The 57,671-nt window shown below is 59.6% G+C and carries 44 protein-coding genes (2 of these 44 running past the window's edge); 23 read left to right on the top strand and 21 right to left on the bottom strand.

Annotated elements, in window-relative coordinates; all coding sequences use genetic code 11:
- The 4 genes from garD to kdgD all read right to left on the bottom strand — a co-directional run.
- Positions 1–1,513 carry the 5' portion of a galactarate dehydratase gene (gene garD, locus LOY36_RS04015; RefSeq protein ID WP_018929532.1) on the bottom strand. 41 nt of this gene lie to the left of the window's left edge, so the window shows 1,513 of its 1,554 coding nt (coding positions 1–1,513); its start codon is at positions 1,511–1,513; the stop codon falls past the left edge of the window.
- Positions 1,514–1,524: 11 nt separating this feature from the next.
- Positions 1,525–2,892: an MFS transporter gene (locus LOY36_RS04010; RefSeq protein ID WP_096481114.1), complete on the bottom strand. Its 1,368-nt coding sequence runs from the start codon at positions 2,890–2,892 to the stop codon at positions 1,525–1,527.
- 183 nt (positions 2,893–3,075) lie between these two features.
- Positions 3,076–4,521 carry an aldehyde dehydrogenase family protein gene (locus LOY36_RS04005; RefSeq protein WP_258672366.1) on the bottom strand — a complete coding sequence of 482 codons (1,446 nt, stop codon included), beginning with the start codon at positions 4,519–4,521 and terminating at the stop codon, positions 3,076–3,078.
- A 73-nt stretch (positions 4,522–4,594) separates the two neighbouring features.
- Entirely contained in the window at positions 4,595–5,506 is a 912-nt protein-coding gene (gene kdgD, locus LOY36_RS04000) for a 5-dehydro-4-deoxyglucarate dehydratase (RefSeq protein ID WP_007939720.1), read from the bottom strand.
- A gap of 235 nt (positions 5,507–5,741) precedes the next feature.
- On the opposite strand from kdgD, the gene LOY36_RS03995 reads away from it, so the two are divergent.
- Together LOY36_RS03995 and LOY36_RS03990 are read left to right on the top strand one after the other, a co-directional pair.
- Entirely contained in the window at positions 5,742–7,073 is a 1,332-nt protein-coding gene (locus tag LOY36_RS03995) for a phospholipase (protein WP_258672365.1), read from the top strand.
- A gap of 14 nt (positions 7,074–7,087) precedes the next feature.
- Positions 7,088–7,279 carry a hypothetical protein gene (locus LOY36_RS03990; protein ID WP_258672364.1) on the top strand — a complete coding sequence of 64 codons (192 nt, stop codon included), beginning with the start codon at positions 7,088–7,090 and terminating at the stop codon, positions 7,277–7,279.
- 154 nt (positions 7,280–7,433) lie between these two features.
- On the opposite strand, the gene LOY36_RS03985 is transcribed toward LOY36_RS03990, so the two are convergent.
- The 4 genes from LOY36_RS03985 to LOY36_RS03970 all read right to left on the bottom strand — a co-directional run bounded on the left by LOY36_RS03985 (position 7,434) and on the right by LOY36_RS03970 (position 11,929).
- On the bottom strand, positions 7,434–8,183 hold the full coding sequence (locus LOY36_RS03985) for a FadR/GntR family transcriptional regulator (protein ID WP_026346018.1): 750 nt from the start codon (positions 8,181–8,183) through the stop codon (positions 7,434–7,436).
- Between the two features lie 106 nt (positions 8,184–8,289).
- Positions 8,290–10,017, bottom strand: coding sequence for an ABC transporter ATP-binding protein/permease (locus LOY36_RS03980; RefSeq protein WP_258672363.1), 1,728 nt, complete (start codon positions 10,015–10,017; stop codon positions 8,290–8,292).
- A 96-nt stretch (positions 10,018–10,113) separates the two neighbouring features.
- Entirely contained in the window at positions 10,114–10,674 is a 561-nt protein-coding gene (locus LOY36_RS03975) for a response regulator transcription factor (RefSeq protein ID WP_007939714.1), read from the bottom strand.
- Complete coding sequence (locus LOY36_RS03970; protein ID WP_019582419.1) at positions 10,667–11,929, bottom strand: ATP-binding protein; 1,263 nt, start codon at positions 11,927–11,929, stop codon at positions 10,667–10,669. Before LOY36_RS03970 ends, LOY36_RS03975 begins: the two co-directional genes overlap by 8 nt.
- Before the next feature lie 366 nt (positions 11,930–12,295).
- On the opposite strand from LOY36_RS03970, the gene LOY36_RS03965 reads away from it, so the two are divergent.
- Entirely contained in the window at positions 12,296–13,015 is a 720-nt protein-coding gene (locus LOY36_RS03965; protein ID WP_007939711.1) for an SIMPL domain-containing protein, read from the top strand.
- Between the two features lie 123 nt (positions 13,016–13,138).
- Here the strand turns inward: LOY36_RS03965 and LOY36_RS03960 are convergent, their stop codons facing one another.
- Complete coding sequence (locus LOY36_RS03960) at positions 13,139–13,510, bottom strand: DUF6124 family protein (protein ID WP_258672362.1); 372 nt, start codon at positions 13,508–13,510, stop codon at positions 13,139–13,141.
- A 393-nt stretch (positions 13,511–13,903) separates the two neighbouring features.
- Positions 13,904–14,254 (bottom strand): NIPSNAP family protein, encoded by a 351-nt coding sequence (locus LOY36_RS03955; protein ID WP_105340048.1) that lies wholly within the window; start codon positions 14,252–14,254, stop codon positions 13,904–13,906.
- 194 nt (positions 14,255–14,448) lie between these two features.
- Here LOY36_RS03955 and LOY36_RS03950 point away from each other — a divergent pair, with 194 nt between their 5' ends.
- From LOY36_RS03950 to LOY36_RS03910, 9 genes are all read left to right on the top strand, one after another.
- Positions 14,449–16,059 carry an ABC transporter substrate-binding protein gene (locus LOY36_RS03950; RefSeq protein WP_258672361.1) on the top strand — a complete coding sequence of 537 codons (1,611 nt, stop codon included), beginning with the start codon at positions 14,449–14,451 and terminating at the stop codon, positions 16,057–16,059.
- A 258-nt stretch (positions 16,060–16,317) separates the two neighbouring features.
- Positions 16,318–17,943, top strand: a complete 1,626-nt coding sequence (locus tag LOY36_RS03945) for an ABC transporter substrate-binding protein (protein WP_258672360.1) — start codon at positions 16,318–16,320, stop codon at positions 17,941–17,943.
- A gap of 302 nt (positions 17,944–18,245) precedes the next feature.
- Complete coding sequence (locus tag LOY36_RS03940; RefSeq protein ID WP_019651117.1) at positions 18,246–19,847, top strand: ABC transporter substrate-binding protein; 1,602 nt, start codon at positions 18,246–18,248, stop codon at positions 19,845–19,847.
- 171 nt (positions 19,848–20,018) lie between these two features.
- A complete protein-coding gene (locus LOY36_RS03935; protein WP_258672359.1) occupies positions 20,019–21,452 on the top strand; it encodes an OprD family porin in 1,434 nt (477 codons plus the stop codon).
- 76 nt (positions 21,453–21,528) lie between these two features.
- A complete protein-coding gene (locus LOY36_RS03930) occupies positions 21,529–23,124 on the top strand; it encodes an ABC transporter substrate-binding protein (protein WP_258672358.1) in 1,596 nt (531 codons plus the stop codon).
- Between the two features lie 73 nt (positions 23,125–23,197).
- Positions 23,198–24,208 carry an ABC transporter permease subunit gene (locus LOY36_RS03925; protein WP_018929516.1) on the top strand — a complete coding sequence of 337 codons (1,011 nt, stop codon included), beginning with the start codon at positions 23,198–23,200 and terminating at the stop codon, positions 24,206–24,208.
- An 11-nt stretch (positions 24,209–24,219) separates the two neighbouring features.
- On the top strand, positions 24,220–25,131 hold the full coding sequence (locus LOY36_RS03920; RefSeq protein WP_028939886.1) for an ABC transporter permease subunit: 912 nt from the start codon (positions 24,220–24,222) through the stop codon (positions 25,129–25,131).
- 10 nt (positions 25,132–25,141) lie between these two features.
- Positions 25,142–26,110: an ABC transporter ATP-binding protein gene (locus LOY36_RS03915; protein WP_007941106.1), complete on the top strand. Its 969-nt coding sequence runs from the start codon at positions 25,142–25,144 to the stop codon at positions 26,108–26,110.
- The gene (locus tag LOY36_RS03910) at positions 26,110–27,090 is read left to right on the top strand and encodes a peptide ABC transporter ATP-binding protein (RefSeq protein ID WP_064616155.1); all 981 of its coding nucleotides are present in this window, start codon (positions 26,110–26,112) and stop codon (positions 27,088–27,090) included. Before LOY36_RS03915 ends, LOY36_RS03910 begins: the two co-directional genes overlap by 1 nt.
- Positions 27,091–27,202: 112 nt before the next feature.
- On the opposite strand, the gene LOY36_RS03905 is transcribed toward LOY36_RS03910, so the two are convergent.
- From LOY36_RS03905 to LOY36_RS03895, 3 genes are all read right to left on the bottom strand, one after another.
- Positions 27,203–27,418 carry a hypothetical protein gene (locus LOY36_RS03905; protein ID WP_258672356.1) on the bottom strand — a complete coding sequence of 72 codons (216 nt, stop codon included), beginning with the start codon at positions 27,416–27,418 and terminating at the stop codon, positions 27,203–27,205.
- 146 nt (positions 27,419–27,564) lie between these two features.
- Positions 27,565–28,803 carry an MFS transporter gene (locus LOY36_RS03900; protein WP_258672355.1) on the bottom strand — a complete coding sequence of 413 codons (1,239 nt, stop codon included), beginning with the start codon at positions 28,801–28,803 and terminating at the stop codon, positions 27,565–27,567.
- 351 nt (positions 28,804–29,154) lie between these two features.
- Positions 29,155–30,738, bottom strand: coding sequence for a peptide chain release factor 3 (locus LOY36_RS03895; RefSeq protein WP_019651101.1), 1,584 nt, complete (start codon positions 30,736–30,738; stop codon positions 29,155–29,157).
- Positions 30,739–31,153: 415 nt separating this feature from the next.
- Between LOY36_RS03895 and LOY36_RS03890 the strand changes: the two genes are divergently transcribed.
- The 7 genes from LOY36_RS03890 to LOY36_RS03860 all read left to right on the top strand — a co-directional run bounded on the left by LOY36_RS03890 (position 31,154) and on the right by LOY36_RS03860 (position 38,629).
- Complete coding sequence (locus tag LOY36_RS03890) at positions 31,154–31,870, top strand: ABC transporter permease (protein ID WP_258672354.1); 717 nt, start codon at positions 31,154–31,156, stop codon at positions 31,868–31,870.
- Between the two features lie 20 nt (positions 31,871–31,890).
- Positions 31,891–32,808, top strand: coding sequence for a glycine betaine ABC transporter substrate-binding protein (locus LOY36_RS03885; RefSeq protein ID WP_258672353.1), 918 nt, complete (start codon positions 31,891–31,893; stop codon positions 32,806–32,808).
- 18 nt (positions 32,809–32,826) lie between these two features.
- Entirely contained in the window at positions 32,827–33,480 is a 654-nt protein-coding gene (locus tag LOY36_RS03880; protein WP_258672352.1) for an ABC transporter permease, read from the top strand.
- Positions 33,477–34,634 (top strand): betaine/proline/choline family ABC transporter ATP-binding protein, encoded by a 1,158-nt coding sequence (locus LOY36_RS03875; RefSeq protein WP_258672351.1) that lies wholly within the window; start codon positions 33,477–33,479, stop codon positions 34,632–34,634. The genes LOY36_RS03880 and LOY36_RS03875 overlap by 4 nt, the downstream gene beginning before the upstream one ends.
- 511 nt (positions 34,635–35,145) lie before the next feature.
- A complete protein-coding gene (locus LOY36_RS03870) occupies positions 35,146–36,309 on the top strand; it encodes a type III PLP-dependent enzyme (protein ID WP_018929507.1) in 1,164 nt (387 codons plus the stop codon).
- A 169-nt stretch (positions 36,310–36,478) separates the two neighbouring features.
- Positions 36,479–37,588, top strand: coding sequence for an alpha-xenorhabdolysin family binary toxin subunit A (locus LOY36_RS03865; protein ID WP_258672350.1), 1,110 nt, complete (start codon positions 36,479–36,481; stop codon positions 37,586–37,588).
- Positions 37,589–37,627: 39 nt separating this feature from the next.
- Positions 37,628–38,629 carry an alpha-xenorhabdolysin family binary toxin subunit B gene (locus LOY36_RS03860; RefSeq protein WP_258672349.1) on the top strand — a complete coding sequence of 334 codons (1,002 nt, stop codon included), beginning with the start codon at positions 37,628–37,630 and terminating at the stop codon, positions 38,627–38,629.
- Here the strand turns inward: LOY36_RS03860 and LOY36_RS03855 are convergent.
- Positions 38,626–39,387 carry a tetratricopeptide repeat protein gene (locus tag LOY36_RS03855; protein WP_258672348.1) on the bottom strand — a complete coding sequence of 254 codons (762 nt, stop codon included), beginning with the start codon at positions 39,385–39,387 and terminating at the stop codon, positions 38,626–38,628. The two genes, LOY36_RS03860 and LOY36_RS03855, sit on opposite strands and share 4 nt — an antisense overlap.
- Entirely contained in the window at positions 39,384–40,064 is a 681-nt protein-coding gene (locus LOY36_RS03850) for a Fe2+-dependent dioxygenase (RefSeq protein ID WP_258672347.1), read from the bottom strand. The genes LOY36_RS03855 and LOY36_RS03850 overlap by 4 nt, the downstream gene beginning before the upstream one ends.
- Before the next feature lie 206 nt (positions 40,065–40,270).
- Here LOY36_RS03850 and LOY36_RS03845 point away from each other — a divergent pair, with 206 nt between their 5' ends.
- Together LOY36_RS03845 and LOY36_RS03840 are read left to right on the top strand one after the other, a co-directional pair.
- Positions 40,271–42,529, top strand: coding sequence for a TonB-dependent siderophore receptor (locus tag LOY36_RS03845; protein WP_258672346.1), 2,259 nt, complete (start codon positions 40,271–40,273; stop codon positions 42,527–42,529).
- 135 nt (positions 42,530–42,664) lie between these two features.
- On the top strand, positions 42,665–45,193 hold the full coding sequence (locus LOY36_RS03840; protein WP_258672345.1) for a sulfite reductase flavoprotein subunit alpha: 2,529 nt from the start codon (positions 42,665–42,667) through the stop codon (positions 45,191–45,193).
- 180 nt (positions 45,194–45,373) lie between these two features.
- Here the strand turns inward: LOY36_RS03840 and LOY36_RS03835 are convergent, their stop codons facing one another.
- From LOY36_RS03835 to ptsP, 4 genes are all read right to left on the bottom strand, one after another.
- Complete coding sequence (locus LOY36_RS03835; RefSeq protein ID WP_019582438.1) at positions 45,374–46,915, bottom strand: alkaline phosphatase; 1,542 nt, start codon at positions 46,913–46,915, stop codon at positions 45,374–45,376.
- A 66-nt stretch (positions 46,916–46,981) separates the two neighbouring features.
- Positions 46,982–48,721, bottom strand: coding sequence for a PTS fructose-like transporter subunit IIB (locus tag LOY36_RS03830; protein ID WP_258672344.1), 1,740 nt, complete (start codon positions 48,719–48,721; stop codon positions 46,982–46,984).
- 11 nt (positions 48,722–48,732) lie between these two features.
- Positions 48,733–49,674, bottom strand: coding sequence for a 1-phosphofructokinase (gene pfkB / locus LOY36_RS03825; protein WP_019582440.1), 942 nt, complete (start codon positions 49,672–49,674; stop codon positions 48,733–48,735).
- A complete protein-coding gene (gene ptsP, locus LOY36_RS03820) occupies positions 49,674–52,541 on the bottom strand; it encodes a phosphoenolpyruvate--protein phosphotransferase (protein ID WP_258672343.1) in 2,868 nt (955 codons plus the stop codon). Before ptsP ends, pfkB begins: the two co-directional genes overlap by 1 nt.
- A gap of 301 nt (positions 52,542–52,842) precedes the next feature.
- Here ptsP and cra point away from each other — a divergent pair, with 301 nt between their 5' ends.
- Together cra and LOY36_RS03810 are read left to right on the top strand one after the other, a co-directional pair.
- Positions 52,843–53,838 (top strand): catabolite repressor/activator, encoded by a 996-nt coding sequence (cra, locus tag LOY36_RS03815; protein ID WP_018929498.1) that lies wholly within the window; start codon positions 52,843–52,845, stop codon positions 53,836–53,838.
- 3 nt (positions 53,839–53,841) lie between these two features.
- Entirely contained in the window at positions 53,842–54,618 is a 777-nt protein-coding gene (locus LOY36_RS03810; protein WP_258672342.1) for a TatD family hydrolase, read from the top strand.
- A gap of 147 nt (positions 54,619–54,765) precedes the next feature.
- Here the strand turns inward: LOY36_RS03810 and LOY36_RS29075 are convergent, their stop codons facing one another.
- Positions 54,766–55,470 (bottom strand): methyl-accepting chemotaxis protein, encoded by a 705-nt coding sequence (locus LOY36_RS29075; RefSeq protein ID WP_408981116.1) that lies wholly within the window; start codon positions 55,468–55,470, stop codon positions 54,766–54,768.
- Between the two features lie 1,638 nt (positions 55,471–57,108).
- Positions 57,109–57,671 carry the 3' portion of a regulatory signaling modulator protein AmpE gene (gene ampE, locus LOY36_RS03800; protein WP_064616142.1) on the bottom strand. It continues 274 nt past the right edge of the window, so only the last 563 of its 837 coding nucleotides appear in the window; the start codon falls outside the window, past its right edge — the gene reads right to left on this strand; the stop codon is at positions 57,109–57,111.

Here is a 57,671-nt window from a genome sequence, read left to right as displayed (position 1 = left end):
GCAGCTTGTGCTGCTCCGCCCACGTCTGTTTCTTGCCGCTGGCCACGTCCAGGTAGTAGTGGAACAACTCCCAGCCGAGGTCTTCGATCGACGCCCGCCCGGTGGCAATCCGCCCGGCATCGATGTCGATCAGGTCCGGCCAGCGCTGCGCCAGTTCTGTGCGGGTCGAGACCTTCACCACTGGCGCCATCGCCAACCCATAAGGCGTACCACGCCCGGTGGTGAACACATGCAGGTTCATCCCCGCCGCCAACTGCAACGTCCCGCAGACAAAATCACTGGCCGGGGTCGCGCAGAAAATCAGCCCTTTGCGCTTGAACCGCTCCCCAGGGCCAAGCACCCCGTTAATCGCGCTGCTGCCGGATTTGACGATCGAGCCCAAGGACTTCTCGACAATGTTCGACAACCCGCCCTTCTTGTTCCCCGGCGTGGTGTTGGCGCTGCGATCCGCTTCACCCTTGGCCAGGTAACGGTCGTACCAGTCCATTTCCCGCACCAGTTCCTGAGCGACTTCTTCGGTTTCCGCCCGGGACGTCAGCAGGTAAATCGCATCGCGCACTTCGGTGACTTCGGAAAACATCACCGTCGCACCAGCCCGCAGCAACAAGTCCGAGGCATAGCCCAGGGCCGGGTTGGCGGTGATCCCGGAGAACGCATCGCTGCCGCCGCACTGCATACCGAGGATCAGCTCGGACGCCGGCACGGTTTCCCGGCGACGTTGATCAAGCTTCTTCAAACGGGTTTCGGCCAGCGCCATGATCTGCTCGATCATCTCGGTGAAACCGTGACTGGAATCCTGCAAGCGATACAGCCACGGTTCGCTCAAATCCACCGAGCTGTCGTTCTCATGCATCACCTGCCCGGCCTGCAATTTCTCGCAGCCCAGGCTGATCACCAGCGCCTCGCCCCCCAGGTTCGGGTTGCGCGCCAGATTGCGCACGGTGCGGATCGGGATGTACGCGTCGGTGGCGGTGATCGCCACGCCGCAGCCGTAACTGTGGGTCAGCGCCACCACGTCATCGACGTTCGGGTACTTGGGCAGCAACTCGTCCTTGATGCGTTTTACCGCGTGATCCAGCACGCCGGTGACACACTGCACGGTGGTGGTGATGCCGAGAATGTTGCGCGTGCCGACGGTGCCGTCGGCGTTGCGATAACCCTCGAAGGTGAAGCCTTCCAGCGGTGCCTGCGCGGCCGGCACTTCGGTGGACAGCGGCAAGCTGTCCAGCGGTGGCGCGGTGGGCATGCGCAGTTGATCTTCCTTGACCCAACTGCCGCGAGGAATCGGCTGCAACGCGTAGCCGATCGTCTGGCCGTACCGAATCACCTGGCCGCCCTCGGGAATGTCCTCAAGGGTGACCTTGTGGCTCTGCGGCACGAAATCCACGGTGACCAGGCCATCGGGGAATTCGGTGCCGGCCGGCACGCCCTGATCGTTGACCACGATCACCACATTGTCCCGCTCGTGCAGGCGGATGTAGCGCGGCGAGTCGGAATGTTCAATCAACTGCATGACGCCGCTCCTCAGGAATGCGCTTCAGATAACTTGCTGTTCGTTTCAGGACCGCTGGCCGGCGGCTCTTTGAGCACAACGCGTTTGATCGGGCCAACGATCACCAGATAACTGAATACCGCGACCAACGCGTTGCAACCGACGAACACTAGCGCCCACTTGAACGAGCCGGTGGAGCTGATGATGTAGCCAATGACGATCGGCGTGGTGATCGACGCAATGTTGCCGAAGGTGTTGAACAGGCCACCACTCAAACCGGCGATCTGTTTCGGCGAGGTATCGGACACCACCGCCCAGCCCAATGCGCCCACACCTTTGCCGAAGAAGGCCAGGGCCATGAAGCCGACCACCATCCACTCAACGTCCACATAGTTGCAGGCCACAATGCTGCTGGAAACCAGCAGGCCGGCGATGATCGGCGCCTTGCGGGCGAAGGTCAGCGAGTGGCCCTTGCGCAGCAGATAGTCGGAAATCACCCCGCCGAGCACCCCACCGATAAACCCGCAGATCGCCGGCAACGAGGCAATGAAACCGGCCTTGAGAATGGTCATGCCGCGCTCCTGCACCAGGTACACCGGGAACCAGGTCAGGAAGAAATAGGTGATGCCGTTGATGCAGTACTGGCCCAGGTACACGCCGAGCATCATGCGGTTGGTCAGCAACTGGCGGATGTAGTCCCACTTCGGACCGTCGACCTTTTTGCCTTTGCCCTTGTCCTGGTCCATGTCGACCATGCCGCCGTTGTCGGCGATGTGCTTGAACTCGGCGTCGTTGATCATCGGGTGCTGGCGCGGACTGTGGATAACTTTCAGCCAAATCCCCGAGAAGATAATGCCGATCACACCCATGACGATGAACACGTGCTGCCAGCCGAAGCTGTAGACGATCCAGCCCATCAGCGGTGCAAACAGTACCGTGGCGAAGTATTGCGCCGAGTTGAAGATCGCCGAGGCGGTGCCGCGTTCTGCGGTCGGGAACCACGCCGCTACGATGCGTGCGTTGCCGGGGAAGGATGGCGCTTCGGCCAGGCCCACCAGAAAGCGCAGCATGAACAGCGCGACGACGGCGGTGGAAAGCCCGAACTCACCGACATAGCCTTGCAGTACGGTGAACAGCGACCAGGTAAAGATGCTCAGGGCATAGACTTTTTTCGAACCGAACCGGTCCAGCAACCAGCCACCGGGAATTTGCCCGGCCACGTAGGCCCAACCGAATGCGGAGAAAATATAACCGAGAGTGACCGCGTCGATGCCGAGGTCTTTTTGCAGGCTGGAGCCGGCGATTGCGATGGTCGCCCGGTCGGCGTAGTTGATCGTGGTCACCAGAAACAGCATGAGCAAAATCAAATAGCGGACGTGAGTCGGCTTGGTCGATTGCATTGTAGATGTACTCCCACTGATTATTTTTATGCGCGGGTGAAACTGTTGTGTTCCCTGTGTAGGAGCTGCCGAGTGAAACGAGGCTGCGATCTTTTGATCTTTAAAAGCAAAGATCGCAGCCTCGTTTCACTCGACAGCTCCTACAGGGGTGCGGTATCGATGCCGATACGGCGGTGTTTCCTGTCAGGAGCCGATGTAGCTGGTCTTCACGACCGTGTAAAACTCTTGTGCATAGCGACCTTGCTCACGTGAGCCATAGGATGAACCTTTACGGCCACCGAACGGAACGTGGTAATCCACGCCGGCGGTCGGCAGGTTGACCATCACCATCCCGGCCTGGGAATGGCGCTTGAAGTGGTTGGCATACTTCAGCGACGTGGTGGCGATACCCGCCGACAGGCCGAACTCGGTGTCGTTGGCCATTTCCAGTGCAGCGTCGTAATCCGCTACACGAACGATGTTGGCCACCGGGCCGAAGATCTCTTCGCGGCTGATGCGCATCGCAGCTTCGCTGTCGGCAAACAGCGTCGGGGCGAGGAAGTAGCCCTCGGTGTCGCAGGTCACCAGCCCACCGCCGCTGACCAGACGCGCACCTTCGGACTGGCCGATGTCGATGTACTTCAGGTCCTGTTCCAACTGCGCTTGCGACACCACCGGGCCGATGTCGGTGCCGGACTTCAACGCATGACCGACCTTGATCGACTTCATGCGCTCGGCCATGGCTTCGACGAATTTGTCGTGAATCCCGGCGGTGACGATGAGACGGCTCGACGCGGTGCAACGCTGGCCGGTGGAGTAGAACGCGCTCTGCACCGACAGTTCGACCGCTTGCTTGAGGTCGGCATCGTCGAGAATGATCTGCGGGTTCTTGCCGCCCATTTCCAGCTGCACCTTGGCCTGACGCGACACGCAATTGATCGCGATCTGCCGGCCCACGCCGACCGAACCGGTGAAGCTGATGCCATCGACTTTCGGGCTGTTGACCAGCGCCTCGCCGACTACTCGCCCGCTGCCCATCACCAGGTTGAACACGCCGGCCGGGAAACCGGCGCGGGAGATGATTTCCGCCAGCGCCCAGGCACAGCCCGGCACCAGATCGGCAGGTTTCAGCACCACGCAGTTGCCGTAAGCCAAAGCCGGAGCGATTTTCCACGCCGGGATCGCGATCGGGAAGTTCCATGGCGTGATCAGGCCGACCACGCCCAGCGCTTCGCGAGTGACTTCGACATTGACGCCCGGACGCACCGACGGCACGTAGTCACCGGACAGACGCAGGCATTCACCGGCGAAGAACTTGAAGATGTTGCCGGCGCGGGTCACTTCGCCGATGGCTTCGGGCAGGGTCTTGCCCTCTTCCCGGGCCAGCAACGTACCGAGCTCTTCGCGACGGGCGAGGATCTCGCTGCCGACTTTATCCAGCGCATCGTGCCGAGCCTGAATACCGGAAGTGGACCATGCCGGAAACGCAGCGCGAGCGGCGTCGATGGCGGCGTTGACCTGAGCCAGATCGGCCTTGGCGTAGTCACCGATGGTGTCGGTCAATTCCGACGGGTTGATGTTGCTGGAATAGTCGGCGCCGGCGACCCATTGGCCACCGATGTAGTTGTCGTAACGCTTCAAATCAGCCACGGCTTGCACCTTTTAAAAGAAGTCCTCACACACAAAGCCGCTGATTGCTCAGCGGCCTTGGGTTTGTCGGGTGTTACTGCGCGCCCTGCTTGTCGATCAGCGCCGCGAGCATTTCGTACTCTTCGCCCGTCAGATCGGTCAGCGGTGCACGCACCGGGCCTGCGTCATAGCCTGCGATTTTTGCCCCGGCCTTGACGATGCTCACCGCGTAACCGGCCTTGCGGTTGCGGATATCCAGGTACGGCAGGAAGAAGTCATCGATGATCTTGCCGACGGTGGCGTGATCTTCGCGAGCAATGGCGTGGTAGAAATCCATCGCGGTTTTCGGGATGAAGTTGAACACCGCCGAGGAGTAAACCGGTACGCCCAAAGCCTTGTAGGCCGCGGCGTAGACTTCAGCGGTCGGCAAGCCGCCCAGGTAGCTGAAGCGATCACCGAGGCGGCGACGGATCGACACCATCAGCTCGATATCGCCCAGGCCATCCTTGTAGCCGATCAGGTTCGGGCAGCGCTCAGCCAGACGTTCCAGCAGCGGCGCGGTCAGGCGGCAAACGTTGCGGTTGTAGACCACCACGCCGATTTTTACCGATTTGCAAACGGCTTCGACATGGGCGGCAACGCCGTCCTGGCTGGCTTCGGTCAGGTAGTGCGGCAGCAGCAACAGGCCTTTGGCGCCCAGGCGCTCGGCTTCCTGAGCGTACTCGATAGCCTGGCGGGTCGAACCACCGACACCGGCAAGAATTGGCACACTGCTGGCGCAGGTGTCGACCGCAGTCTTGATGATTTCCGAATACTCGCTGGCCGCCAGAGAGAAGAACTCACCGGTACCGCCTGCGGCGAACAACGCCGAAGCGCCGTATGGAGCCAGCCACTCGAGACGCTTGATGTAGCCCGCGCGATGGAAGTCGCCCTGGGCATTGAAGTCGGTGACCGGGAACGACAGCAAGCCGGAAGAGAGGATGGACTTCAGTTCTTGTGGATTCATTATTCGAACACCCTGGGTAGCAACATTGTGTGAGAAAACCGTTCAGCTCTCGCCGAAGTTGTAGGTCATCGTACAACTTAAAATACAACCGTCAACTGCATTTCATCGCCGTCCTCGGAATTTGAGTCAGGAAAGGTAATTCCTTGACGTAGGAGATTTCTCATCTACTATCCAGATAACTGTATATACATACAGCTAATTTGAACTTTGCCTACGACATATCAAGGAGCTAGAAATGTCAGGTCTACACGCACAACCGAAGGAAAATACCCGACAGATCATTGCCGATCTGGATGATCTTTTTACCGAGCACGGCATCGCCGTTTCCGGCGATGGCGCCATGCTTAAACTCACAGCAGGAAATCATCACCGCCTCAAACATCAGCGCCGTGGCTTGCTGCCGACACCACTGAAAAACCCAATGAAAGGCTTGCCCCCGTTGAGGTTCGAGGGTGCTGAACATACCGCGATCGGCGACAGCACCCTGCTGCGTTTCGTCAAGGATGCCCCTGCGCTACCGGCCTGGCAGGTGGAGTTGCATCTGCCCAATGGCCTGGCATTGACCTATGGTCAAGTGATCGCGCTGGGGGGTGATTTTTATGGAATTCCCGATCAGCCGATCAACGAAGGTGCAACCGCCGCAGAGCGAATCCAGCGCTTTACCAACGCCTTCAACTCCCTGGCAGTACTGCCGGCGTCAAACGCCGAGGCGAAGCTGATTCTTGGTGTGATGCAAAAGGAAATCGCCGCAATCAATCAGGCGATCAAGGACGGTAAACAGCCTCACGAGGCTTATGAGGCCCTCGGAGATACGTTGTCGGAAGAGTGGAACAAGATCACCGGCGGCGGCAGTTTCGTCTCGGCACTGTTCCCTTTGGGGCGTTACCTGAAACTGGCCGCCAACAATGCCGACCACTTTGGCGAATGGGCGTTGCTGGCTTACATCGCCGGGCACACGGCCGCGTTGCAACAAGCGGTGCTGGCCCACAACAGCGGCGATGAAAAGCAGTTGGAGCTGGCCTATGCGATGAACGCTTTTGCCGACCACTCCCTCACCGACCTGTTTTCCGCAGGGCATTTGCGAGTGCCGCGTAAACAGTTGGCGGCGGCGGTCACGCCGAGTGATCTGGGCTCGTTGATCACCCGTTTCATGCACGACGAAGACAGCAAGTTCGGCCTCAATGTGCGCAATGGCAACGGTGATCGCTGGCGTTCCTATGGCGACAAGCGCTATTTCGATGCGATCGACAGTGCTAACCGCACGCAGGTGAATCAAGCGGTTCAAGTGTCTGCGGATGAAGTGTTCGCAGCGTACCTCAGTGGCATCGCCCCGGCGCCCGGCAGCTTTGCTGCTTTGAAAAATCTGCCTGACCTGCAAGCGGTATTGAGTCCGGCAGACAATTTCTCGCCGCTGTTCAGGGTCGAGGGCAACAAGGTGTTGCGGCGCAAGGACGTCAACAACTTGAACGACACCGCCACCGTGGATGATTGGTGGGGCTGGAGCACTTATCTGTTGCTCAAGGACTACAAACCAACCGGCGTGCTGAATTCAGCGGCCAATGCCTGACAAGGAGATCACCTATGACTATCAAACTGAAACTGGAATTGGTTTCTGGCCAATCGCTGAAAGGTGCACCGCTGGAGTTGCTGTCGAAGGGTTTGCCGGTTGCTCGCGCGGTCGTGGATGACCAGGGGCATGCGGTCTTCGATGCCAAACCTGGGGCTGCTGAGTTGGCGGTGAGAGTGGATCGTTCAATTTTGAAGACTGGCTGACATGTTCCAGGAAGGTCACTGACCTCATCTCGAGCAGGCTCGCTCTCATTGGATCTGTGTACGATTACATTACTGTGATCGACTCAAAATCCTGTGGAAGCGAGCCTGTTCGCGATGGCTATCTGTCAGGCATCAAATCCCCCAACCCGCAAACCTATCCTCGCTGCGCCTGCGCCTCTTCATGCGCCTGGCGCAGCCGCTCACGGCTATTGGTCAGGTGCAAACGCATCGCGGCCCGCGCCGCATCGGAATCCTGGCGGGCAATCGCATCGTAAATCTCTTCGTGTTCACGGCTCAGGCGACTCATGTAGTGCTGCTGGTCGTCATGGGCCAGGCGCGCGGAGTTGAGGCGTGTGCGCGGAATGATGCTGGTGCCCAGGTGGGTCATGATGTCGGTGAAGTAGCGGTTGCCGGTGGCCAGGGCGATTTGCAGGTGGAACTGGAAGTCCGACGCCACGGCATCGCCGGCGTGGGCGGCACTTTCGTTGAGGGCGTCCAGCGCCTCACGCATCGCCGCTAACTGCTCCGGGCTGCGACGTTGCGCGGCAAGGCCGGCGGACTCCACTTCCAGGCTGATGCGCAGTTCCAGAATCGCCAATACGTCGCGCAAGGTCACTACGGTCGCCGGGTCGATACGAAAGCCGCTCGGGCTCGGGGTGTCGAGCACGAAGGTGCCGATGCCGTGACGGGTTTCCACTTGCCCTGCGGCCTGCAAACGGGAGATCGCTTCACGCACCACGGTGCGGCTGACGCCATGGGCATTCATGATCGCCGACTCGGTGGGCAACTTGTCGCCACGCTTGAGCTGACCGTCGCGGATCTGCTCGGACAACACCGTCACCAATTCCTGTGCGAGGCTGCGGCGCTTGCGAGGGAGGCGAGGTGCGTCGATCGGGTTTTCCATGGTGAACATCGGTCTCGAAAAAGCGGCTGAAACCGCATCATAGCGCATGCAGGTTGTACGATCACCGTTGACCTGTGGGAGCGTGGCCTGCCACGCTCCCACAGGTTCAGGCAGTGACGGCCTGGTCCACCAGGTGGCCATTCTCGATGCGCACATGCCGTGGATGGAAACGTTTCAGGCTGCTGCGATGGCCGACGCTGACAATGCTCAAGCCCGGCAATTCATCGATCAACGCCTGATACAACGATGCTTCATCCTCTTCATCCATCGCCGAAGTGGCTTCGTCCATGTACAGCCATTGCGGCGCATACAGCAGCGCACGGGCGAAGGCCAGGCGTTGCTGCTCACCCGGCGAGAGCATGCGCTGCCAGTGATTGGCTTCATCCAGACGCGAAACCAGGTGCGGCAAGCGGCAGGTTTCAAGCACGTGGACGTAGCGCTCGTGCGGGTAGGTGTCGCCCGGCTGTGGATAACTCAACGCCTCGCGCAGGCTGCCGATCGGCAGATAGGGCTTTTGCGGCAGGAACAGATAACGCGCTGTCGGCAGGCGGATGCTGCCGTGGCCGGTCGGCCATAGGTGCCCCATAGCCCGCAGCAAGGTCGACTTGCCGCTACCGGAACGACCGCTGAGCATGACGCGCTCGCCCTCCTCCACGGTCATGTCGGCGTTGGTCAGCAGGTGACGACCATCCGCCAGGTCGAGGCCAAGGTTGTGCACCCGTAGTGCCGACCCCTGATTCTGCACGTCGATAGCCGGCGAACGCTCTTCGTTGTCGGTCATGGCCTGACGGAAACTCAGTAGACGATCGCAAGTCGCACGCCACTCGGCAAGGTCCTGGTACGCGCTGATGAACCAGCTGAAGTTCTCCTGCACGTTGCCGAATGCCGAATTGATTTGCATCAGCTCACCGAGTTCGATCTTGCCAGCGAAATAGCGCGGCGCCGCAACCATGAACGGGAAAATGATTGCGATCTGGGCATAACCGGAGGTGAAAAAAGTCAGGCGCTTGGACACTTTCATGATGTCCCAAAAGTTACGCCAGACCAGGCCGAAACGGCTGCTCAGACGACGGTTCTCGTTGGGTTCGCCGTTGTACAGCGCAATGCTTTCGGCATTCTCGCGGACCCGCACCATGGAGAAACGCAAGTCGGCTTCGAAACGTTGCTGGTTGTTGTTGAGGCCGATCAAGCGACGACCAATCACATGCGTCAGCCAGCTGCCGACGGCGGCATAAACCAGCGCGCACCAGAACATGTAGCCGGGAATCGTGAAGCCCAATACTTCGATGCTGCCCGACACACCCCACAAAATGATCGAGAACGACACCAGGCTGACGACGTTACGGATCAAGCCCAGGCCCAGGCCCAACGTGTTAGTGGTGAATTTATTGAGGTCTTCGGAAATCCGCTGGTCCGGGTTATCGGTGTAACCGCCCTGCTCCAGCTGGTAGTAATTCTTGTTTTCGAGCCAACGGGCGAAGTGCTTTTCGGTGAGCCAGGCCCGCCAGCGAATGGTCAGCATCTGGGTCAGATAGAGCCGGTACACTGCGCCGACAATCGCCACCGCCGCGATCCCGCAAAAATACAGAATCAGCCGCCAGAACGCCGCTTCATCCTTTTGTTGCAGGGCGTTGTAAAAATCCTTGTACCAAGTGTTGAACCACACCGAAAGCCCCACGCTGAACAGCGACAGCGCGATCACGGCGATCAACAGCGTCCAGGCCTTGCCCTTCTCTTCGCTGCGCCAGTAAGGCGTGGTAATCGCCCAGACTTTGCGAAAAAACTGCCCGCGCACAGCATCGTTGACCGCGGAATATTCAGCGTTCTGATTCATGGATAAGGCTCAATAAAGAAAAGAACACACAAGAACCGATCATAAATGATCGGCTCGTGTGATCGCGAGGGCTGGCGATAACCGTTCAGCGCTCGTTCAGCGACGGACCGGGCGCTTCTGCAGTTTGCGCTGCAGCGTGCGGCGGTGCATGCCCAGAGCACGGGCGGTGGCGGAAATGTTGCCTTCGTGCTCGGTCAGGACGCGCTGGATGTGCTCCCACTGGAGACGGTCCACGGACATCGGGTTTTCCGGCACCAGGCTGTCGAGGTCGGCGTGCTCGGAGAGCAACGCGGCCAGCACGTCATCGGCATCCGCCGGTTTGCACAGGTAATTGCAGGCGCCGCGCTTGATTGCCTCGACGGCAGTGGCAATGCTCGAGTAACCGGTGAGTATCACCACGCGCATGTCCGGGTCGAGTTCGAGCAGCTTGGGCAGCAACACCAGGCCCGAATCGCCGTCCATTTTCAGGTCAAGCGCGGCGTAATCAGGGATATCGGCCTGGGCGATGGTCAGGCCCTCTTCGGCGGAACCTGCGGTGCTGACGCGAAAACCACGGCGGGCCATGGCGCGGGCCATCACGCGGGTGAAGGTTGCATCATCGTCTACCAGCAGCAAATGCGGCAGTTCTTCGCCTTCAACTTGGATCTCGTCACTCATGTTCGTCTCCTCGGGCGACACGGGGCAGGCGCAGCTCGGTGAGCGTGCCGCCTTCCTCATGACTGTAGAGTTTCACTGAGCCGCCGGCGCGTGTCACGCTGGCCTTGCTCAAAAACAGGCCCAGGCCGAAACCTTTGCCCTTGGTGGTAAAAAACGGTTTGCCGATCTGCTCGGCGATAGCCAGCGGTACACCGGCACCATGGTCGCGAATGCTGATGGTCAGGTCTTCGGCGGTCCAGTCCAGGGTCACTTGCAAGCCTTCAGGGCAGGCATCGGCGGCGTTGTTCAGCAGGTTCAACAGCGCTTGAGTCAAATCCGGCGGCGGCGCCATGCGCGGCACCGTGCCCTGGCCAAGACGCTGGAAGCGATAACTGGCCTCAGGACGCATCAAGTGCCAGCGGTTGAGCGCTTCGTCGAGCCAGTCGGTGACATCCTGCATCTCCACCGCCATACGACGGTTGGCCTCGGCGGCGCGCACCAGTTGCTGCAAGGTTTCCTTGCACAACTTGACCTGATCCTGCAAAACCTTCAAATCGTCCTGCAACATCGGGTCGGGGTGATCCTGCTGCATCTCTTTGAGCAACACGCTCATGGTCGCCAACGGCGTACCCAGTTCATGGGCGGCACCGGCAGCCTGAGTCGCGACGGCCAGCAATTGCTGATCACGCAGGCCTTCCTCGCGGCGGATCGCACGCAGCTCTTCCTGCCGACGCAGCTCTTCAGCCATGCGTGCAGCAAAGAAGGTGATGACGGCGGCGGCCAAGGCAAAACTCAACCACATGCCGTAGATCTGCAGGTTTTCCCGGGCGATGGGGAAGGTTTCCAGCGGGTAGAACCGCGCCAGCAGCAACGTATACAGCGCCAGGGCGATACCCGACAGAATCACCGAATAGCGCCACGGCAGCGTCACGGCGGCGATGGTCAGCGGCACCAGGTAATAAGAGACGAACGGGTTGGTCGAACCACCGGAGAAATACAACAAGGCGCTGTGTATAAACAGGTCGCAGGCCAGTTGCAGGGCGTATTCAAGCTCGGTAACCGGCCACGAAGTGCGCAGGCGCACGGCGGTGAACACACACAACAGCGTCGAACAGCCCAGGGTCATCGCCAGTGGCACCCACGGCAACGGCAGCAGTTGGAGCCAGTAGGCCAGGCCCACGGAGCCGGCCTGGGCGGCGAGCACCAGAATCCGGATGAAAGTCAGCCGCCAGAGGTTCTGGCGAGTGGCGGAAGTCAATTGTACGGGGGCGAGCATGAGCTCTCCTGATGAGCGCTCCAGGCGGATCGCACGGAGTATAACCAAGCCGCGGGCATGAGAGGCGAAAGTGCGGCAAACGACCACAGGCTCTTTTGTGACGAGTGCCCCTGTGGCGAGGGGGCTTGCCCCCGTTGGACTGCGAAGCAGTCCCAAACCTGCCACCGCGTTTTGATCCTGCATACTGTATCTGCCGAATGGCGACTGCTGCGCAGCCGAACGGGGGCAAGCCCCCTCGCCACAGGATCACCAGCATTCCATCTGTATAGAAGTTGTAACTGTGCGAAACGGACCATTGAAGCTAGAGTCTGATGGTTTCACGCAGGTTCGGACCCTAACCCCTGCGCATCGTCCAAGGAGCTTTTCATGCACACATTGCGCCGCAGCGCCGCCCTTCTCGCCTTAAGCGTTGGCACCGCCGCCAGCCTCCCGGCCCTGGCCGTCGACGAGCTGCATTACAACCAGATCTCCCTGCGCGCCGAAGTCAGCCAGGAAGTGGCCCGCGACCTGATGATCGTGACCCTCTACACCGAAGAACAAAACACCGACCCGGCCAAACTCGCCGCCGACGTCAGCACTACCATGAACAAGGCGCTGGCCCAGGCCAAGCAGGTCAAGGACATCACCTTGCGTCAGGGCAGCCGCAACAGCTACCCGATCTACGACACCAAAGGCCAGAAAATCACCGGCTGGCGTGAACGCGCCGAACTGCGTCTGGAAAGCTCGGACTTCGCCGCCCTGTCCAAACTCACCGGCGAACTGCTCACCGACCTGAAAATGGGCGGCATGGACTTCGCCATCGCGACGCCAACCCGTAAAGCCAGCGAAGACGCCCTGCTCAAAGAAGCCGTGACCGCCTTCAAGGCCCGCGCCCAACTCGCCACCGACGCCTTGGGCGGCAAGAGCTACAAAATCGTCAACCTGAACCTCAACAGCAACGGTTATCCACAACCGTACATGCGCGGGCCGATGATGATGAAAGCTGCTGCCGGCATGGATTCGGCACCGGTGACGCCAGAAGTTGAAGCCGGCACCAGCCAGGTCAGCATGACGGCGGATGGGGCGATTGAAGTGTTGATGCCTTGATGCGATAACCCGGACACGAAAACGGCGATCACCGAAGTGATCGCCTTTTTTTGTACCAGAAGAATCTGGTTGTGACCGTCAGCTTGGTGGTGAAAGCATGGGCGTCATCGCAGTGATTCAGACTTAAATCTGCGGATCGACGTTATCCAACGCCCGATTCACCGCCAATTCCGCCAGCATGATGATCTGTTGAATCGCCAACACTGTATTGCGTTGCGGGCCGATCAGGTTCGTGGCGAAATCGCTGGCCAGGACACTGGCCGAGGCCAATGACTCGCAGGCTTGTGCCAGCAGACTTTCGATGCCCATGTCAGGGGCAACCAAGTACATCGTGCTGGGGCGACGAGGTTTTGCGGCGTAAGGCTTGGGAGGATTGAGGTAGTAGTCGAGCGCACGTTTTATCGCTTCGCGGTCTTTGAGTAGCTCTTCGCTACGCAAAGCTTCGGCGTTGGGTGTGGTGGTGTTGAAGGGTGGATCGGGAATTAACTTATCCATACAACTTCCTTTTGATATTGGAGCCATCAATTTCCGATCTCACTCGGCGAAGAGGTGGCAGCTATGTACGGTGTGAGATTACCGGCAAAAGGAACCCGGCCAGACCGAAGTCTGCCCGCACACAGCCGCCATAACGCATTTGCTGGCAGCGGATAAGCTGACGGCAATTATGGGGGGGCTAGCACTGGTTTCCAACTGTTTAGCCGGGATCTCACTCCCGATCGCTGAGTTTTCAGCGACAGCCAAAGACTAGAGAGTCCGCTTCCGACGGACAACCTGAAAGATGCGTGGGAAAGGTCTGCGTTCTGACACATCGATTAAACATTCAAAAGCGGAACGCGGAGCGTCCCTGGCGGCGTTCCCACGCGGGAGCGTGGGAACGATCATTGAGCATCAGCTCTGGATAGATTTATGGGAAGCTCTGATGGCATCAATCGCCTCTTGAGTGAGCGTCATGACAGTCGTTGTGCTTACTTCAATCCGACTGATGATGTCTGCTCTCGGACCTTGCTTCCAATCAGTACTTGAGTAAAAAAGATCTTGAGAGGCTTGGCGATGATTCTCGCTCTCGTAGGAGCGAATTAAGTGATAACTGTCATCGTCATGCAAAGAGCCGCCATAAGAAACAACATCCATACCCGCCTTTAAGTGAAGCGGAACACTTACTTCCCGCATTATTCGATGGAAATCCAATCCTGATCCCGGTTTCAAGGTGTACATCAGGATTTCAACAATTCGAGTCATTCCAAATCTTCCCTGTGGGATTTCAGTTCCTGCCTAAGGATATATGCTGGCTGATCCGCCGCCTTCGCGGGCAAGCCTCGCCCCGGTCAACTATGCCCAGATAGAGGGGTCCCCCTCAAAAAACGATATTTCCACCCTCCCCGCCAACAACGCTACCCTCAGGAAAACATCGCCGCAAAGCCCTCGGGGACTCCATGGAAAGAACCACCGTCAAACCACTTCTGCTCGCACTCGCCCTCGCCACAACAGCATCACTCGCACAAACCGCCCAAGCCGCCACCACCCTGGTCTACTGCTCCGAAGCCAGCCCCGCCGGCTTCGACCCCAGCCAATACACCAGCGGCACCGACTTCGACGCCTCCGCCGAAACCGTCTTCAACCGCCTCACCCAATTCAAACGCGGCGGCACCGAAATCGAACCCGGCCTGGCAACAAGATGGGACGTATCCGAGGACGGCCTCGCCTACACCTTCCACTTGCGCGACGGCGTGAAATTCCACACCACCGACTACTTCACCCCCACCCGCGACTTCAACGCCGACGACGTGCTGTTCACCTTCCAGCGCCTGCTCGACCCGGACAACGCCTTCCGCAAGGCCTACCCCGCCGAGTCGCCGTACTTCACCGACATGGGCCTGAACACCACGATCAAAAGCATCGACAAGATCGACGACCACACCGTGCGCTTCAGCCTGAACAACGTCGACGCCGCGTTCGTGCAAAACCTCGCCATGAGCTTCGCCTCGGTGCAGTCCGCCGAATACGCCGCCCAACTGTTAAAGGAAGGCAAAGCCGCCGACCTCAACCAGAAACCGGTCGGCACCGGCCCGTTCGTGTTCAAGCGCTACCAAAAGGACTCGCAAATCCGCTACGCCGCCAACAAGGCCTACTGGAAACCCGAGGACGTGAAACTCGACAACCTGATTTTCTCGATCACCCCGGACGCCGCCGTGCGCTTGCAGAAGCTCAAGGCCGGCGAGTGCCAGGTTAGCGGCTACCCGCGCCCGGCAGACATTGAAGTGATGGAGCAAGACCCGAACCTGACCGTGCTCAAGCAAGCCGGTTTCAACCTCGGCTTCCTTGCCTACAACGTGACCCACCCACCGCTGGACCAGCTCAAGGTGCGTCAGGCGCTGGACATGGCCATCGACAAGCCGGCGATCATCAAGGCTGTCTACCAGAGTGCCGGGCAACTGGCGCAAAACGCCTTGCCACCGGCGCAATGGTCGTATGACCCGAGCATCAAGGACGCCCCGCACGACCCGACCAAAGCCCGCGCGCTACTGAAAGATGCGGGGGTTGCACCCGGCACCACAATTAATCTGTGGGCCATGACCGTGCAGCGCGCCTCCAACCCCAATGCGCGGATGTCGGCACAGATGATCCAGCAGGATTGGGAGAAAGTCGGAATCAAGGCCAACATCGTCAGCTATGAATGGGGCGAGTACATCAAGCGCGCCAAGAACGGTGAGCATGACGCAATGATCTACGGCTGGACCGGCGACAACGGTGACCCGGATAACTGGCTCGGTGTGCTCTACAGCTGCGCTGCGGTGAAAGGTAGCAACTACGCCAAATGGTGTGACCCGGCCTACGACAAACTGGTGCAGCAAGCCAAGGTGTCCACGGACAAACAACAGCGGGTCAAACTGTACCAACAGGCACAGCAAATCCTTAAACAACAAGTACCTATCACACCCATTGCCAACTCGACGGTGTTCCAGCCACTGCGCAAGGAAGTCACCGACTTCAAGATCAGTCCGTTTGGCCTCACACCGTTCTATGGCGTGGGTATAAATAAGTAACACCAGGCTCCAGCCGGGTGCGTCATACGCCCCGGTCGCCCCTTATCGGTGCACGACTTGCACCGTAAAAAACCTGCGCAAACGGTCAAATACGTCACTATTTATACATATGCGACATTAAGGTACGTTCGTGCCACTCTTTAGGACTTGTGGCCATTCAGGATCTTGCATTGGGTACGGCCCCTGCATAAGTATCCGCAGGTCGACTCACGAGGTCGTCCTCTAATTCCAAAAATGACAACAAATCATGAGGCCACCATGCTTAAACACGCGGTCATTCCGTTTTTAGTCGGCGCAAGCCTGTTAGCCAGTGCACCTTTCGCCCAAGCGGCGTCTAACCTGGTGTTCTGCTCCGAAGGAAGCCCGGCCGGTTTCGACCCAGGTCAGTACACCACCGGAACCGACTTCGACGCCTCTGCAGAAACCATGTTCAACCGCCTGACCCAGTTCGAGCGCGGCGGCACCGCCGTGATTCCTGGCCTCGCGACCAAGTGGGACATTTCCAGTGACGGCCTGACTTACACTTTCCACCTGCGTGAAGGCGTCAAGTTCCACACCACCCCGTATTTCAAGCCGACGCGTGAGTTCAACGCCGACGACGTGCTGTTCACCTTCAATCGCATGATTAACAAGGATGACCCGTTCCGTAAGGCATACCCGACCGAGTTCCCGTACTTCACCGACATGGGGATGGATACCAACATCACCAAGATCGATAAAGTCGACGACCACACCGTCAAGTTCACCCTCAAAGATGTAGACGCCGCGTTCATCCAGAACATGGCCATGAGCTTCGCCTCGATTCAGTCCGCCGAGTACGCTGCCCAGCTGCTCAAGGAAGGCAAGGCTGCCGACATCAACCAGAAACCGGTCGGCACCGGCCCGTTCGTGTTCAAGAGCTACCAGAAAGACTCCAACATCCGCTACACCGGGAACAAGGACTACTGGAAGCCTGATGACGTGAAGATCGACAACCTGATCTTCGCCATCACCACCGACCCGTCGGTACGCATCCAGAAGCTGAAGAAGAACGAGTGCCAGATCACTCTGTTCCCGCGTCCAGCCGACCTGAAGGCGCTCAAAGAAGATAAAACTTTGAAGATGCCTGAGCAGGCTGGTTTCAACCTGGGTTACATCGCCTACAACGTGATGGACAAGGTCAAGGGCAGCAACGAGCCGAACCCGCTGGCCGACCTGCGCGTTCGTCAGGCGCTGGACATGGCTGTCAACAAGCCGCAGATCATCGACTCGGTTTATCAGGGCGCAGGCCAACTGGCCGTCAACGCCATGCCGCCGACCCAATGGTCCTACGACACCACCATCAAGGATGCCAAGTACGATCCTGAGAAAGCCAAGGCGCTGCTCAAGGAAGCCGGCGTCAAGGAAGGCACCGAAATCGTTCTGTGGGCGATGCCGGTACAGCGTCCGTACAACCCGAACGCCAAGCTGATGGCTGAAATGCTGCAGTCCGACTGGAAGAAGATCGGCCTGAACGTCAAGATCACCAGCTACGAATGGGGCGAGTACATCAAGCGTTCCAAAGGCGGCGAGAACCAGGCGATGATCATCGGCTGGAGCGGCGACAATGGTGACCCGGACAACTGGCTCAACGTGCTGTTCGGCTGCGACTCGCTGAGTGGCAACAACTTCTCCAAATGGTGCGACAAGAAATTCGACGGCCTCGTCAAGGAAGCCAAACGCACCACCGATCAGGCCAAGCGCACCGAACTGTACAAACAGGCGCAACACGTCCTCAAAGATGCTGTTCCAATGACACCTATCGCTCACTCGACGGTGTTCCAACCCATGCGCGCCAACGTGCAGGACTTCAAGATCAGCCCATTTGGCTTGAACTCCTTCTACGGCGTCAGCGTCAGCAAATAAGAAAAGGCAGCGGCGACGTTTTCAGCGTCGCCGCTGCTTTTTTCTGCCGAGAAGCTAGGAATTTGCCTACATCCAAATCCGCTGTCTGACGCAGCCAGGGGACAGGACGCGTTGCCTTTTCCTACGAGTCTTTAGGACTCAGCGCATTTACTGCCAGACCCACGGCACCTACCGTCGGGTTCTGACCAGTGACTGTGTGGGCTATCGGTTTGCTGCCCGTATTGGTTTGAGCTCAATGCCGCCACAACGTCCCCGGACGGGATCGCGGCGCATTGAATAACACTAAAAAAAGAGGGAGCGTCATGCGCCATTCCTTGGTTTTATCCGCATTGCTGGGCACCGGCCTGCTGGCCGCCACTTCCATCAGCCAGGCCGCCAATAACAGCCTGGTGTTCTGCTCCGAAGGCAGCCCCGCCGGTTTCGACACCGCGCAGTACACCACTGCGACCGATAACGACGCCGCCGAGCCACTGTACAACCGTTTGGCAGAGTTTGAAAAAGGCGCCACCAATGTCGTGCCAGGCCTGGCAACCCGCTGGGATATTTCCGAAGACGGCCTCAAGTACACGTTCCATCTGCGCGAGGGGGTGAAGTTTCACACGACCAAATACTTCACGCCGACCCGCGATTTCAACGCCGACGACGTGCTGTTCACGTTTAATCGCATGCTCGATCCGCAGCACCCGTTCCGTAAGGCTTATCCGACCGAGTTCCCGTATTTCAACGGGATGAGCCTGAACAAGAATATTGCCAAGGTCGAAAAGACCGGGCCGCTGACCGTGGTGATGACGCTCAACAACGTCGACGCCGCGTTCATCCAGAACATCGCCATGAGCTTCGCCGCCATCCTTTCGGCCGAATACGCCGAGCAGTTGCTGGCGGCCGGCAAGCCGAGCGAGATCAACCAGAAGCCGATCGGCACCGGGCCGTTCGTGTTCAAGAGCTACCAGAAAGACTCCAACATCCGTTACAGCGGCAACAAGCAGTACTGGGACCCCAGCCGGGTCAAGCTCGACAACCTGATTTTTGCCATCAACACCGACGCCTCGGTGCGCGTGCAGAAGCTCAAGGCCAACGAATGCCAGATCACCCTGCACCCACGCCCCGCCGACGTAACCGCCCTGAAGAATGACCCGAAACTGCAGCTGATCGAGAAACCCGGCTTCAACCTCGGCTACATCGCCTATAACGTCCGGCACAAGCCTTTCGACCAGCTCGAAGTGCGCCAGGCGCTGGACATGGCGGTGAACAAGCAAGGCATTCTCAACGCCGTCTATCAAGGTGCCGGTCAACTGGCGGTCAATGCCATGCCACCGACCCAGTGGTCCTATGACGACACCATAAAGGACGCCTCCTACAACCCGGAAAAAGCCAAGGAACTGCTCAAGGCCGCCGGCGTGAAGGAAGGCACCGAAATCACCCTCTGGGCCATGCCGGTCCAGCGTCCGTACAACCCCAACGCCAAGCTGATGGCCGAAATGCTCCAGGCGGACTGGGCGAAGATCGGCCTCAAGGTCAAGATCGTCAGCTACGAATGGGGCGAGTACATCAAGCGCACCAAGAACGGCGAGCACGACATCAGCCTGATCGGCTGGACCGGTGACAACGGCGACCCGGACAACTGGCTCGGCACGCTGTACAGCTGCGACGCCATTGGCGGCAACAACTACTCCATGTGGTGCGATCCGGCTTACGACAAGCTGATCAAGCAGGCCAAGGTCGTCACCGATCGCGACCAGCGCACCGTGCTCTACAAACAGGCGCAGCAGTACCTCAAGCAGCAGGTGCCGATCACGCCGGTCGCCCACTCGACGGTCAACCAGCCGTTGAGCGCCAAAGTCGAAGGGTTCAAGGTCAGCCCCTTCGGTCGCAACGTGTTCTCGGGCGTCAGTATCGACCAATAACCAATTAGCCAGAAACGCCGGGGGCGGATTCCGCCCTCATGCAAGCGTATTGCCGTAATTCGTCAAATCGGCCTACAGCAAACGTTTGCTAAGCCTGAATGAGTTCTAAACCAAATAGCCGGATCACCAAAAAAGACCGGCATTAAAAAAAGAAAGTAAGGAGCTTCACACATGAAACTGAGCAGCACCGCGTTACTGGCCTTGGCCATCAGCAGCGTGACCGCCACGGCTTACGCAGAATCCCAGAGCCAGGCGTTCACCCCGGTTACCGTGAAAGAGAAAAGCGCCCAAAGCGAAGCCACTGGCTTTGTCGAAGGCCAATCGATCACCGGCAGCACGCGTAACTGGTACGCCAACGAGCAATTGAAACGTGGCGGCAAGTTCACTTACAAGAAGGACGGTGTATCGACCCCGACTGATCGTCGTATCAACTGGGTTCAGGGCACTATCGTCAAGTACAACTCCGGTTTCACTGAAGGCACCGTAGGCTTCAGTACCGAAGTGGCTGCCTACAATGCCATCGCTCTGGATCGTGATCGCAAGGACCTGGCGTCCAACAACGGCGGCGCACCGACCACCCGACCTGGCGCGGGCAACAACCGTACCCTGACCAAAGAAGGCGGCGACGCACAAGGTCAGTGGAGCAAACTGGGACTGGCCAACGTCAAGGCCCGTATCTCCAACACCACGCTGACCGCCGGCCGCCAGAACTTCAGCAGCCCGATGGTCGATGTCATCGGTAACCGTGCCCTGCCTTCGAGCTTCGAAGGTGTGAGCCTGCACAGTGAAGAACTGGAAAACCTGACCTTCGACCTCGGCACTTTCGACCGCAACTCTCCGCGTACCGAACAAAGCCAGCGCAAGTTCCGCTCCGAATACGGCGACACCAATGCCGAAGCCGATCACGTCCACACTGCCGGTATCACCTACCAGCCATTCGCCAGCCTGACCACCAGCCTTTGGGGCACCCAGGCTGAAGACCTGTGGAACCAGTACTACTTCGGCGCCACCCATGTACTGGGTGACAGCCAGGTCCTGAGCCTGACCACCGGCCTGAACTACTACAAAACCGTAGACGAAGGTAAAGCCAAGCTCGGCGAGATCGACAACGACACCTACTCCCTGTCGTTCGGCCTGACCCACCAGGCCCACAGCCTGACCTTCTCGTACCAGGAAGTGAACGGTAACGAGTACTTCGACTACCTGCATGAAACCAACGGCATCTACCTGGCCAACTCCCTGCTGTCGGACTTCAACGGCCCGAACGAGAAGTCCTTCCAGATCGCCTATGGCCTGAACATGGCCGAATACGGCGTGCCAGGTCTGAAGTTCAACATCTACCAGGCTCGCGGCTGGGGTATCGACGGCACTCACTACACCGGCAACGGTGGCGTGGTTGGCAAAGGTTACGACGGCATCCAGACCCAGGATGGCGAGCACCACTACGAATACGGCATCGGCGCTTCGTACGCGGTACAGAGCGGCCCACTCAAGGCCACCGCTATCCGCGCGACCTACACCGCGCACCGTGCCAGCGAAAACCAGGCCGATGGCAGCCTCAACGAGTTCCGTCTCGTGACCACCATCCCTTTCAACATTTTGTAAAACGCACGCCGGCGGCTGACTCATGACGAGTCGGCCGTCCGGTTTTTCCTGTTCAACCGATTGCAGAGGGTTCTTGATGAAAATGCTTCCCCTACGAGCGGCCATCGCTGCCGCATTGCTGAGTGTCGCTGTTGGCGTCTCGGCCAAACCCTTGGTGGTCTGTACCGAAGCCAGCCCGGAAGGCTTCGATATGGTCCAGTACACGACTGCAGTCACAGCCGACGCAGTGGCCGAAACCATCTTCAATCGCCTGGCGGACTTCAAGCCCGGCACCACTGAAGTGATTCCGGCGCTGGCCGAATCCTGGGACATCAGTGAAGACGGCCTGACCTACACGTTCCACCTGCGCAAAGGCGTCAAGTTTCACACCACCGATTACTTCAAGCCGACCCGCGACATGAACGCCGACGACGTGGTCTGGAGCTTCCAGCGTCAGCTGGACCCGAATCACCCATGGCACAAGCTGTCGAGCGTGGGCTTCCCGTACTTTGAGAGCATGGGCTTCAAGGAACTGCTCAAAAGCGTAGAGAAAGTCGACGACAACACGGTCAAGTTCACCCTGACCCGCCGCGAAGCGCCGTTCCTGGCAGACATCGCCATGGCGTTCTCCTCGATCTACCCGGCCGAATACGCCGACCAGTTGCTCAAGGCCAACAAGACCGGCGACCTGAACAACAAACCGGTCGGTACCGGCCCGTTCATTTTCCAGCGTTACGCCAAGGACGCCCAGGTGCGTTTCAAGGCCAACCCGGACTACTTCCGTGGCAAGCCACCGGCTGATGCGCTGGTCCTGGCGATTGCCACCGACAACAACGTGCGCCTGCAAAAGCTCAAGGCCAACGAGTGCCAGATCGCGCTGTATCCGAAACCGGATGACATCCCGAGCATCAAGAAAGACACCAACCTGAAGGTTGATGAGCTGAACGCGATGACCGTCTCCTACGTCGCCATGAACACCGCACGCCCGTACATAAGCGACGTGCGAGTGCGCAAAGCCATCGACATCGCGTTCGACAAAGAGGCATATGTCAACGCGCTGTTCGGCAAAGGCAATGCGACGGTGGCGGTCAACCCGTACCCGGACACCCTGCTGGGCTACAACCATAAACTGACCAACCCGCCTCGCGACCTCGACAAGGCTCGCGCCCTGCTCAAGGAAGCCGGTGTGCCGGATGGCACCGTGTTCACCCTGTTCACCCGTAACGGCGGCGGCCCGACCAACCCTAATCCGATGCTCGGCGCACAAATGATGCAGGCAGATCTGGCCAAGGTTGGAATCAAGGTCGATATTCGTGTCATGGAATGGGGCGAAATGCTCAAGCGCGCGAAGAACGGCGAGCACGATATGGTGTCCGCCGGTTGGGCAGGCGATAACGGCGACCCGGATAACTTCCTGACGCCTATGCTCAGTTGTGAGGCTGCCAAGAACGGCGAAAACTACGCTCGCTGGTGCAATGAAAAGTTCCAGGCGCTGATCGACGAAGCACGGGCCAAAGTGAACCCGGCCGAACGCACGGCGCTCTACGAACAGGCCCAGGACGTTTTCAATCAGGACCAGCCATGGATCAGCATGGCGCACACCCGCATGTTCACTGCAATGCGCACCAACGTAGAGGGCTATCACATTAGCCCCCTCACCACTAACAACTTCGCCACCACCCAGGTGAAGTAGATAAGAAACGCCCGGCATCGCTGACCCCAGCGATGCCGGGTACGCCTAACCGGCTGATGAGGTACCACACAAGATGTTTAGTTTTATTGCCCGCCGATTGGGGTTACTGATCCCCACGTTCTTCGGCATCACCTTGTTGACTTTCGCGTTGATCCGCATGATTCCTGGCGACCCCGTGGAAGTGATGATGGGCGAACGTCGGGTCGACCCCGAAATGCATGCTCAGGCAATGGAACGCCTAGGTCTGAACAAACCGCTGTATGCCCAATACCTGGATTACATTGGCAAACTGGCCCACGGCGATCTCGGCGAATCCCTGCGTACCCGTGAAAGCGTCTGGACCGAGTTCAGCTCTCTATTCCCCGCGACCCTGGAACTGGCCTCGGCCGCCATGTTGTTCGCCGGCATCCTGGGCCTTCTGGCCGGGGTGATCGCGGCACTCAAGCGAGGGTCCCTGTTCGACCATGGGGTAATGGGTGTCTCCCTGGCGGGATACTCGATGCCGATCTTCTGGTGGGGCCTGATCCTGATCATGTTCTTCTCGGTGAGCCTGGGCTGGACCCCGGTATCCGGGCGGATCGACCTGCTCTACGACATCGAGCCACGCACCGGCTTCATGCTCATCGATACGTTGCTGGCCGATGACGTCGGAGCGTTCTTCGATGCCCTGCATCACCTGATCCTGCCAGCCATCGTGCTCGGCACCATTCCGCTGGCGGTGATTGCGCGGATGACCCGTTCGTCGATGCTCGAAGTGCTGCGTGAAGACTACATCCGCACCGCCCGCGCCAAAGGCCTGTCGCCATCGCGCGTGGTATTCGTGCACGGTCTGCGCAATGCGCTGATTCCGGTACTGACGGTGGTCGGCCTGCAAGTCGGCACGCTGCTGGCCGGCGCGGTCCTGACCGAAACCATCTTCTCCTGGCCCGGCATCGGCAAATGGCTGATCGAAGCCATTGGCGCACGGGACTATCCCGTGGTGCAGAACGGCATCCTGTTAATCGCCTGCCTGGTGATTCTGGTCAACTTCGTAGTGGACATCCTCTACGGCTTTGCCAACCCACGCATCCGTCATCAGCGCTGAGATCAATGACCATGACCACTCTCACTACACCGGTAGCAGTCGATCAAAGCCTGCTGTATCCGTCGCCCTACAAAGAATTCTGGCATGCGTTTTCCAGGAACAAAGGGGCCGTCGCCGGCCTGTTGTTCATGCTGCTGGTGATTTTCTGCGCGATCTTCGCCCCGTGGGTCGCACCGCATAACCCGAGCGAACAGTACCGCGACTTCCTGCTGACCCCGCCCTCCTGGCTGGAAAGCGGGCATATCCAGTTCCTGCTGGGTACCGATGAACTCGGTCGTGACCTGCTGTCGCGTTTGATTCACGGCTCGCGCCTGTCCCTGCTGATCGGCTTGTCATCGGTGGTGATGTCGCTGATTCCGGGCATCCTGATGGGACTGTTCGCCGGGTTCTTCCCGCGCGTGCTCGGCCCGACCATCATGCGTCTGATGGACATCATGCTGGCCCTGCCGTCCCTGCTGCTGGCGGTGGCAATTGTCGCCATCCTCGGCCCTGGCCTGATCAACACCATTATTGCCATCGCCGTGGTTTCGTTGCCGTCCTATGTTCGTCTGACCCGCGCCGCGGTGATGGGCGAATTGAACCGCGACTACGTGACCGCCGCGCGCCTGGCCGGTGCCGGTCTACCTCGCCTGATGTTCGTCACCGTGCTGCCCAACTGCATGGCGCCGCTGATTGTTCAGGCCACCTTGAGTTTCTCCTCGGCGATTCTCGATGCCGCGGCACTGGGCTTCCTCGGCCTTGGCGTACAACCGCCAACCCCTGAGTGGGGCACCATGCTGGCTTCGGCTCGCGACTACATCGAACGCGCCTGGTGGGTGGTGAGCTTGCCTGGTTTGACCATTTTGCTCAGCGTGCTGGCAATCAACTTGATGGGCGACGGCCTGCGCGATGCGCTGGACCCGAAACTCAAGAACGCCGCCTGAGGAGATTCAAATGTCACTGTTAGAAATCAAGAATCTCAACGTTCGCTTCGGCGACGCCAACGCCGTTCCGGTGGTCGATGGTCTCGACATATCCGTGGAAAAGGGCGAAGTGCTGGCCATCGTTGGCGAGTCGGGTTCCGGCAAGTCCGTGACCATGATGGCGCTGATGGGCCTGATCGAGCATCCGGGGATCGTCACCGCCGACGCCCTGAATTTCGACGGCAAGAACATGCTCGCGCTCAGCAACCGTCAGCGTCGACAGATCGTCGGCAAAGACCTGGCCATGGTCTTCCAGGACCCGATGACCGCGCTGAACCCGAGCTACACCGTGGGCTTCCAGATCGAAGAAGTGCTGCGCCTGCATCTGAAAATGTCCAGGAAGGACGCTCGCAAGCGCGCCATCGAACTGCTGGAAAAAGTGGAAATCCCCGGCGCCGCCAGCCGTATGGATGCCTACCCGCATCAACTCTCCGGCGGCATGAGCCAGCGTGTTGCAATCGCCATGGCGATTGCCGGCGAGCCAAAACTGCTGATCGCCGACGAACCGACCACGGCACTCGACGTAACGATTCAGGCGCAGATCATGGACCTGCTGCTCGCCCTGCAGAAAGAGCAGAACATGGGCCTGGTGCTGATTACTCACGACCTCGCGGTCGTGGCCGAAACCGCCCAGCGCGTGTGCGTGATGTACGCCGGTCAAGCGGTTGAAGTCGGTCAGGTGCCGCAACTGTTCGACATTCCGGCGCACCCGTACAGCGAAGCGCTGCTCAAGGCCATTCCAGAACACAGCCTGGGTGCTGCGCGCCTGTCGACGCTGCCGGGCATCGTTCCCGGTCGTTACGACCGTCCGCAAGGTTGCCTGCTGTCGCCGCGCTGCCCGTACGTGCAAGACAATTGCCGCACCCAGCGTCCAGCCCTTGACCAGAAAAGCAACAGCCTCGCCCGCTGCTTCTACCCGTTGAACCAGGAGGTGGCGTAATGGCCGTCGTACTTACCGCCCGCAACCTGACCCGTCACTACGAAGTGTCTCGCGGCCTGTTCAAGGGTCATGCGACCGTACGCGCCCTCAACGGTGTGTCGTTCGAACTGGAAGCCGGCAAGACCCTCGCCGTAGTGGGCGAATCGGGTTGCGGCAAATCCACCCTGGCCCGTGCCCTGACTTTGATTGAAGAGCCATCCTCCGGCTCGTTGAAAATCGCCGGACAGGAAGTCGCCGGCGCCGACAAGGCTCAGCGCAAGCAACTGCGCAAAGATGTACAGATGGTGTTCCAGAGCCCGTACGCGTCGTTGAATCCACGGCAGAAAATCGGTGATCAGCTTGCAGAGCCATTATTGATCAACACCAACCTCAGTGCCGCCGAACGTCGCGAGAAAGTCCAGGCGATGATGAAGCAGGTGGGCTTGCGTCCCGAGCACTACCAGCGCTATCCGCACATGTTCTCCGGCGGTCAGCGCCAGCGGATCGCCCTGGCCCGCGCGATGATGTTGCAGCCGAAAGTGCTGGTGGCGGACGAACCGACCTCGGCGCTGGACGTGTCGATTCAGGCGCAGGTACTCAACCTGTTCATGGATTTGCAGCAAGAGTTCAACACCGCCTACGTGTTCATCTCCCACAACCTGGCGGTGGTACGCCACGTTGCCGATCACGTGATGGTGATGTACCTCGGCCGTCCAGTGGAAATGGGGCCGAAAGAGGACATCTACACCCGTCCCCTGCACCCGTACACCCAGGCGTTATTGTCGGCGACGCCGACCATTCACCCGGATCCGGACAAGCCGAAAATCAAGATCGTCGGCGAACTGCCAAACCCGCTGAACCCACCGTCCGGCTGCGCCTTCCACAAGCGCTGCCCGTACGCGACCGAGCGCTGTGCCATCGAAGAGCCGGCCCTGCGTCTGCTCGACACACGCCAAGTGGCTTGCCACTACGCCGAGCAATTCCTCGACGGCGCGGCCTGAAAAAAGCGCGCCCCGGTGCCGGGGCGCGCTTTTGCTGAGTTAACCAAACCCCTTCTGCCTCGATTGCGCATCAGTCAGGCAGACGGGGTTTTCTTTTGCCTGTCATTCAGACTCAAGTGTCGTCTTCGTTGCTGTCTGGGTCGTCGGCGGTGTCGTCATCGTCCGAGCTGCCCGATTCCGATGCGGCGAGCATCAGCTCGCTGTGCACACCTTGCCCGCTCCAGGCCTGCTCATCATGGTTCGTGCACTCCGCCCACGCCGCTGACGTGCCGAGGGATAGCATCACCAAAACCTTCAGCAGCAACACTATGCGTTGAATAATGCTCATAGCCGATTCCATCCTTTCTTGGGTGAAGCATGGGTGCCGGAATGGCGCAGAGAGAAATTTAGCGCGATTCTCCAGATAGGACGCTAACGAAGGTCGGGAAATGCCGTGAGAAGGGAGATTGGTTTCGAATAATGCCTATAACCAGATCAACTAAGTGATGCGGGCTCGCTGCGCACGGAAGGAAGAGCCTTTTTATACCCGGACAACCGAGTCGCTTGATAAATCAGCGGTATGGACAACATCGCCAGCACCGCGCTTGCGAACCAGACGCTATGCCCGCCGTAATGACCATACAGCTGGCCGCCAAGGACAGGCGAAACCAGCGCGCTCGCACTCCAGCTCATGAAGAAGAGCCCAAAGTACTGGCCGCTTTTTCCGGCTTGGGCATGTTGCATCACCAACACATTCAGCGGCGGCATGAACAACGCCTCACCCAGCGTCCAGATCACCGTCGACAGGCAGGCGTAAAACAGCCCGGAACCCAGTGGCAACATGCCCAGCCCGACCGCCAGCATCAAGCATCCCGCCACCAGTTGCCGCCGCACGCCCCAGCGCTCCCCCCAATGGGACAGTGGAATTTGCAGCAACACCACCAACGTCGCATTGAGACCGAACTGCCAGCCAATGGCTTCGGTGCTCAACCGGTAGTAATCACGCAGATAGTTGCCCAACATGCTGTAGACCGTATCGAATGCCATTCCGAGCACGATCGCTGCGGCCAACAACCAGAGGAACGGTTTGTCGCGATACGGCACACCCAAACCCGACTCTGCATCGGGCGTTCCGTCAGCAATCAGCACCGGTCGACGCCATGTCGTACGGACAAACCAGAGCAATGCCAGCAAGGTCATGCCCGCGCTGACGAAAAATACCCAGCGAAAACCGGATTGTGCCAACACCCCGCCCAATACCCCGGCAACGGCCATCCCGAGGTTTCTGGCGACACGGCTCAAAGCCTGTGCACGCGGACGCTGTGCAACTTCGCAATACTCCATGATCAGCCGTTGATGCAGTGTCCGAATCGCTCCGTCGAGGATTCCACTGAGCAACAGCAGGCCAGCCAGCAGCGGTACTTGCGTGATCAGCCCCAGCAAAACCAGAACCCACACAGAGACAAAAAACAGTGCAGCGGTCAGCCGCGCCGTGCGGACATGATCGCTCAGCCATCCGCCCAGCATCGACCCGACCAGCAAGCCCGCGCCATAAGCGGATAACAGCCAGCCGACGGTTTCAATCGCCAGCCCCAGTTCCTGGCGCAGATACAACGCCATGAACAGCTTGACCATGCTGCTCAAGCGATTGATGAACAGCAACGCCGCCAGCACCCAGGCCATGGTGCTGAAATAGCCGTCCAGCCGCAGCAGGTGAGTCAGCCGACTCGTCATTCCATTGATCCTTGAAAAGGCCGCTTGTGTGAGCTTCGAACACTAGACGTCAGCGATCAGGTTGTCGCGGATAAAAACACCGAATATGCAAAAACGGAGGCAAGCCACAGGCGAACTGGAAAAAGCCTACAGCCAATGTTTGTCGCTGGCTCGCTGCAATCTGCGCGTTGTCGCACATTGCTTCTCGTAGGAGCTGCCGAAGGCTGCGATCTTTTGATCTGTTGTTCAAGGTCAAAAGATCGCAGCCTTCGGCACTTCGGCAGCTCCTTGGGGCGTGGAGCGGCACGCCGCCCGGGCAATAAAAAGCCCCGAGGCTCGCGCATCAGGGCTTTGGGGTTTGCAACTCAGCGCTTAGTGATGCTCACGCGTCGCACGGAATTTCACGTCCGGCCAGCGTTCTTCCATCAGTGCCAGGTTGACCCGGGTCGGGGCCAGGTAGGTCAGGTGACCGCCGCCGTCGAGGGCGAGGTTTTCCACGGCCTTGTTGGTGAATTCCTCAAGCTTCTTCTTGTCGCCGGACTCGATCCAGCGCGCGGAATACACCGTGATCGGCTCGTAGGAGCACTCGACCTTGTATTCCTCTTTCAAACGGCTGGCGACCACATCGAACTGCAGCACACCGACGGCGCCGAGAATGATGTCGTTGCTGCGCTCGGGGAAGAACACCTGGGTGGCGCCTTCTTCGGCCAGTTGCTGCAAGCCTTGACGCAGTTGCTTGGATTTCAGCGGATCGCGCAGGCGTACGCGGCGGAACAGTTCCGGGGCGAAGTGCGGGATGCCGGTGAAGCCCAGGGCTTCGCCTTCGGTGAAGGTGTCGCCGATCTGGATGGTGCCGTGGTTGTGCAGGCCGATGATGTCACCGGCGAACGCTTCTTCCAGTTGCTCACGCTCGGAGGAGAAGAAGGTCAGCGCGTCGCCGATCCGCACGTCCTTGCCGGTGCGCACATGGCGCATCTTCATGCCTTTTTCGTATTTGCCGGAGCAAATGCGCATGAAGGCGATGCGGTCGCGGTGTTTCGGGTCCATGTTCGCCTGGATCTTGAACACGAAACCGCTGAACTTCTCTTCCACTGGCTCGACGGTGCGCTCGTTGGCGACACGGGCCAGTGGTTGCGGTGCCCAGTCGACCACGGCGTCGAGTACGTGATCGACACCGAAGTTGCCCAGCGCGGTACCGAAGAACACCGGGGTCAGTTGGCCGTCGAGGAATTCCTGCTGGTTGAACTCGTGGCAGGCACCCTGCACCAACTCCAGCTGCTCGATGAAACGTTCGTACTCGTCACCCAAATGCGCGCGCGCTTCATCGGAATCGAGCTTCTCGATGATTTTGGTTTCGGTGCGCTCATGACCGTGGCCGGCGGTGTAGACGATGATGTAGTCGTCGGCGAGGTGATAAACACCCTTGAAGTCGCGGTAGCAACCGATCGGCCAGGTGATCGGAGCAGCCTTGATCTTCAGGACTGCTTCGATTTCGTCGAGCAGTTCGATCGGGTCGCGAATGTCACGGTCGAGTTTGTTGATGAAGCTGACGATCGGCGTGTCACGCAGGCGGCAGACGTCCATCAGGGCGATGGTCCGTGGTTCTACACCCTTACCGCCGTCGAGGACCATCAATGCCGAGTCCACCGCAGTCAGAGTGCGGTAGGTGTCTTCGGAGAAGTCTTCGTGGCCCGGGGTGTCGAGCAGGTTGACCATGTGGTCGCGATACGGGAACTGCATGACCGACGTGGTAATGGAGATACCCCGTTGTTTTTCCATTTCCATCCAGTCGGAGGTGGCATGGCGGTCGGACTTGCGAGACTTCACCGTGCCGGCAACCGCAATCGCCTTGCCCATCAGCAAGAGCTTCTCGGTGATGGTGGTCTTACCGGCATCGGGGTGGGAAATAATGGCGAAAGTGCGGCGTTTCGCGACTTCGGCGGCCTGTTTGGTCATGGGAAATCGCCTGGCGGTGATTCAAAAAAGGGCGGCGAGTATAGCTTAAAAAGTGATCTACGGACCACCATCCACAGGGCTGACGGAGGTTGCAACCCAACGTAGGAGCTGCCGAAGGCTGCGATCTTTTGATCTTCGCTTCTAAACGCAACATCAAAAGATCGCAGGCTTCGCCAGCTCCTACGCTGCTGATTATGGAACCTTTTAAAAGGTGGAGGCGTCCACTCCCCTGTTACGACCCATCGTCAGGGGCTGAAAAATCAGCAAGTTAGCCTGACGAGGCTGCGCTTATGGCTCGATTTCATGCGGTTTTATCAGCATGTAGAGCTGCTTCTCGCGAACGTTGTTTTCCCGGCAGCCAGGAATGGCATGCCACACGGGACTGCGTTCGCCGACTGAAAAAAGGAGTCTGCCTGTGGCTATTCGCTATGGCAAAGGGCTGACAGGAGGTGCGGTTGTCGTCGCCCTTCTGGCCCTGCTGGTCCACTGGATTGGCATCAACACGATCGAACTGTACCGCGACGATTTGTTGTTTTACCTGCAAGCTCATCTGATTCTTGTCCTCGCTTCCATGCTGGCCGCCCTCGTTGTGGGCATCCCCGCCGGCATCGTCTTAAGCCGCCCGACCATGGTCGGACGCGCCGAACGCTTCATGCAGATCTTCAACATCGGCAACACCGTGCCGCCGCTCGCCGTACTGGCCATCGCCCTGGGCATCCTCGGCATCGGCAGCGGCCCGGCGATCTTCGCTCTGTTCCTGGCTTCGCTGTTGCCGATCGTGCGCAACACCTATGAAGGGCTGAAAAACGTTCAGGGTTCGCTCAAGGAAGCCGCCGTCGGCATCGGCATGACCCCGACTCAGGTGCTGTGCCGGGTCGAATTGCCGAATGCCGTGCCAATCATCATCGGTGGCGTGCGCGTGGCGCTGGCGATCAACGTCGGGACCGCGCCGCTGGCGTTCCTGATTGGCGCCAACAGTCTGGGCAGCCTGATTTTCCCCGGCATAGCCCTGAACAATCAGCCGCAACTGCTGCTCGGCGCGGCCTGCACCGCCCTGCTGGCCTTGCTGCTCGACGGTCTGGTGACACTCGCCAGCCGCCTCTGGCTCGAACGCGGCCTGCGCCCGTCTTAAGCCTCGGCAAAGGAATTCTCATGAAAGCTCTTTTTACAAAAGGCAGTAGCTTTTTACTAGGCTGCGTTCTGCTGCTCGCAGGATTTGCCCAAGCCGCAGAAAAACCGCTGATCCGCATCGGCGCCCGGGTGTTCACCGAACAAACCCTGCTCGCGGAAATCACTTCCCAATACCTGCGCACCAAGGGCTACGAAACCCAGGTGACCGGCGGCCTGGGCAGCAACCTGGCCCGCAGCGCGCACGAAAGTGGCCAACTGGACATGCTCTGGGAATACACCGGCGTCTCGCTGGTGGCTTACAACCATGTCACTGAAAAACTCGACAGCGCGCAGTCCTACGCCCGAGTGAAAGAACTCGACGGAAAAAAAGGCCTGATCTGGCTGACTCCGTCGAAATTCAGCAACACCTACGCCTTGGCCCTGCCGGAAAAAACCGCGAAGGCTTATCCGCAGATCAACACCATCAGCCAGTTGAACGAGGTGTTGCAAGCCGAGGCGAAGACTAATCACCTCGTCGCTTTGGACACCGAATTCGCCAACCGTTCCGACGGTCTGGGCGGCATGGTTGATCTCTATGGCATGAACCTGACCCGCAACAACATTCGCCAGATGGATGCCGGGCTGGTCTACACCGCCCTGCGCAACGGCCAGGTGTTCGCCGGCCTGGTCTACACCACCGACGGTCGCTTGAACGCCTTCAAACTCAAGTTGCTCGAAGACGACAAGCATTACTTCCCCGACTACACCGCCGCGCCGGTGGTGCGCCAGGCCTACCTCGATGCCCACCCGAAACTCGCCGAAGAGCTCAAGCCACTGGCCGAACTGTTCGACGACGCCACCATGCGCCAGCTCAACGCACGGGTCGATGTCGATCACGAAAGCCCTTCATCCGTTGCCGCCGATTTCCTGCGCCAGCATCCACTGCTGTCTGTTCAATAAGGCAGAGGAGAAAAAGACATGGAATTTCTCAACGCCTTTTCCCATCTCGATTGGCCGCTAGTGCTGCACCTGACCTGGCAGCACATCACCCTGGTTGGCATCGCGGTAACGCTGGCGATTCTGGTCGGCGTGCCGCTGGGCATCCTGATGACCCGCTTCCCGACATTGGCCGGCCCGTTGCAAGCCAGCGCCACGGTTTTGCTGACCGTGCCGTCGATTGCCCTGTTCGGCCTGCTGTTGCCGTTCTACTCCAGGTTCGGCCAGGGCCTGGGCCCGATGCCGGCGATCACTGCAGTGTTTCTCTATTCGCTGCTGCCGATCATGCGTAACACCTACCTGGCGCTGACCGGCGTGGAACCCGGCATTCGCGAAGCCGCCCGCGGTATCGGCATGACCTTCGGCCAGCGCCTGCGCATGGTCGAACTGCCAATTGCCGTGCCGGTGATCCTCGCCGGTGTACGCACCGCCGTGGTGATGAACATCGGCGTGATGACCATCGCCGCGACCATCGGCGCCGGTGGCCTCGGTGTACTCATCCTCGCTTCCATCAGCCGCAGCGACATGTCGATGCTGATCGTCGGCGCGGTGCTGGTCAGTCTCCTGGCCATCTTCGCCGACCTGCTTCTGCAATGGCTGCAACGCGCGCTGACCCCAAAAGGACTCTTGAAATGATCGAACTTCAAAACCTCAGCAAGACCTTCCAAAGCAACGGCAAAGATGTGAACGCCGTGGACTCGGTGAGCCTGACCGTCAACGAAGGCGAGATCTGTGTGTTCCTCGGGCCATCGGGCTGCGGCAAGAGCACCACGCTGAAGATGATCAACCGGTTGATCAAACCGACCTCGGGCAAGATCCTGATCAACGGCGAAGACACCACCGACCTCGACGAAGTGACGCTGCGCCGCAACATCGGTTATGTGATCCAGCAGATCGGTCTGTTCCCGAACATGACCATCGAGGAAAACATCACCATCGTTCCGCGCCTGCTCGGCTGGGACAAACAGAAATGCCACGACCGCGCCCGCGAGTTGATGAGCATGATCAAGCTTGAGCCCAAGCAATACCTGACTCGCTACCCCCGTGAATTGTCCGGCGGCCAACAGCAGCGGATCGGGGTGATTCGTGCGCTGGCGGCGGATGCACCGTTGTTGTTGATGGACGAACCGTTCGGCGCGGTCGACCCGATCAACCGCGAGATGATCCAGAACGAGTTCTTCGAAATGCAACGGGCGCTGAACAAGACCGTGATCATGGTCAGCCATGACATCGACGAAGCCATCAAGCTCGGCGACAAAATCGCGATTTTCCGCGCCGGCAAGTTGTTGCAGATCGACCACCCAGACACCTTGCTCGCGCATCCTGCGGACGACTTTGTCAGCAACTTCGTCGGCCAGGACAGCACGCTAAAGCGGCTGTTGCTGGTGAAGGCTGAAGATGCGGCGGACAACGCGCCGTCGGTCAGCCCGCAAACCCCGGTGGCCGAAGCGCTGGAGTTGATGGACGAACTGGACCGTCGCTACGTGGTGGTGACCTGCGCCGAGAACAAGGCCTTGGGCTACGTGCGTCGGCGCGACCTGCATCGCCAGACCGGCACCTGCGCGCAATACCGGCGCGAGTTCAACGCCACCGCGGCGTATGACGAACATTTGCGCATCCTGCTGTCGCGTATGTACGAGTTCAACCGCTCGTGGTTGCCGGTGATGGATGCCGAGCGGGTGTTTCTGGGGGAAGTGACTCAGGAATCGATTGCGGAATATTTGAGCTCCGGCAAGTCCCGTGGGGGCAAGACCAGCATTGTTTCACCTGCGGAAACTGCGTTGGCCTGATCTGTCTGAGGCTCTAGTGCTTTTGTGGCGAGGGAGCTTGCTCCCGTTCGGCTGCGAAGCAGTCGTAAAGTCAGCCGATGCGATCCTTCTGAAGAACCGCATTGCCTGATTTTGGGGCCGCTACGCGGCCCAGCGGGAGCAAGCTCCCTCGCCACAAAAGCCAAGCAAGCGCCCTTCTAAAATCCTTGTCTTGGGAACATCACACTGTCACGCAGGTCGGTTACATCAGTAGCTGTCAGGGACCGCACGACGGAAGCGTGCAAAAACGCGACATTTTTTGTTGATCTCAAGCCCCTCACGCCCTAAAGTTCGCGCCGAACGTCCATGCTGGAAACGATCCATCCGGCTCAAGTACTGACGACGAGACAGCAAGGCCAAGGGAAGCACCGCCTCCCATGGCCTTTTTGCTTTCGGCGACATGCCTTGGGAAGTAGGCGAACCAAAGTGGGGATACGGAGGGCGTTCATTTGCACCCATTGATAATTTCAGTTTGCCAGTAGGAGTTCCCAGCATGTCGATCAACGTCGAAGACTATTTCGCGCGCGAAACCTTCCAGAAAATGAAGGCCTTCGCCGACAAACAAGAAACCCCGTTCGTGGTGATCGACACCGCGATGATCGCCCAGGCCTATGACGACCTGCGTGCCGGTTTCGAATTTGCCAAGGTCTACTACGCGGTCAAGGCCAACCCGGCCGTGGAAATCATCGACCTGCTCAAAGAGAAAGGCTCGAGCTTCGACATCGCCTCGATCTATGAGCTGGACAAAGTGCTGAGCCGTGGCGTCAGCGCCGACCAGATCAGCTACGGCAACACCATCAAGAAATCCAAAGACATTCGCTACTTCTACGACAAGGGCGTGCGCCTGTACGCCACCGACTCCGAAGCCGACCTGCGCAACATCGCCAAGGCCGCTCCGGGCTCGAAAGTCTACGTGCGTATCCTGACTGAAGGCTCGACCACTGCCGACTGGCCTTTGTCGCGCAAATTCGGCTGCCAGACCGACATGGCCATGGACCTGCTGATCCTGGCTCGTGACCTGGGCCTGGTGCCATACGGCATCTCGTTCCACGTCGGTTCGCAGCAGCGCGACATCAGCGTCTGGGACGCGGCAATCGCCAAGGTCAAAGTGATCTTCGAACGCCTGAAAGAAGAAGACGGCATCCACCTGAAGCTGATCAACATGGGTGGCGGCTTCCCGGCCAACTACATCACCCGCACCAACAGCCTGGAAACCTACGCTGAAGAAATCATCCGCTTCCTGAAGGAAGACTTCGGCGACGACCTGCCGGAAATCATCCTGGAGCCGGGCCGTTCGCTGATCGCCAACGCCGGCATTCTGGTCAGCGAAGTGGTGCTGGTGGCGCGTAAATCCCGTACCGCTGTAGAGCGTTGGGTGTACACGGATGTGGGCAAGTTCTCCGGCCTGATCGAAACCATGGACGAAGCCATCAAGTTTCCGATCTGGACCGAGAAGAAAGGCGAGATGGAAGAAGTGGTCATCGCCGGCCCGACCTGCGACAGCGCCGACATCATGTACGAAAACTACAAGTACGGTTTGCCGCTGAACCTGGCCATTGGTGATCGTTTGTACTGGTTGTCGACTGGTGCATATACCACCAGTTATAGCGCGGTTGAATTCAATGGCTTCCCGCCGCTGAAGTCGTTTTACGTTTAACAAGCAATCGCCCACTGAGAAAACCCGTGAATTTCACGGGTTTTTTTATTTCTGCTTACAGCTAAACCAACTTAACCACCAACTCCATATATCGTTACACACCCATCAACCGTTCAACCCCAAAGTAAAGTTATGCTGCGCACCCACTAACTTGAAATGGATTTCAAACATGCAACTTAATCAAGCACCATTCTATACCGCCGAACCCATTAGCAAAGGCTTCGCCTTTAGCACCTCTCCGCCAATTGTTGACAAAAAAGATATCCAACGAATCAAAGAGTATATTACTACCGCCAAGTCACTTCCAGTAAACATTGACGACGTTAAAATCCTGTTAAAAAGCGAACATACTGGTATCGCGGGACTGGAGCCTTATGACATAGCAAATGCCTGTACCAAAATCGTCACTAATGCCAATAGCTGGAACGACATCGAGTTGTCGATGAAAAGAGTCGCTGGCAGCCTCCAGACATTTTCTGAAGACCTGCGGTATTTCGGAGACGACATTATCGCCGCCATTGAAACAATGCCCGGCTACCAAAATTACATTGGCACAATTGAAGGCCTGACTGACGAAGAGGTTGCCAGACTTCCTGAACTTAAAATTGGACGGGACGAGAAAAATAGATTTCCGTCCATCAAGGACTCTATCCAGTTCATTGCCAGCTCCATCGAACAAAAGAAAACCAGCAGCACTGACATCCAGCTTCGCCTGAAACTCTTCAAAACCGAACTGACGAATGTGGTCGCGGTATTGATCGGAGAAAAGCTCAAGCTTGCCGGCAGCCACGAATTGAATGCCGAGATCACTAGACTCAATGCTGAAATTGATGAAGCTCAACGCTTGGTCGATGAAAAAACCAAAGAAAACGAACCCAACTTCTTCGATTACTTCATGGCTTTCACCGACCCGCTGGGATCCCAATATCTAAGAGTCAAAGCCATGCTGCGAGATGTCCACGTAGCTCCCTTGATCCGACGCCGGGATGAACTCACCGAGCAAGTACGCAAGAAGAGTGTTTTGACGGGCACCTTGTTAGTCCTCCACGACCGTTTGTACAGCGTCGATTCTTACATCATCGGAGCGGTGGAAAGTACTGCACTTCTAGAAACTTTGTGGATCACGATTTCCGAATACATCGACTCGTCAAAAAACAAAATCGATGGCATTCACGAATTCCTCACGCTCAGGTCCTTTGTTTCGAGCCTGAAAGTTGTGCTCAGCAACTGGAAGAATATTGAATCCAACGCCAAAGCGTTAACCAAAGCATTCGACTGATACCAAAGCCAATCTACCCCACTATAAACAAGGATATTTATGAACATCCCATCGTATACCGCACCTGACATGTCTATTATTCGCGACAGCCGAGAAACCATTCGCTATCAGGCCATTATCGGCTCCGCTGACCTGTATATCGAAGCCCTGCGCAATGAACTGATCAAGCTTAATGCTCAAATTACCGAGACAGACCTGGTCGCGTCCAAGACATTAACTTCTGCAATCATCAGCCTGGAAACCACGGCACTCAACGAGACGCTGGAAGCGCTGACCGCTCTGTCAGCCGGCGAAGTGAACTCACAAACCAAAAACGCCATTGAGTCCTATACCAAAACAGCCACACAATTGATCTCGATGTGCACTAACAAGCTGGACGAAGCTCAGACAGAACTCAGCGACGCTATCCACAGTGTCCGGTATTCCTCCATCAGCAATAATCGATTCAAGATTGCCGAACTGGCGCAAGCTCGCGAGACATTGGCCATTGAGCTGGACAAAGAAAAGCCACCCGTGGATAAGCTGCTCGAAGATGAAAAGATCTTGAACGAAGCGATCAGCCTGTTTGAAAGCCTCAGCTTCATTGATCGCCTGAAACCTCTGCTGGAGCAACTGACAGGGATGATCGGCAATCAACCTGAAACGCCTCAATCCGCCGCGTTGAAGGCTGGCATTGTGGTCGCGAACAAGTTTCTTGATGAGGCAAACGAACTGATCAAATACCAGGACCTGATCAAAGCTCGAACCACACTGCGGGTTCGCCTTAAAGATCGACAAGGTCGCCTGGACTCTCTCGTCACCCAAATGAGCGACATCGACAAGAAAGTCAAACAGCTGAACGACACGAAAAAGGTGATCGAACCGCGCGACTCGTATGCGGATGAAACGAGCAGCATTGTCGAAGCCGTGTCACTGTTTCTCGAAACCATCACCGAGGGTGCTGGAAACGACGTCTCCCAAAAGGGTCAAAAGCTGATCGCGCAGGCCAAGCCTTTCAAGCGCTACCTGGAAAACCTTAAAGGCCAGTGGCTGCGCGGCTAACCCAACGGTTGAGCGAGATCGGATGCACGCTGGTTATACTTCCCAGCCATCTCTCGAATCCTGGGGTGGGAGGCGTTATTCAGCGCCTCCCCGCTTACCCGCAAAAAGTTCTGGTTACCGGTGGCCAATGCCCGACGTAACCAGGACAGCGCTTCGTCAACATGCCCCTCATCGGCCAGGAGTGCCGCATAACTGAACTGACCTCGAAAATCCCCGCCTTCGGCAGATCGTCGATACCAGACTCGCGCCGCGAGAGGGTCGGCGAGGCAAGACTCGCCTTCTTCCAGATAACGCCCCAGCAGATTCATCGACTTTGCGTGGCCCAATTCAGCGGCACGCCGATAGAGATTCAGCGCTTGCGACTGGTTTTCAGCCACCCCGCGCCCGGTAGCCAGCAGATTGGCGTAGTTGTACATCGCCCAATCCAGCCCGGCTTCGGCGGCGACACGATAATGCCCCGCGGCTATCGAGCCATCGGCGGTGCACCCCCAGCCATGTTCATGGCAACGACCGAGCATGTTGCGCGCCATCAAGTGCCCGCGCTGAGCCGCAATCTCGAACCAGCGCAGCGCCAGCGGCTGATCCCGCTCGATACCCCGCCCGTCCAGCAAAATCTGTCCCAGCAAGGCCTGGGCATCCAGCACACCTTCACGGGCGGCGATCAGAATCGCCTGGGCCGCCCGCGCCGGACTTTCCTCCAGCATGGCTTTGAGGCGATCACCGTCGAGGACTTCCTCGCGGCGCAATTGATAACTCATACCTCGACCCAGCGACGCAACAGGTTGTGGTAAGTACCGGTCAGGCGGATCAATGAAGGATGGTCGGGCAAGTCCTGGGTCAGCTGCTGAATTGCCCCGTCCATCTCGAACAGCAAAGCGCGCTGGTTGTCTTCACGCACCAGGCTTTGCGTCCAGAAAAACGATGCGTAGCGGGTTCCACGCGTGACGGCGTTGACCTTGTGCAGGCTGGTGCCGGGATACAGGACCATATCGCCGGCCGGCAATTTCACGCGCTGAGTGCCGAAGGTGTCCTGGATTTCCAGTTCGCCGCCGTCGTAATCCTCCGGGTCACTGAAGAACAGCGTCGCCGACAGGTCGGTGCGCACCCGCTCGATGCTGCCCTTGGGCTGACGCACGGCATTGTCGATATGGAAGTCGAAACTGCCACCGGCCGTGTAACAGTTCAGCAACGGAGGGAAGACCTTGTGCGGTAATGCCGCTGACATGAACTGCGGATTTTTCCACAGCCGTTCGAGCATCGCCGCACCGATTTCCTTGGTCAACGGATGTCCTTCAGGCAGTTGCAGATTGTGCTTGGCCTTCGCCGACTGATAACCGGCGGTAATTTTGCCATCGGCCCAATCCGACTGCGCCAGGGCCTCGCGAATGCGCTGCACTTCTTCTTTCGCGAACACGCCGGGAATGTGCAACAACATGGAAAGACACCTGAAAGCAAAGGGGCGCTAATGGTATTGATTCTTATTACATATGTAAAACCCAAGAGACGAATGAACCCGCAAAAACCGTAAAGGCAAATTGTAAAGAATGTAAATTCGTCGCGAATAGCAACGTTTCGCAATTGATACAGATACGTATTTACTCTACATTCCGCGACCTCAAATCCTTGGGGAGGGGAATTCACATGTCACGCCAACAACCACAATCAACGGTCAGTTCACCGCGTTTGCTCGCGTCAGCAATTGGCGTGGCGATCACTGCAGGCTCCGCGGGCCACATGGTTTTCGCGGCCGAGAAGACCGACGAAAAAGCACCCGGCAATGCCATATCCCTGGACGCGACCAGCGTTGTAGGCGAGCAGGATGACACCTCCTACAAGACCGATACCTCGGCCTCCAAGAAGTACACCGCGCCACTGCGTGAGACACCGAAAAGCGTCACCGTGATCCCGCAACAAGTGATTCGCGACACCGGCGCCACCAGCCTGGTCGACGCCCTGCGCACCACCCCGGGTATCACCTTTGGTGCCGGCGAGGGCGGCAACCCGGCCGGTGATCGTCCGATCATTCGCGGCTTCAACGCCGAAAGCGATGTGTTCATCGACGGCATGCGCGACGTAGCGTCCCAGAGCCGCGAGATCTTCAACGTTGAATCGATCGAAGTCAGCAAGGGCCCGGGATCAGCCTTCACCGGCGCCGGTTCCACCGGTGGCAGCCTGAACCTGGTGAGCAAGTCAGCCAAGCTGGGCAATGCCTACAACGGCGGTTTCACCTGGGGCTCGGACCAGACCAAGCGCACCACCCTCGACCTGAACCAGCAAATGACCGACACCTCGGCGTTCCGGCTGAACCTGATGAAGCACGAAGCCAACGTCGCCGGGCGTGATGCCGTGGACGTCAGCCGCTGGGGCGTGGCACCGTCCTTTGCCTTCGGCCTGGGCACCGATACCCGCTTGACCGTCGGCTACTACCACGTCGAAACCGACGACATGCCCGACTACGGCATCCCGTTGACCTCGAGCCCCAACCGCAGCAAGTACAACGTCGACAAGCCGGCCAACGTCAACCGCGACAACTTCTACGGCCTCACCGGTCGCGACTATCGCCAGACCAGCAACGACAGCGGCACGATCAAGCTCGAGCACGATCTGAACGATAGCCTGACCGTGTCGAACAGCTTTCGCATGTCCCGTTCAACCCTGGACTACATCGTCACCAACCCTGACGACAGCAAGGGCAACGTGGCCAACGGCAGTGTCTACCGTGGCGCGAAGAGCCGTAACTCGACGTCCAGCGGCTGGATCAACCAGACCGACCTGAGTGCCAAATTCAACACCGGCGCCATCGAGCACAGCCTGGTAACCGGTCTGGAGTTTTCCTATCAGGACACCCACAACCGTCCGTACCTCCTGACCTCCAGCGCCAGCGGCACCCGGTGCAACCGCGCCCTGTTCAACTCCGGCGACTGCACCAGCCTGTACAACCCGACGCCTGGGGATAACTGGAATGGCAGGATCACCGACAGCAACGCCTTCACCGACACCGACACCAAGACCGCCGCGGCCTACGTGTTCGACACCCTGAAGTTCAACGAGCAATGGTCCCTGAACCTGGGCCTGCGTTATGACAACTACCAGGTCGAATCCAGCGGTTTCGCCAACGCCAGCAGCACGGCGCCAGCGGGCAGTTTCTCCCGTCAGAACACCAGCGACCTGGTGAACTACCAGATCGGCGTGGTCTACAACCCGCTGCCAAACGGCAGCATCTATGCCGCCTACTCGACGTCCAGCAACCCGGCCGGCGAAACCAGCGGCAACGGTGGCCTGGAACTGGCGGCGAACAACAGCAGTCTGGACCCGGAAAAGAACCGCAACTACGAGATCGGCACCAAGTGGGACTTCTTCGGTGACGACCTGTCGCTGACCGCCGCACTGTTCCGCACCGAGAAAACCAACGCGCGTATCAACGATCCGGATGGCGGCACCACCCAAGTGCTGGACGGCGAACAGCAGGTCAATGGCCTGGAACTGACCTACACCGGCAAGCTGACCCGTAACTGGCGAGTCTTCGGCGGCTACACCTACATGGACAGCGAAGTGGTCAAAACCACCCTCGCCGCCGATGAAGGCAACCACATGCCAAGCACCCCACGAAACAACTTCACGATCTGGTCGACCTACGACCTGGTGCCGGACAAGTTGACCGTCGGTGCCGGCGCGACCTTCGTCGATTCCCAGTTCGGCAACGTCGCCAACTCGGTGGAGATTCCGTCCTACTGGCGTTACGACGCGATGGCCAGCTACCGCCTGACCAAGAACGTCGACCTGCAACTCAACGTACAAAACCTGGCCGACAAGCGTTACTTCGACCAGGTATTCCAGACGCACTACGCCCACGTGGCGGCGGGCCGCACTGCTCTGCTGAGTGCCAACTTCCACTTCTGATCACAGAAGTGCGGAGGCAAAAGCCCCGTTCATCAAAGTGAACGGGGCTTTTGCGTGTAAAAAAGAATGCTTCTCGACAACTCACGGCATAATGCGCGCCGTGATGATGACTTTTGAACGAACAAGGCGAGCGACGTGTTGAAGAAATCCCTGTTCCAGTTGCACTGGTTTTTCGGCATCAGCGCCGGACTGGTCCTGGCCCTGATGGGCATTACCGGGGCGGCAGTATCGTTTCAGGATGAAATCCTGCGAACGCTGAACCCCTCCGTGCTGCACGTCGAGAAGCAGATCGCCGGCGTGCTGCCACCGGCCGAACTGGTGGAGAAAATCGAAAGCGCTTCGGGCAAGATCGTCTCGATGCTCTGGGTCGAGATCGACAGCGGCAATGCTGCGCGGGTGATCTTCACGGCGCCGCCCGGCGAACGTCGCGGGCAGATGCGTTATTTCGACCCGTACACCGCCGAGTTCATGGGCGACGTCACCGGCCAGGACTTCTTCGGTCTGATGCTGCAACTGCACCGCTTCCTCGCCATGGGTGATACCGGCCGGCAGATCACCGGCGCCTGCACGCTGATTCTGGTGTTCTTCTGCCTGTCCGGCCTGTACCTGCGCTGGCCGCGCCAGTGGAAAAGCTGGCGCGCCTGGCTGACGCTGGACTGGAAGAAGAAGGGCCGCAGCTTCAACTGGGACCTGCACTCGGTGGCCGGCACCTGGTGCCTGGTGTTCTACCTTTTGGCGGCACTGACCGGGTTGTCCTGGTCGTACGAGTGGTACAACAAAGGGCTGACCAGGCTACTTTCCGATTCGCCACAAAACGAGCGAGCTCGTGGTGGTCGCGGCCCTGCGCCAAGCGGCCCGGCCCCCACCGCCGATTACGCCGCGATGTGGAGCAGCATCTACAGCGCCGCCGGCCCTGGTCTTTCGTCCTACAATGTTCGGATGCCGCCAGTGGCCGGGCAACCGGCAACCGTGTTCTACCTGCTGAAGGATTCGCCCCATGACCAGGCGCGGAACCAGATCACCCTCGATCCGGTGACCGGCGCGGTCAGCCGTCATGACCGTTACAGCGACAAAAGCCTCAAGGCGCAACTGCTGACCAGCATCTATGCACTGCACGTCGGCAGTTATTTCGGGATGGTCGGGCGAATCATCCTGACCATCGCCGCGCTGAGCATGCCGCTGTTTTTCGTCACCGGCTGGCTGCTGTACCTGGACCGTCGACGCAAGAAACGCCAGATCAAGGACGCCCGCAAAGGCCTCGCGCAACCGGGCAGCAACGCGCCGGCATGGCTGATCGGCTTCGCCAGCCAGAGCGGGTTTGCCGAGCAACTCGCCTGGCAGACTGCCGGCCAATTGCAGGCCGCCGGGTTACCGGTGAATGTTCAACCGCTGGCCGATGTCAGCGAACAGGACCTGCAAAACTCCAGCAACGCGTTGTTTGTAGTCAGCACCTTCGGCGACGGCGAAGCGCCGGACAGCGCCCGTGGTTTCGAACGCAAAGTGCTGGGTCGTGCACCGAGCCTGAACAGCTTGAACTATGCCGTGCTCGGCCTCGGAGACCGCCAGTATCAACACTTCTGCGGCTTCGCCCGTCGCTTGCACACCTGGCTGGGCGAGCACGGCGGCAAGACCTTGTTCGCCCCGGTGGAAGTCGACGGTGGCGACCCTTACGCCCTGCGTCACTGGCAACAGCAACTCGGTCTGCTGACGGGTCAGGCACCGGTCGACACCTGGCAAGCGCCCAGCTACGACAACTGGACCCTGACCCGCCGTGAGCTGATGAACCCGGACAGCAGCGGTGCTCCCGTGTACTTGCTCGGCCTCACCGCTCCCAGCACCAGCAGTTGGCTGGCCGGTGATCTGGTAGAAGTGCTGCCGCGCAATGGTGCGTGGGCGATCGAGCATTTCCTCGAGGGCCTGGGCATTGACGGTCGGGCCACGGTGGAACTCGATGGCCTGGCGCAGTCTCTGGAACAAGCCCTGGCCAGCCGCCAACTGCCCGAGAACCGCGTTCATCTGGTCGGCCTGCACGCGCAAGCGCTGGTGAACGCGTTGGTGCCGCTGGCCCTGCGCGAATACTCCATCGCCTCGATCGCCGCCGACGGCGTGCTGGAATTGATCGTGCGTCAGGAGCTGCACCCCGATGGCAGCCTGGGCATCGGTTCTGGCTGGTTGACCGAACACGTCCCCGTGGGTAGCCACATCAGCCTGCGGGTGCGGCGCAACAGTGGTTTCCATCTGCCGAACGAGCCGGTACCGATGATCCTGCTGGGCAACGGTACCGGTCTGGCCGGGTTGCGCAGCTTGCTCAAGGCACGGATTGCCGACGGGCAGCAGCGCCACTGGCTGCTGTTTGGCGAGCGTAATCGGGAACACGATTACCTGTGCCGTGCGGAGCTGGAAGAGTGGTTGATCAACGGTGATCTGGCGCGTCTGGACCTGGCGTTTTCCCGCGATCAGGCCGAGAAGGTTTATGTGCAGGATCGCCTGCGCGAATCGGCCGATGATTTGAAAAAATGGCTGGCCGATGGCGCCGTAATTTACATCTGCGGCAGTTTGCAGGGGATGGCTTCAGGAGTGGACCAAGTGCTCAATGAAGTGCTGGGTGCGGATGAAGTCGAGCGCCTGATCGAACAAGGCCGCTACCGCCGCGACGTTTACTGAACACCGTTGATCCCTGCGGGACCTGTGGCGAGGGGGCTTGTCGGAACGCCGCACCGCCCCGTTTGAGTGCGTAGCACTCACAAGATCGTTGATGCATCAGAGATTTTGGGGCCGCTTCGCAGCCCAACGGGGGCAAGCCCCCTCGCCACAGGTCGCGCCCACAGGACTTCGCTCAAGCCCTCAAACCGGCTGCAACTTACGCTCGAACACCCCCACCCCATCCAGATCCCGCAGCACGACACTCAACTCACCCGACTGCCCATCGATGTTCACCTCGCCAAAAAACTGAAACCCGGCAAACGGCGAGGTGTTCTGCGCAGCGGGTGCCTTCTGGAATACCACCTCGGGGCCGAAGGTTTTATCCAGCGCATTCGGCCCGAAGCTGCCCGCATTCAGCGGCCCCGCGACAAATTCCCAGAACGGTTCGAAGTCCTGGAACGCCGCGCGATCAGGATGGTAATGGTGCGCCGCACAGTAATGCACATCCGCCGTCAGCCAAACGAAATTGCGCACCTGCTGCGCCCGCAGAAAACCGAGCAATTCAGCGATCTCCAGTTCACGGCCCTGAGCCGGGCCCGGATCACCGTTGGCCACCGCTTCCCAACGCGCCACACCGGGGCTGACTTCGCCGTCCGGGACGCCGAGGCCGATGGGCATGTCGGCGGCGATGACTTTCCATTGAGCCTGGGAGCCTTTCAATTCACGTTTGAGCCAATCCAATTGCTCTCGACCGAGGAACGGTTTGGCGGCACCGAGGTTGTCGTCATTGGCACCCCGGTAGCTGCGCATGTCGAGCACGAACACATCGAGCATCGGCCCATAACTCAGCTTGCGATAAATCCGCCCGCCACCGTCGGCGCTCTGCAAACGCATCGGCGCATATTCCAGCCAGGCTTGCCGCGCGCGGCCCACCAGGCTGTGGATATCTTTGCTCTTGTAGCGATCATCCAGTTGCTTGCCCGGCGACCAGTTGTTCACCACTTCGTGGTCGTCCCACTGCCAGATCTGCGGCACTTCGGCGTTGAAACGACGGACGTTTTCGTCCATCAGGTTGTAGCGGTAATTGCCGCGATACTCGTCGAGGGTTTCGGCGACTTTGCTCTTGGCTTCGCTGGTGATGTTGCGCCACACCCGGCCGCTTTCGGTGGTCAGTTGCGCCGGCACCGGGCCATCAGCGTAGATGGTGTCGCCGCTGTGGATAAAAAAGTCCGGCAGGCGCAAACGCATGGCTTCGTAGATGCGCATGCCGCCGATGTCCGGATTGATGCCGAAGCCTTGGCCAACCGTGTCGCCGCTCCAGACAAAGCGAATATTCCGCCGAGCGCTGGGCACACTGCGCAGATGGCCGAACCACGGCTCGCTGGCGACACCGCTCTGGGCGTCTTCGAACGTCACGCGGTAGAAAATTGCCTGATCGGCGGGCAGGCCGGTGAGTTCGACCCGAGCGGTGAAATCGGTGCCGGCATCGGCCAATGGCGAGACGAATCGACGGGGGTTGCTGAACAGGCTGCGCGTGTCCCATTCCACCACCATCCGCGCCGCGCGATCGCTACGGCTCCAGATCATCGCCCGGTCGCCCAACAGGTCGCCGGACTGCACACCATCGGTGAGTTGCGGCCGATCCTTGACCGATGCAATCACCGCCGGCGCCAGGCCGGGCAGCAACAGCCCGGCTCCGACAGCTTGTATGACACGACGGCGGCCGAGGTCGAATTCGCTCATAGTGCTCTCCCTGAAAAAGGAAAACTAAAGCATGGCCGCATGAATCAGGTATGACACAAATAAGATCTATGCGTTAGCCGGCTCCAGCACCAACTCCACCGCCTCAGGCCGCTTGAGCACCGAATACGCCACCGCCGTCAGCAGACTCCCGGCCACAATCGCCAGCAGATACAACAGCGCATGGTTGATCGCATTCGGAATCAGCATCACGAACAATCCACCGTGCGGCGCCATCAGTTTGCAGCCGAAGTACATCGACAACGCGCCGGTCAGCGCACCGCCAGCAATGCTCGCCGGAATCACCCGCAGCGGGTCTTTGGCCGCGAACGGAATCGCCCCTTCGGAGATAAAGCAAAGCCCCAGCACCAGCGCCGCTTTACCGGCCTCGCGTTCCGTCTGGGCGAACTTGCGCCGGGCAATCAACGTGGCGATGCCCAGGCCAATCGGCGGCACCATGCCGGCGGCCATGGTCGCGGCCATCGGTGCATAACTCTGCGATGCCAGCAACCCCACCGAAAACGCGTAAGCCGCCTTGTTGATTGGCCCACCGAGGTCGACGCACATCATCCCGCCCAGCAGCACACCGAGCAGAATGGCGTTGGTGGTGCCCATGCTGTCGAGGAAGTGGGTGAGCCCCGCGAGCATCCCGGCCACCGGTTTGCCAACCACGTAGATCATCACCAGACCGGTGAACAGGCTCGCCAGCAACGGAATGATCAGGATCGGTTTCAGCGCCTCAAGACTTTGCGGCAAGCGCGCATAACGGTTGATCGCCTGGGCCGCATAGCCAGCGATGAAACCGGCGATGATACCGCCGATGAAACCGGCACCGAGCGTGCTCGCCAGCAAACCACCGATCATCCCCGGCGCCAGGCCCGGACGGTCAGCGATCGAGTAGGCGATGTAACCCGCCAGCAGCGGCACCATCAGTTTGAACGCGCTCTCGCCGCCAATCTGCATCAGCGCCGCTGCGAGCGTGCCTTGCTCCTTGAACGCGGTGATGCCGAACACGAAGGACAAGGCAATCATCAGACCGCCCGCCACCACCATCGGCAACATGTACGAGACACCGGTCAGCAGGTGTTTGTAGATACCCGTCTTCTCTTGCTTGGCCGGGCCTTTGGCGCCGGTCGCAGCGCTTTCCTGCTTGCCTTCGGCCAGGGCTTTGTTCAGCGTCGCTTCGGCCTGTTTCAGGGCGATGCCTGTGCCGCAGCGGTAGATTTTCTTGCCGGCGAAACGCTCGGTGGCAACTTCGATGTCTGCCGCCAGCAGCACCACATCAGCATCGGCAATCGCCTCTGCACTAAGCGGATTGCGTGCGCCGACCGAGCCCTGGGTTTCCACTTGCAGGTCGTAACCCAGACGCTTGGCCGCTTGCTGCAAGGCTTCGGCGGCCATGAAGGTGTGGGCGACACCGGTCGGGCACGCGGTGACAGCCACCAGGCGTGGCGCCTGTTTAGCAACCGCGGCAGGTTCAGCGGTGGCTGCGGGCGCTACGTAAACCTCGGCTTCCTCTACCCCACGGCGCAGCACCGCTTCGACATCTTGCAGGGCCTGGGCCGGGGTGCTCTGGAACACACGTTTACCGACAAAGCGCGACATATCCACCGGCGCGCTGGTGACCAGCAACACCCACTCGGCAGCCTCGATGATCGCCGCCGACAATTGACGTTCCGGATGGGCTGCATCCACGACTTCGACACTGGTGCTCCAGCCCTGACGCTGGGCCGCTGCATCGAGCAGACGAGCGCACAGCACACTGGTGACCATGCCGTTCGGGCAGGCCGTAACAATGGCTAATTTCATTGCAAACCCTCTTATTGTTCTGTCAGGGGGCGCACGCGCACGCCCTGTTCGAGCTGCGCCAGTTGCGCGGCGTCGCCGATGCCAAAACCGATCTGAGTCACGGCCATGGCGGCAATCGCGGTGGCGGTACGCAAGGTCTGTTCAGGCGTATCGGCACTGAGCAAGCCGTGCAACATGCCCGCCAGCAACGAATCCCCCGCACCGACGGTGCTGACCACGCTGACCTTGGGCGGTGTGGCATGCATCGCCGAGCCGACACTGAACCAGTTCACCCCGTCGGCACCGTGGGAAATCACCACGTGCTCGATGCCATGAGCATGCAAACGGCTCGCGGCCTCGGCTTGGGCGCCCACGGAAACCACTTCGCAATCCAGTGCTTCAGCCAGCTCTTCGGTGTTGGGCTTGATCAGCCACGGGCCAGCCGACAGGCCGACGCGCAAGGCTTCACCGCTGGTGTCGAGCGCAACGTTCAAGCCGCGCTTTTTCAAGCGCTGGATCAACTCTCGCAACCATTGGGCACTCACGCCACGGGGCAAACTACCGGCCACCACGACGGCGTCATGCCCTGGTGCAATCTGGTCGAGCCGATCGAGCAAAGCCTGCTGCGCCGCTTCACTGACCCGCGGCCCCGGGCCGTTGATGTCGGTGATGCGCCCATCGTTTTCCGCCAGTTTGATATTGCTGCGGGTCTCGCCGGGGACGCGGATAAACGCGTCGGTGAAGCCGCGTTTGGCGAACAGGGTTTCGAACGCCTGAAGGTTGTCTTCCCCGAGAAATCCGCTGACGGTCAGCTGATGCCCGAGGTCGGCCAGCACCTGTGCCACGTTCACCCCTTTGCCGGCGGCGTGGGTGTGCATTTCGTCGCTGCGATTGACCTGACCGGGCACAAGCATCGGCAATTGAACGGTAAGGTCCAGCGCCGGGTTGAGGGTCAGGGTTAAGATCTTGGCCATTACAGCGCCTCCACTAATGCGCGGACTTCGTTCGCGCTGCCCACGGCCAGGGCCTGTTGGGCAAGGGTTTGAGTCTGGGTCAGGCTGAGTTCGCGAATGCGCGCCTTGACCTCGGCAATGCTGCGGCCCGACACGCTCAACTCATCCACACCCAAGCCCACCAGCACCGGCACCGCCAGCGGATCGGCCGCCAGTTCACCGCACACGCCGACCCACTTGCCATGAGCATGAGCCGCACGCACGGTGATGTCGATCAGTTGCAGCACCGCCGGGTGCAAGCCGTCAGCCTGAGCCGACAAAGTGGGATGACCACGGTCGATGGCCAGGGTGTACTGGGTCAGGTCGTTGGTGCCGACGCTGAAGAAGTCCACTTCCTTGGCCAATACCGGCGCCAGCAAGGCGGCCGACGGCACTTCGATCATGATCCCCAGTTGCAGATCGGCGACCGGGATTTCCAGACGCAGACGTTCGGTCATGTCCCGAGCCTGGCGCCACTCATCGACGCTGCCGACCATCGGGAACATGATCCGCAAGGGACGGTTATCCGCCGCACGCAGCAAGGCGCGCAATTGCGCTTCCATGACCTGCGGACGTTGCAGGGTCAGGCGAATGCCACGCACGCCGAGGAACGGGTTCTCTTCTTTGGCGATCGGCCAGTACGGCAGCGGTTTGTCGCCACCGACATCGAGGGTGCGCACCACCAGCGGCCGCCCGGCAAGGCCATCGAGTACACGACGGTATTCGACTTCCTGAGTGGCTTCGTCCGGCGCTTGTGAATGAGCCATGAAAATCAGTTCGGTGCGCAACAGGCCAATGCCTTCGGCGCCCTGCTCCACCGCGCTGGTGACACCTGCGCTTTCACCGATATTGGCGAACACTTCCACAGGGTGGCCGTCGGTGGTCAGCGCCGGTTGATGGCGTTGTTCGGCGGCGGCTTTCAGGCGCAGTTCGCGGGTGTCGCGCTCTTCGGTGGCGCGCTGCAAGGTCGCAGCATCGGCGTCCACGTGCAGGCGGCCGCGTTGGCCATCGATCAACAGCGGCGTGCCCGGTTTCAGCAGCAACACGGCGGCGCCGGCGCCCACCAGTGCTGGAATACCCAGGGCCCGGGCGACAATCGCACTGTGGGCCGTGGCACCACCGCGAGCGGTGAGAATGCCGGCGACGCGCGTCGGATCAAGACGCGCCACATCCGACGGACCGACTTCGTCCATCACCAGAATGTACGGTTGCGCAGGCTCCGCAGGCGTTTCGACGCCACACAAATGCGCCAGCACCCGACGGCCAATGTCGCGCAAGTCGGCGGCCCGTTCGGCGAGCAACGCGTCCTGCAGCGCTTCCTGTTGTTTGGCGGCGGCTTCGATCACCGTCATCCACGCCGCTTCGGCGCTTTCACCTTGCTTGAGGCGGGTTTCGACTTCGTCGGTCAATTCCGGGTCGTCGAGCATTTCCTGATGGGTGATGAAAATCTCGCGAATCGCTTTGGCCTTGCTGCGCTCGATCAGACCTTCGATGTCACGACGCACATCGGCCAGCGCTTGCTTGAGACGCTCGCGCTCGATGGCCGCAGACTCACCGCGCAGCGGGTAATCGATGACTTGCAGCACTTGAATATGCGCCGGGCCGATGGCGATCCCCGGTGCCGCGGCAATCGCCTGAATCAGGCTGCCGGACTCTGGCGCGAACAGTGTTTCGGTGACCTCCACCTCTACGAGCACTTCGCGCTGCTGGCTCACCGCGGGCAGCGGCTCGACTTCTTCACCGAGGCCTTCTTCGATGGCCGCCAGCAAGGCCGGCAAGGCGTCGGCGGCGATGACCGGTTCGGCGATGAGCTCCAGCACCTGACCGCGACGGGCGCCAAGGCTGAGCAGTTTGCTCAAACTCTTCACCGACACCGCGCTGTCGTGACCATCGACGATGCGTATACGGATCTCGCCTTCAAAACTTTTCGCCAGTTGCGCGAGGATCTTCGCCGGGCGCGCATGCAAACCGTGGGCGTTGGCCAGGGCAATGCGTGCGCTCGGCCAGTCCGCCGGCACTTCACCGCCAAGGACTTCCAGCACCGCGCGGCTACTGGTGGCACGGCCCAATTCATGGCCGCGACCTTCAATCAGCAACGCGCAAAGACGTTCGAGCAGTGCCTGGTGGGCTTCACCGAGGCTGGCCAGGCAGAACAGCCCGCTCAGCGGCTGACCGAGGTAGCGGATGGGTTTGTCCGGGGTAACGAACGCCAGGCCGGGACGCTTCACTGTTTGCTCGCTGTGCAGCCACCACAGGCCATCGCCCAGCGGCAACGCTTCGACCTGCTGCAAGACGCCGGCAAAACCGTTGCTCACGCAATCGGCCTGACGCAGCAAACGGGCACCGCGCCAAACCAGCTCTTCGAAGTCATCGGCGGACACACCGAGGCCGATCATCTGTGCATCCAGTGCCAGCTCTTGTGGCGCACCTTGCAGCAATTTCAGCAAGGCTTCGGCGGAACTGGCGCGGCGCAGGGCCTGGCCCAGGTCGGTTTCACCGAGGGCACGGGTCAGCAGTTGCAGCAGGCGCAGGTGTTCATCGGATTTGGCGGCGATACCGATGGCCAGATAAACGATCTGGCCATTGCCCCAGTCCACGCCGTCAGGAAACTGCATCAGCCGCACGCCGGTGGCGAATACCTGATCGCGGGTTTCCGGAGTGCCGTGGGGGATGGCAATACCTTGGCCGAGAAAGGTCGAGCCCTGGGCTTCCCGGGCCTGCAAGCCTGCGAGGTAACCGTCGGCCACCAGGCCATCGGTCACGAGTCGGTCAGCGAGCAATTGCAAGGCGGTGGCTTTATCCACAGCCGACTGGCCCATGGATATCTGCTCTATGGTGAGCTCGAGCATGCTTTCTCCTTTTTGGCGCCGTGTGGCGCCAGGTATTGTTTTGATTGATTCAGCTTAGGCGTTTTGAGTACACCTTTTCAGACGCAGTTTTGGCGGTTTCGCGGCAGAACCGACCAAAGCGACCTATAACGTAGAAAATACGCCTGCTGAAACGTTTAATCTAGAATCTTAGGCACGTTACTCGATAATGTCTCATCCTTGAAGTCCAATTATCGGATGTGCTGCGACAATGGTCGCCTGCCTCAATCGGGTAGGATTGGCGAAAATGTCGGGGCACGCTCTAAAAACAAGGAATACCGGGTTGAAACTCAGTGATATTGCACAATTGGCCGGTGTCTCCGTGACCACCGCCAGTTACGTCATCAATGGCAAGGCCGAACAGCAACGCATCAGCAGCGCCACTGTCGAGCGCGTGCGGGCAGTGGTCGAACAACATGGCTTCACGCCCAACCCGCAGGCCGCCGGGCTGCGCAGTCGGCACACCCGCACCCTGGGCTTCATTCTGCCGGACCTGGAAAACCCCAGTTACGCGCGAATCGCCAAACTGCTGGAACAAGGCGCCCGGGCGCGCGGCTATCAGCTGCTGATCGCCAGCTCCGACGATGCGCCGGACAGCGAACGGCAATTGCTGCAACTGTTCCGCGCCCGCCGCTGCGATGCGCTGATCGTCGCCAGTTGCCTGCCGGCCGGTGACGACAGCTATCGCCAGTTGCAGGCCAAAGGCATCCCGATCATCGCCATCGACCGGGTGATGGAGCCCGAGCATTTCTGCTCGGTGATCAGCGATGATCGCGAAGCCAGCCTGCACCTGACCCGCAGCCTGCTGACGCCGCTGCCAAAACAGATCGCGCTGCTCGGCGCACGCCCTGAGTTGAGTATCAGCCAGGAGCGGGCAGCGGGCTTCAAGGAGGCGCTGAACGGTTTCAAAGGCGAGGCGCTGATCGAGCACGGCGAGTCGTTCAGCCGTGAGTGCGGCAAACAACTGATGGAAGAATTGATCCAACGCCTGGGCCATTTGCCGGATGCGCTGGTGACCACCTCCTACGTGCTGCTTCAGGGCGTGTTCGATGCCTTGCACGATTTCCCGCTGAAAAGCCGCCCGCTGCGCCTGGGCACCTTTGGTGATACGCAGTTGCTGGACTTCCTGCCGCTGCCGGTCAACGCCATGGCCCAGCAGCATCAACTGATCGCCGACAAAGCCCTGGAACTGGCAGTGACCGCCATCGAACAGGCCGATTACCAGCCCGGCGTGCAGGCCATCGCGCGGACGTTCAAGCAGCGTATTCTTCAGGACTGAACCGTGGAACTGATCGACACCCACACTCACCTGGACTTTCCGGACTTCGACCCGGATCGTCAGGCGCTGCTGGCCGAGAGCCGCGCCCTCGGCGTGCGGCGGATGGTGGTGCTGGGGGTGTATCAGGCCAATTGGCAGCGGGTCTGGGAGCTGGTGCAAAGCGATCCCGATCTGCACGCGGCGTTTGGTTTGCACCCGGTGTATCTGGATGACCATCGCCCTGAAGATTTGACCGAACTCGGTGACTGGCTGACGCGGTTAGCGGGCCATCGCCAACTATGCGCGGTGGGCGAGATCGGCCTGGATTACTTCATCGAAACCCTCGATCGTGAACGTCAGCAAACGCTGTTCGACGCCCAACTGCAACTGGCGGCGGACTTCAACCTTCCAGCGTTGATTCATGTGCGACGCAGTCACGCGGCGGTGATTGCCACGCTCAAACGGTTTCGCTTGAAACGGGCAGGGATCATTCACGCTTTCGCCGGCAGTCAGGAAGAGGCTCGCGAATACATCAAGCTCGGTTTCAAACTCGGCCTCGGCGGCGCCGCGACCTGGCCGCAGGCCTTGCGCATGCACCGGGTGATTGCCGGTTTACCCCTTGAATCGGTGGTACTGGAAACTGACTCACCGGACATGGCCCCCGCCATGTTCCCCGGCCAACGCAACAGCCCGGCCCATTTGCCGGCGATCTGCGCGGCACTGGCCACCCTCATGACGATCAGCCCCGAACAACTGGCCGCCGCCAGCACCACCAATGCGTGTGAGTTGTTCAACTGGTAATCCAATACCTGTGGGAGCGGGCTTTTGTGGCGAGGGGGCTTGCCCCCGTTCGGCTGCGAAGCAGTCGTAAATCCGGACAACTCGGTCTGTCTGGACCGGCGCCGGGGGCCGCTTCGCGACCCAACGGAGGCAAGCCCCCTCGCCACATCAAACCCGGAACGCGCTGATCAATTGCTTTAACTCCACCACCTGCGCCGACAGCGCTCGGCTCGCATTCTCGGTCTGGTGCGCGCCTTCGGCGGTACGCTCGCCGGCGCGGTTGATCTCGACGATGTTCTGGTCGATGTCGTGAGCTACAGCGGTCTGCTGCTCTACCGCAGCGGCGATCTGCTGGTTCTGGTCGACGATCATGCCGACGGCGCCGAGGATGTTTTCCAGCGCCTGCTGGACCTTTTCCGACTGCCCGACGGTGCCGTTGGCCATCTGATGGCTGGTGCCCATTGCCTTGACCGCCGCACCGACACCGCTGTGCAACTTGGCGATCATCTGCTCGATTTCTTCGGTCGATTGCTGGGTGCGCTTGGCCAGGGTCCGCACCTCATCCGCCACCACCGCAAAACCCCGGCCCTGCTCGCCCGCGCGCGCGGCTTCGATGGCGGCGTTGAGGGCCAGCAGGTTGGTCTGTTCGGCAATGCTTTTGATCACTTCCAGCACACGGCTGATGGACTGACTGTCGCTGGCCAGTTGATTGATCACCCGCACCGACTGATCGATTTCGCTGGCCAACGCCGCGATGCTGCCCTGCTGGGACTCCACCAATCCGCGACCGCTGATGGTCTCGTCATTGACGCTGTGGGCACTGCTAACCGCCGCAGAGGCACTGCGCGCCACCTCCAGGGAAGTGGCCGACATCTGGTTCATCGCGGTGGCGACCTGTTCGATCTGCGTACGCTGCCCCGCCACCGCCTGGTTGCTCTGGGCGGACACGCTTTCGACCTGCCCGGCCTGGCGCTCGACCTCGCTGACGGTCTGCCCCACTCGCTCGATCAGATCATGGATTTTCTTCACGGTACCGGTGAACACCTCGCCCAACTCGCCCAGTTCGTCGCGGCTGTTGGCGCTGAAGGTTACGGTCATGTCACCGGCCGCCACCTTGTCCATCACCGCGCCCAGACGCTTGAGGGTGGTGCGGGTCGAGGCGTAGAACCCGCCATAGAGGTAAAAAATCAACACGAACACCAGCGCCAGCGCCACCGCCTGCAACACCATGTGGGTACGGTGCTGCTCCAGCCGCTGCTGCAACTGGGTGCCGAGAAACTTCAGAGTGGCTTCGTTGAGTTGATAGGTCTGGTCCATCAGGCCCGTGACCTGATCGAAAAAGGCCTGCCACGGCGCATCGAGGGTGTCGGCCATCACCACCTGTTCTTCGAACAGTTCACTGGCCTTTTTCAGGGAGGCCTTGCTGCTTTCTGCCTGAGCCGCCAGGGTTTCGTGCGCGGCTTTACTGGAGCCCAGTGCGTCCTTCAACTTCAGGCCGTATTCGGCCTGAAGTCTCTCGATCTGCGCCAGCAACTCATCAAATCGGGTACTCGAGGCCGAATTGAGAAAACCCTGCCCCAGCGAGTAAGACCCCATCGCCCGGCCCTCGCCGAGTGTCTGGGTGACGGCCGGCGTGACGTTGGTAATGAGTTCGCTCAGCTGACGCATGTCGCTCTGGCTGTCGCGGCTCAGGCCGGCCTGACTGGCGATGATCTGGCTGAAAATCTGCGCATTACCGAGCAACTTGCCGATCAGCGCACTTTTGCTTTGCAGGGAGTTTTCCGCTTGCTGGGCCTTGAACGCGGCGATCATTTCATCGCGTTTACCATCGAAAAACGTGATTTGCTCCGGGTCAGTGGTCATCGCCGCCAGCCCCTGCAAACGGCTCAGGACGCTTTGCTCCAGGGCACTGATCGTCGATTCGACATGATTGGCCTTGCCGGACTGGCCCAGGATGACGTTGATCTGTACCAGGTTGTTCAGGGTCTCCAGGTCCCGACGCAGGCTCAGGCCGCTGCCCAACAGGTCGAGGCTCTGTAACTCGACCCGGGTGCCCTGGAATTCGCGATAGGAGTCGCGCACCAGATAGAAGTTGGTCACCAGCATCGGTACGAGGAACAGCACGCTGATCAGGCTGAACTTCATGCCGAAGCTCAGGCGGTTCATCAGCGCGACGGCGGGATAGAGCAAGCTCTTCACTGTGAAGTCTCCCTTTGATTTCTTATTTTTATTGGCAGGCGCGCAGAGACAGCAGATAGCCACTATTGGCGCTGCCTCTGTATAGCCTAAATCGGAAGGAGGTTTTGTAACTTAAGGTTAACGACAGGTCGCCGTTGTTGGAGCGGATGAGCCCCTGTGGCGAGGGAGCTTGCTCCCGTTCGGCTGCGAAGCAGTCGTAAATCCAGACAAGTCGGTCTATCTGGACGGGCGCCGGGGGGCCTGGGGCCGCTTCGCGACCCAACGGGAGCAAGCTCCCTCGCCACAATGAAGTTCGCTTCAGATGTGTTTGGATTACGACAAAACAGTCCACAACGCAAAACCGGCGTACCAAAGCACCGCCGCGCGCAGCAGCAGTTCCCAGATCCGGTCCAGGCTGTTGATGCCGTCCGGGCCGACCACCGGCGCCGGAATTTCACCGGCAACCAGTCCGACCTTCTCGATCAGTTGGGCGGCGCTGATGTTCCAGTTCAGCAGCTCATGCAGCATCACCCGGCTGACCGCGACAAAGTTGCCAACCAACGCGAAGCTCGCCGCCAGCAACCGCACCGGCACCCAATCGAACGCGTGGCGCAGTTGTGTCGCGCGCTCGACCACGGCCGGGTTTTGCCCATGCTCTTCGGCCAGCGCCAGCAGTCGATAGCTCAGGGCCGCGACCGGGCCCAGCAGGAAGTACCAGAAGATCACCGCGAAAAAGCTCTGATAGGCCTCCCACAACAGATGCCCCTGCACCCGTTCCAGCAGTTGCTCGCCACTGTCGGCGCAGATATCCAGGTCGCGTTTGGCCACATGGGCGGCAGCCTGCAGGTCTTCCCGGCGCCAGGCATCGCGAAACGGCCCCAGGCCGGCCAGCAGAT

Origin of the sequence: Pseudomonas sp. B21-019, from assembly GCF_024749225.1 — a bacterium.
Lineage (GTDB): Bacteria > Pseudomonadota > Gammaproteobacteria > Pseudomonadales > Pseudomonadaceae > Aquipseudomonas.
Note: the sequence above shows the minus strand (reverse complement) of the source record. Positions and strands in the feature narration are given on the sequence as shown.

Excerpts from the sequence above, each read along its gene's own strand:
- LOY36_RS04010 (WP_096481114.1), bottom strand. The coding sequence starts at position 2,892 with ATGCAATCGACCAAGCCGACTCACGTCCGCTATTTGATTTTGCTCATG.
- kdgD (WP_007939720.1), bottom strand. The coding sequence starts at position 5,506 with ATGAATCCACAAGAACTGAAGTCCATCCTCTCTTCCGGCTTGCTGTCG.
- LOY36_RS03995 (WP_258672365.1), top strand. The coding sequence starts at position 5,742 with ATGTCAGGTCTACACGCACAACCGAAGGAAAATACCCGACAGATCATT.
- LOY36_RS03990 (WP_258672364.1), top strand. The coding sequence starts at position 7,088 with ATGACTATCAAACTGAAACTGGAATTGGTTTCTGGCCAATCGCTGAAA.
- LOY36_RS03985 (WP_026346018.1), bottom strand. The coding sequence starts at position 8,183 with ATGGAAAACCCGATCGACGCACCTCGCCTCCCTCGCAAGCGCCGCAGC.
- LOY36_RS03980 (WP_258672363.1), bottom strand. The coding sequence starts at position 10,017 with ATGAATCAGAACGCTGAATATTCCGCGGTCAACGATGCTGTGCGCGGG.
- LOY36_RS03975 (WP_007939714.1), bottom strand. The coding sequence starts at position 10,674 with ATGAGTGACGAGATCCAAGTTGAAGGCGAAGAACTGCCGCATTTGCTG.
- LOY36_RS03970 (WP_019582419.1), bottom strand. The coding sequence starts at position 11,929 with ATGCTCGCCCCCGTACAATTGACTTCCGCCACTCGCCAGAACCTCTGG.
- LOY36_RS03965 (WP_007939711.1), top strand. The coding sequence starts at position 12,296 with ATGCACACATTGCGCCGCAGCGCCGCCCTTCTCGCCTTAAGCGTTGGC.
- LOY36_RS03960 (WP_258672362.1), bottom strand. The coding sequence starts at position 13,510 with ATGGATAAGTTAATTCCCGATCCACCCTTCAACACCACCACACCCAAC.
- LOY36_RS03955 (WP_105340048.1), bottom strand. The coding sequence starts at position 14,254 with ATGACTCGAATTGTTGAAATCCTGATGTACACCTTGAAACCGGGATCA.
- LOY36_RS03950 (WP_258672361.1), top strand. The coding sequence starts at position 14,449 with ATGGAAAGAACCACCGTCAAACCACTTCTGCTCGCACTCGCCCTCGCC.
- LOY36_RS03945 (WP_258672360.1), top strand. The coding sequence starts at position 16,318 with ATGCTTAAACACGCGGTCATTCCGTTTTTAGTCGGCGCAAGCCTGTTA.
- LOY36_RS03940 (WP_019651117.1), top strand. The coding sequence starts at position 18,246 with ATGCGCCATTCCTTGGTTTTATCCGCATTGCTGGGCACCGGCCTGCTG.
- LOY36_RS03935 (WP_258672359.1), top strand. The coding sequence starts at position 20,019 with ATGAAACTGAGCAGCACCGCGTTACTGGCCTTGGCCATCAGCAGCGTG.
- LOY36_RS03930 (WP_258672358.1), top strand. The coding sequence starts at position 21,529 with ATGAAAATGCTTCCCCTACGAGCGGCCATCGCTGCCGCATTGCTGAGT.
- LOY36_RS03925 (WP_018929516.1), top strand. The coding sequence starts at position 23,198 with ATGTTTAGTTTTATTGCCCGCCGATTGGGGTTACTGATCCCCACGTTC.
- LOY36_RS03920 (WP_028939886.1), top strand. The coding sequence starts at position 24,220 with ATGACCACTCTCACTACACCGGTAGCAGTCGATCAAAGCCTGCTGTAT.
- LOY36_RS03915 (WP_007941106.1), top strand. The coding sequence starts at position 25,142 with ATGTCACTGTTAGAAATCAAGAATCTCAACGTTCGCTTCGGCGACGCC.
- LOY36_RS03910 (WP_064616155.1), top strand. The coding sequence starts at position 26,110 with ATGGCCGTCGTACTTACCGCCCGCAACCTGACCCGTCACTACGAAGTG.
- LOY36_RS03905 (WP_258672356.1), bottom strand. The coding sequence starts at position 27,418 with ATGAGCATTATTCAACGCATAGTGTTGCTGCTGAAGGTTTTGGTGATG.
- LOY36_RS03900 (WP_258672355.1), bottom strand. The coding sequence starts at position 28,803 with ATGACGAGTCGGCTGACTCACCTGCTGCGGCTGGACGGCTATTTCAGC.
- LOY36_RS03895 (WP_019651101.1), bottom strand. The coding sequence starts at position 30,738 with ATGACCAAACAGGCCGCCGAAGTCGCGAAACGCCGCACTTTCGCCATT.
- LOY36_RS03885 (WP_258672353.1), top strand. The coding sequence starts at position 31,891 with ATGAAAGCTCTTTTTACAAAAGGCAGTAGCTTTTTACTAGGCTGCGTT.
- LOY36_RS03880 (WP_258672352.1), top strand. The coding sequence starts at position 32,827 with ATGGAATTTCTCAACGCCTTTTCCCATCTCGATTGGCCGCTAGTGCTG.
- LOY36_RS03875 (WP_258672351.1), top strand. The coding sequence starts at position 33,477 with ATGATCGAACTTCAAAACCTCAGCAAGACCTTCCAAAGCAACGGCAAA.
- LOY36_RS03870 (WP_018929507.1), top strand. The coding sequence starts at position 35,146 with ATGTCGATCAACGTCGAAGACTATTTCGCGCGCGAAACCTTCCAGAAA.
- LOY36_RS03865 (WP_258672350.1), top strand. The coding sequence starts at position 36,479 with ATGCAACTTAATCAAGCACCATTCTATACCGCCGAACCCATTAGCAAA.
- LOY36_RS03860 (WP_258672349.1), top strand. The coding sequence starts at position 37,628 with ATGAACATCCCATCGTATACCGCACCTGACATGTCTATTATTCGCGAC.
- LOY36_RS03855 (WP_258672348.1), bottom strand. The coding sequence starts at position 39,387 with ATGAGTTATCAATTGCGCCGCGAGGAAGTCCTCGACGGTGATCGCCTC.
- LOY36_RS03850 (WP_258672347.1), bottom strand. The coding sequence starts at position 40,064 with ATGTTGTTGCACATTCCCGGCGTGTTCGCGAAAGAAGAAGTGCAGCGC.
- LOY36_RS03845 (WP_258672346.1), top strand. The coding sequence starts at position 40,271 with ATGTCACGCCAACAACCACAATCAACGGTCAGTTCACCGCGTTTGCTC.
- LOY36_RS03835 (WP_019582438.1), bottom strand. The coding sequence starts at position 46,915 with ATGAGCGAATTCGACCTCGGCCGCCGTCGTGTCATACAAGCTGTCGGA.
- LOY36_RS03830 (WP_258672344.1), bottom strand. The coding sequence starts at position 48,721 with ATGAAATTAGCCATTGTTACGGCCTGCCCGAACGGCATGGTCACCAGT.
- pfkB (WP_019582440.1), bottom strand. The coding sequence starts at position 49,674 with ATGGCCAAGATCTTAACCCTGACCCTCAACCCGGCGCTGGACCTTACC.
- ptsP (WP_258672343.1), bottom strand. The coding sequence starts at position 52,541 with ATGCTCGAGCTCACCATAGAGCAGATATCCATGGGCCAGTCGGCTGTG.
- LOY36_RS29075 (WP_408981116.1), bottom strand. The coding sequence starts at position 55,470 with ATGTCGGCCACTTCCCTGGAGGTGGCGCGCAGTGCCTCTGCGGCGGTT.